This is a genomic window from Phenylobacterium sp., assembly GCF_028290885.1.
Taxonomy (GTDB): domain Bacteria; phylum Pseudomonadota; class Alphaproteobacteria; order Caulobacterales; family Caulobacteraceae; genus Phenylobacterium.
In genome coordinates, this window is record NZ_JAQGIZ010000127.1 from 1 (window position 1) to 42,247 (window position 42,247).

At 69.7% G+C, this 42,247-nt stretch carries 43 protein-coding genes and 2 pseudogenes; 26 read left to right on the forward strand and 19 right to left on the reverse strand.

The genetic code is table 11. The features are described from left to right. Nucleotides 1-191 precede the first annotated feature (191 nt). The gene (locus JWP28_RS08510; protein ID WP_366143789.1) at nucleotides 192-353 is read left to right on the forward strand and encodes a JAB domain-containing protein; all 162 of its coding nucleotides are present in this window, start codon (nucleotides 192-194) and stop codon (nucleotides 351-353) included. Nucleotides 354-663: 310 nt separating this feature from the next. Here the strand turns inward: JWP28_RS08510 and JWP28_RS08515 are convergent, their stop codons facing one another. Next, complete coding sequence (locus tag JWP28_RS08515) at nucleotides 664-903, reverse strand: hypothetical protein (protein ID WP_299542029.1); 240 nt, start codon at nucleotides 901-903, stop codon at nucleotides 664-666. Nucleotides 904-1,034: 131 nt separating this feature from the next. Between JWP28_RS08515 and JWP28_RS08520 the strand changes: the two genes are divergently transcribed. From JWP28_RS08520 to JWP28_RS08530, 3 genes are all read left to right on the forward strand, one after another. Then, a complete protein-coding gene (locus tag JWP28_RS08520; protein ID WP_299542031.1) occupies nucleotides 1,035-1,559 on the forward strand; it encodes a hypothetical protein in 525 nt (174 codons plus the stop codon). A 103-nt stretch (nucleotides 1,560-1,662) separates the two neighbouring features. Continuing rightward, nucleotides 1,663-3,546, forward strand: a complete 1,884-nt coding sequence (locus JWP28_RS08525; protein ID WP_299542033.1) for a DUF885 family protein — start codon at nucleotides 1,663-1,665, stop codon at nucleotides 3,544-3,546. Nucleotide 3,547: 1 nt separating this feature from the next. Then, the gene (locus JWP28_RS08530; protein ID WP_299542035.1) at nucleotides 3,548-4,009 is read left to right on the forward strand and encodes a GNAT family N-acetyltransferase; all 462 of its coding nucleotides are present in this window, start codon (nucleotides 3,548-3,550) and stop codon (nucleotides 4,007-4,009) included. 57 nt (nucleotides 4,010-4,066) lie between these two features. Here the strand turns inward: JWP28_RS08530 and JWP28_RS08535 are convergent, their stop codons facing one another. Continuing rightward, nucleotides 4,067-4,978 (reverse strand): sugar kinase, encoded by a 912-nt coding sequence (locus JWP28_RS08535; protein ID WP_299542037.1) that lies wholly within the window; start codon nucleotides 4,976-4,978, stop codon nucleotides 4,067-4,069. Nucleotides 4,979-5,249: 271 nt separating this feature from the next. Between JWP28_RS08535 and JWP28_RS08540 the strand changes: the two genes are divergently transcribed. The 10 genes from JWP28_RS08540 to JWP28_RS08585 all read left to right on the forward strand — a co-directional run bounded on the left by JWP28_RS08540 (nucleotide 5,250) and on the right by JWP28_RS08585 (nucleotide 14,922). Next, nucleotides 5,250-5,894 (forward strand): DUF47 domain-containing protein, encoded by a 645-nt coding sequence (locus JWP28_RS08540; RefSeq protein WP_299542039.1) that lies wholly within the window; start codon nucleotides 5,250-5,252, stop codon nucleotides 5,892-5,894. Between the two features lie 11 nt (nucleotides 5,895-5,905). Next, nucleotides 5,906-6,922 (forward strand): inorganic phosphate transporter, encoded by a 1,017-nt coding sequence (locus JWP28_RS08545; protein ID WP_299542040.1) that lies wholly within the window; start codon nucleotides 5,906-5,908, stop codon nucleotides 6,920-6,922. Between the two features lie 2 nt (nucleotides 6,923-6,924). Beyond that, on the forward strand, nucleotides 6,925-7,380 hold the full coding sequence (locus JWP28_RS08550) for an NUDIX hydrolase (protein WP_299542042.1): 456 nt from the start codon (nucleotides 6,925-6,927) through the stop codon (nucleotides 7,378-7,380). Continuing rightward, the gene (locus JWP28_RS08555) at nucleotides 7,377-8,444 is read left to right on the forward strand and encodes a beta-N-acetylglucosaminidase domain-containing protein (protein ID WP_299542044.1); all 1,068 of its coding nucleotides are present in this window, start codon (nucleotides 7,377-7,379) and stop codon (nucleotides 8,442-8,444) included. The genes JWP28_RS08550 and JWP28_RS08555 overlap by 4 nt, the downstream gene beginning before the upstream one ends. A 91-nt stretch (nucleotides 8,445-8,535) precedes the next feature. Next, nucleotides 8,536-8,976, forward strand: a complete 441-nt coding sequence (locus JWP28_RS08560) for a response regulator (protein WP_299542046.1) — start codon at nucleotides 8,536-8,538, stop codon at nucleotides 8,974-8,976. 74 nt (nucleotides 8,977-9,050) lie between these two features. Continuing rightward, nucleotides 9,051-9,821 (forward strand): alpha/beta fold hydrolase, encoded by a 771-nt coding sequence (locus JWP28_RS08565; RefSeq protein WP_299542048.1) that lies wholly within the window; start codon nucleotides 9,051-9,053, stop codon nucleotides 9,819-9,821. Nucleotides 9,822-9,895: 74 nt separating this feature from the next. Further along, nucleotides 9,896-10,420: a sigma-70 family RNA polymerase sigma factor gene (locus JWP28_RS08570; protein WP_299542049.1), complete on the forward strand. Its 525-nt coding sequence runs from the start codon at nucleotides 9,896-9,898 to the stop codon at nucleotides 10,418-10,420. Nucleotides 10,421-10,526: 106 nt separating this feature from the next. Then, nucleotides 10,527-11,528, forward strand: a complete 1,002-nt coding sequence (locus JWP28_RS08575; RefSeq protein ID WP_299542051.1) for a FecR domain-containing protein — start codon at nucleotides 10,527-10,529, stop codon at nucleotides 11,526-11,528. A gap of 57 nt (nucleotides 11,529-11,585) precedes the next feature. Further along, on the forward strand, nucleotides 11,586-13,961 hold the full coding sequence (locus tag JWP28_RS08580; protein WP_299542053.1) for a TonB-dependent receptor: 2,376 nt from the start codon (nucleotides 11,586-11,588) through the stop codon (nucleotides 13,959-13,961). Between the two features lie 142 nt (nucleotides 13,962-14,103). Beyond that, on the forward strand, nucleotides 14,104-14,922 hold the full coding sequence (locus tag JWP28_RS08585) for a glycosyltransferase family 2 protein (RefSeq protein ID WP_299542055.1): 819 nt from the start codon (nucleotides 14,104-14,106) through the stop codon (nucleotides 14,920-14,922). 33 nt (nucleotides 14,923-14,955) lie between these two features. Here the strand turns inward: JWP28_RS08585 and JWP28_RS08590 are convergent, their stop codons facing one another. From JWP28_RS08590 to JWP28_RS08615, 7 genes and pseudogenes are all read right to left on the reverse strand, one after another. Further along, nucleotides 14,956-15,846, reverse strand: coding sequence for an ATP-binding protein (locus JWP28_RS08590; RefSeq protein WP_366143790.1), 891 nt, complete (start codon nucleotides 15,844-15,846; stop codon nucleotides 14,956-14,958). Between the two features lie 66 nt (nucleotides 15,847-15,912). Further along, nucleotides 15,913-16,740: pseudogene (locus JWP28_RS08595) on the reverse strand (PAS domain S-box protein); the annotation flags it as partial. Between the two features lie 184 nt (nucleotides 16,741-16,924). Then, a pseudogene (locus JWP28_RS20630) lies at nucleotides 16,925-17,350 on the reverse strand (PAS domain-containing protein); the annotation flags it as partial. A 277-nt stretch (nucleotides 17,351-17,627) separates the two neighbouring features. Beyond that, nucleotides 17,628-19,379, reverse strand: a complete 1,752-nt coding sequence (locus tag JWP28_RS08600; protein WP_299542057.1) for a response regulator — start codon at nucleotides 19,377-19,379, stop codon at nucleotides 17,628-17,630. Further along, on the reverse strand, nucleotides 19,376-19,939 hold the full coding sequence (locus JWP28_RS08605) for a YfiR family protein (RefSeq protein ID WP_299542059.1): 564 nt from the start codon (nucleotides 19,937-19,939) through the stop codon (nucleotides 19,376-19,378). The genes JWP28_RS08600 and JWP28_RS08605 overlap by 4 nt, the downstream gene beginning before the upstream one ends. Before the next feature lie 91 nt (nucleotides 19,940-20,030). Further along, the gene (locus JWP28_RS08610; RefSeq protein ID WP_299542061.1) at nucleotides 20,031-21,665 is read right to left on the reverse strand and encodes a GMC family oxidoreductase; all 1,635 of its coding nucleotides are present in this window, start codon (nucleotides 21,663-21,665) and stop codon (nucleotides 20,031-20,033) included. Nucleotides 21,666-21,667: 2 nt separating this feature from the next. Beyond that, nucleotides 21,668-22,483: an SDR family NAD(P)-dependent oxidoreductase gene (locus JWP28_RS08615; RefSeq protein WP_299542063.1), complete on the reverse strand. Its 816-nt coding sequence runs from the start codon at nucleotides 22,481-22,483 to the stop codon at nucleotides 21,668-21,670. Between the two features lie 106 nt (nucleotides 22,484-22,589). On the opposite strand from JWP28_RS08615, the gene JWP28_RS08620 reads away from it, so the two are divergent. Together JWP28_RS08620 and JWP28_RS08625 are read left to right on the forward strand one after the other, a co-directional pair. Further along, complete coding sequence (locus JWP28_RS08620) at nucleotides 22,590-23,480, forward strand: helix-turn-helix transcriptional regulator (RefSeq protein WP_299542065.1); 891 nt, start codon at nucleotides 22,590-22,592, stop codon at nucleotides 23,478-23,480. 134 nt (nucleotides 23,481-23,614) lie between these two features. Then, nucleotides 23,615-23,944 (forward strand): helix-turn-helix transcriptional regulator, encoded by a 330-nt coding sequence (locus tag JWP28_RS08625; protein WP_299542067.1) that lies wholly within the window; start codon nucleotides 23,615-23,617, stop codon nucleotides 23,942-23,944. A 131-nt stretch (nucleotides 23,945-24,075) separates the two neighbouring features. Here JWP28_RS08625 and JWP28_RS08630 read toward each other — a convergent pair whose 3' ends face one another. Beyond that, nucleotides 24,076-25,062: an HWE histidine kinase domain-containing protein gene (locus JWP28_RS08630; RefSeq protein ID WP_299542069.1), complete on the reverse strand. Its 987-nt coding sequence runs from the start codon at nucleotides 25,060-25,062 to the stop codon at nucleotides 24,076-24,078. A gap of 79 nt (nucleotides 25,063-25,141) precedes the next feature. Beyond that, nucleotides 25,142-25,531 carry a hypothetical protein gene (locus JWP28_RS08635; protein WP_299542071.1) on the reverse strand — a complete coding sequence of 130 codons (390 nt, stop codon included), beginning with the start codon at nucleotides 25,529-25,531 and terminating at the stop codon, nucleotides 25,142-25,144. Nucleotides 25,532-25,639: 108 nt separating this feature from the next. Between JWP28_RS08635 and JWP28_RS08640 the strand changes: the two genes are divergently transcribed. Further along, nucleotides 25,640-25,954: a hypothetical protein gene (locus JWP28_RS08640; RefSeq protein WP_299542073.1), complete on the forward strand. Its 315-nt coding sequence runs from the start codon at nucleotides 25,640-25,642 to the stop codon at nucleotides 25,952-25,954. A 45-nt stretch (nucleotides 25,955-25,999) separates the two neighbouring features. On the opposite strand, the gene JWP28_RS08645 is transcribed toward JWP28_RS08640, so the two are convergent. Continuing rightward, on the reverse strand, nucleotides 26,000-26,230 hold the full coding sequence (locus JWP28_RS08645; protein WP_299542075.1) for a helix-turn-helix transcriptional regulator: 231 nt from the start codon (nucleotides 26,228-26,230) through the stop codon (nucleotides 26,000-26,002). Nucleotides 26,231-26,492: 262 nt separating this feature from the next. Here JWP28_RS08645 and JWP28_RS08650 point away from each other — a divergent pair, with 262 nt between their 5' ends. The 4 genes from JWP28_RS08650 to JWP28_RS08665 all read left to right on the forward strand — a co-directional run bounded on the left by JWP28_RS08650 (nucleotide 26,493) and on the right by JWP28_RS08665 (nucleotide 29,391). Further along, a complete protein-coding gene (locus tag JWP28_RS08650) occupies nucleotides 26,493-27,161 on the forward strand; it encodes a PEPxxWA-CTERM sorting domain-containing protein (RefSeq protein ID WP_299542077.1) in 669 nt (222 codons plus the stop codon). Nucleotides 27,162-27,235: 74 nt separating this feature from the next. Next, the gene (locus JWP28_RS08655) at nucleotides 27,236-27,916 is read left to right on the forward strand and encodes a sugar transferase (RefSeq protein WP_299542079.1); all 681 of its coding nucleotides are present in this window, start codon (nucleotides 27,236-27,238) and stop codon (nucleotides 27,914-27,916) included. Between the two features lie 18 nt (nucleotides 27,917-27,934). Then, nucleotides 27,935-28,117, forward strand: a complete 183-nt coding sequence (locus tag JWP28_RS08660; RefSeq protein ID WP_299542081.1) for a hypothetical protein — start codon at nucleotides 27,935-27,937, stop codon at nucleotides 28,115-28,117. A 296-nt stretch (nucleotides 28,118-28,413) separates the two neighbouring features. Beyond that, nucleotides 28,414-29,391 carry a S1C family serine protease gene (locus tag JWP28_RS08665; RefSeq protein WP_299542083.1) on the forward strand — a complete coding sequence of 326 codons (978 nt, stop codon included), beginning with the start codon at nucleotides 28,414-28,416 and terminating at the stop codon, nucleotides 29,389-29,391. Between the two features lie 34 nt (nucleotides 29,392-29,425). On the opposite strand, the gene minE is transcribed toward JWP28_RS08665, so the two are convergent. From minE to minC, 3 genes are read right to left on the reverse strand one after another with little or no spacing between them, the layout of a single operon-like run. Continuing rightward, nucleotides 29,426-29,689: a cell division topological specificity factor MinE gene (gene minE, locus JWP28_RS08670; RefSeq protein WP_299542086.1), complete on the reverse strand. Its 264-nt coding sequence runs from the start codon at nucleotides 29,687-29,689 to the stop codon at nucleotides 29,426-29,428. Next, the gene (gene minD, locus JWP28_RS08675) at nucleotides 29,686-30,504 is read right to left on the reverse strand and encodes a septum site-determining protein MinD (RefSeq protein WP_366143791.1); all 819 of its coding nucleotides are present in this window, start codon (nucleotides 30,502-30,504) and stop codon (nucleotides 29,686-29,688) included. Before minD ends, minE begins: the two co-directional genes overlap by 4 nt. Before the next feature lie 42 nt (nucleotides 30,505-30,546). After that, the gene (gene minC, locus JWP28_RS08680) at nucleotides 30,547-31,293 is read right to left on the reverse strand and encodes a septum site-determining protein MinC (protein ID WP_299542090.1); all 747 of its coding nucleotides are present in this window, start codon (nucleotides 31,291-31,293) and stop codon (nucleotides 30,547-30,549) included. A gap of 441 nt (nucleotides 31,294-31,734) precedes the next feature. On the opposite strand from minC, the gene JWP28_RS08685 reads away from it, so the two are divergent. Then, nucleotides 31,735-33,504, forward strand: a complete 1,770-nt coding sequence (locus tag JWP28_RS08685) for a TIR domain-containing protein (protein ID WP_299542109.1) — start codon at nucleotides 31,735-31,737, stop codon at nucleotides 33,502-33,504. Here JWP28_RS08685 and JWP28_RS08690 read toward each other — a convergent pair whose 3' ends face one another. Next, on the reverse strand, nucleotides 33,505-34,062 hold the full coding sequence (locus JWP28_RS08690; RefSeq protein WP_299542092.1) for a hypothetical protein: 558 nt from the start codon (nucleotides 34,060-34,062) through the stop codon (nucleotides 33,505-33,507). It lies immediately after the preceding gene. 110 nt (nucleotides 34,063-34,172) lie between these two features. Between JWP28_RS08690 and JWP28_RS08695 the strand changes: the two genes are divergently transcribed. Continuing rightward, a complete protein-coding gene (locus tag JWP28_RS08695) occupies nucleotides 34,173-34,295 on the forward strand; it encodes a hypothetical protein (protein WP_299542094.1) in 123 nt (40 codons plus the stop codon). Between the two features lie 379 nt (nucleotides 34,296-34,674). Here the strand turns inward: JWP28_RS08695 and JWP28_RS08700 are convergent, their stop codons facing one another. From JWP28_RS08700 to JWP28_RS08710, 3 genes are read right to left on the reverse strand one after another with little or no spacing between them, the layout of a single operon-like run. Beyond that, entirely contained in the window at nucleotides 34,675-35,073 is a 399-nt protein-coding gene (locus JWP28_RS08700) for a TadE/TadG family type IV pilus assembly protein (protein ID WP_299542095.1), read from the reverse strand. Further along, nucleotides 35,063-35,485, reverse strand: coding sequence for a hypothetical protein (locus tag JWP28_RS08705; RefSeq protein ID WP_299542097.1), 423 nt, complete (start codon nucleotides 35,483-35,485; stop codon nucleotides 35,063-35,065). The genes JWP28_RS08700 and JWP28_RS08705 overlap by 11 nt, the downstream gene beginning before the upstream one ends. Continuing rightward, complete coding sequence (locus JWP28_RS08710; RefSeq protein WP_299542099.1) at nucleotides 35,482-36,744, reverse strand: pilus assembly protein TadG-related protein; 1,263 nt, start codon at nucleotides 36,742-36,744, stop codon at nucleotides 35,482-35,484. The genes JWP28_RS08705 and JWP28_RS08710 overlap by 4 nt, the downstream gene beginning before the upstream one ends. A 196-nt stretch (nucleotides 36,745-36,940) precedes the next feature. Here JWP28_RS08710 and ggt point away from each other — a divergent pair, with 196 nt between their 5' ends. The 3 genes from ggt to JWP28_RS08725 form a co-directional block, all read left to right on the forward strand. Next, the gene (gene ggt / locus JWP28_RS08715; RefSeq protein ID WP_299542101.1) at nucleotides 36,941-38,626 is read left to right on the forward strand and encodes a gamma-glutamyltransferase; all 1,686 of its coding nucleotides are present in this window, start codon (nucleotides 36,941-36,943) and stop codon (nucleotides 38,624-38,626) included. Nucleotides 38,627-38,895: 269 nt separating this feature from the next. After that, nucleotides 38,896-41,430: a TonB-dependent receptor gene (locus tag JWP28_RS08720; protein WP_299542103.1), complete on the forward strand. Its 2,535-nt coding sequence runs from the start codon at nucleotides 38,896-38,898 to the stop codon at nucleotides 41,428-41,430. 81 nt (nucleotides 41,431-41,511) lie between these two features. Further along, a partial coding sequence (locus JWP28_RS08725; protein ID WP_299542105.1) for a tetratricopeptide repeat protein occupies nucleotides 41,512-42,247 on the forward strand: 736 nt, incomplete at its 3' end.

Here is a 42,247-nt window from a genome sequence, read left to right on the forward strand (position 1 = left end):
GAACTTGAGGCCTGGGATCGGCGAAACGTCATTCAGTGCCGTGCTTCCCGGTGATCGATCAGGACCGAATCACTGGGGACGGTATCGTGGCGAATTTGAAGGGCTAACCGTCCCCAATCCCCGTCCCCACCGGTAGCGTAGACGGTCGATTTTCCCTTTTGCTTCAAGGTATTATCAGAGCGCCTGGGGTCTTGCATAACCACCCTTCCGGCGACCCCACGCCCTCGTCCGCAGACATCGACATGACCCGCCAGGTCGTCGACGCCGGCCGCTCCCTGCGCATCGCCGTCCACGACCACCTCATCGTCGGCCGCGACGGGGTGGCGAGCCTCAAGGCGCTCGGGCTGTTCTGATGCGAGACTCGAGACGCAGTTCCAGTTCCTCTTCCGCAACGCGGGGGAGGTGGCTTGGCGCGCCAGCGCCAAGACGGAGGGCGCGCGCGGGCGAGTGAGAGCGCTGAGCAAGATCCATCGCCGGGCCAAGGCGATGCTAGCCGTCTCTCGCTTCCCGAAGGCCTTCTCTGGATGCGCCTCCTATACCTCAGGCGACGGGACGGCCAGCGGTCGCAATGTGGCTGATGGATGAAGCCCGCGCGCCACCTCAGTCATCGGACCTGACGGTCCGCTGACAGCTCCCCCGTTTTACGGGGGAGCAACTGCTGCTTCAGATCACCCGGTCCACATGATGGCCCGGCTTCGGCGGCTCGGGGGCCGGGGGCGCGCGGCGTTCCGGCGGCTTGGCGAGCGAGCCGCCCAGCACCACCGCCGGCCCATAGCTCGACTGGGCCGCGCTCTGCGGCCTGGGCTCGGTTGCCGTCTTCGGCGGCCTGGCGCGGTCAGGCGCGGGCGCCGCATAGCTGGCCGGCGGCGTCGGCGGAACGGCGGGCACGTTGAAATAGGACATCGACCCGGGCCTTCCCCATCGCCCGGGCGGTCGATACCCGCACTACGCTTAAGCCCGCGTGCAGCAACGTGATGAAGCCGCGTTGACCCTGCGCCCTTCGCGCCGACGCCGCTCCCGGTTAGGCTCACCCGATGTTCGAGGGCTGGGACAGCTTCTACCTGTTGATCGGCGGGGCCGCCGGCGCCCTGATCGGGCTGTTGTTCATCGTCGTCACCCTGATGCGCGGCGGCGATGCGGCCACTCAGCTTCGCGCCGCCAGCGTCTTCATGACGCCCACCGTCGCCCATTTGGCCATGGTGTTGCTGCTGAGCGCGCTCGCCACGGCGCCCGGCGTCTCGGCCGCCGCGACAGGAATGATCTTCGAGGCCTTCGCCCTCGTTTGCCTGGCGTTCGCGGCCCGCGCCGTCGTCATGCTGGGCTCCAAGGCGATCAAGGCGAGCCACTGGTCGGACATCTGGACCTATGGCGCTGCGCCGTTCGCCGCCTGTCTCGCCCTGGCGCTTTCCGCCGCCGCCGTCTGGCTCTCGCCGGTCTGGGCCGCCCGCGGGATCGCCGCCAGCCTGATGGGCCTGCTGCTGATCGCCATCCGCAACGCCTGGGACCTGGTGACCTGGATCAGCGCCAAGGGCGACCAGCTCGACAAGGACCCGGGCTGACGCCGCCCGCGGCCAACCTGAACTATTGTTAATCCCGCGCGCCTTGCCCGGCGGCGGGCGCACACCCTAGGGTCGCGCCTCATTTTCCCCCGAGGCTCCCTGAATGACCGTCGACCGCCGCCATCTGCTGATCACCGCCGCCGCCGCCGGCCTCACCGCCGCGGCGCCCAAGCCGAAGGGCGCGGCGCACAAGGCGCCCGGCCTCAAGGCGGCGGCGCCCCCCGGCGACGCGGCGATCAACCGCTACTTCGACGGCCTCTCCGAGCACATCCTGGCCACTGGACCGGAGCAGGCCACCAGCCTCGGCCTCGACACAGGCGCCCGCGCCGCGCTCAAGTCACGGCTCAGCGACACCTCGATGACCCACATCGCCGAGGACCGCGCCTGGTGCCGGGCGGGCCTCGCCAAGCTGGAGACCTTCCCCGAGGCCGGCCTCTCGCCGGCCGCCCGCCTCAACAAGGCGGTGGTCAAGTACGCCCTCGAGCTCGGCCGTGACGCCGCGCCCTTCGACTACGGCGAGAACACCCTGGGCTCGGCCATGAGCGAGAGCGCCACCCCCTACGTGGTCAGCCAGCAGGGCGGCGCCTATTCCGCCGTGCCGGAATTCCTCGACAGCCAGCACAAGGTCGCCACCAAGGCCGACGCGGAGGCCTACCTCGCCCGTGTCCACGCCATGGCCCGTGTGCTCACACAGGAAACCGAACGGGTCCGCAAGGACGCCGGGCTCGGCGTGATCGCCCCGGACTTCATCCTCGCCAACGCCATCGGCCAGCAGGAGGGCCTGCTCGCCGTCCCCGCCGCCCGGGCCCGGCTCGCCACCGCGCTCGGCCGCAAGGTCAGGGAGGCCGGCCTTTCCGGCGACTACCAGGCCCGCGCCGCGGCCATCGTCGAGAAGGAGGTCTACCCGGCGCTCGCCGCCCAGCTCGCCACGCTGAAGGGCCTGCAGGGCAAGGCCGGCCACGACGCCGGGGTCTGGCGCCTGCCGGACGGGGAGGCCTACTACCGCTGGCTGCTGCGCGAGGGCACCTCCACCTCGCTTTCGCCGGACGAGGTCCACAACATGGGCCTGGAGCAGAACCAGGCCATCGAGGCCCGCATGGACGGCCTCTTGAAGGCGCAGGGGCTCACTCAGGGCTCGGTCACCGAGCGGATGACGGCGCTGGGCAAGGACCCGAAGTACCTGTTCCCCGACACCGACGCCGGCCGCGAGCAGCTGATCGCTTACCTGAACGGCCTGATCGCCGCGGTGCGCCCGCGCCTGCCCCGCGCCTTCAACCTGAAACTCAAGGCGCCGGTGATCGTCAAGCGGGTGCCGGTCGACATCCAGGACGGCGCCGGCCTGGGCTATATGAACACCGGCTCGCTCGACGGCTCGCGGCCCTCGACCTACTACATCAACCTGAAGTCGACCGAGAACTGGCCGAAGTTCAGCCTGCCGACGCTGACCTACCACGAGACCATCCCCGGCCACGCCTGGCAGGGCGCCTACCTCACCGAGACCGGCAAGCTGCCGCTGATCCGCATCCTGATCTCCGGCTTCAACGCCTATGTGGAAGGCTACGCCCTCTACGCCGAGCAACTGGGCGATGAGATCGGCATGTACGACGACGACTGGGCCGGACGCCTCGGCTACCTGCAGGCGCAGAAGTTCCGCGCCGTGCGCCTGGTGGTGGACACCGGCCTGCACGCCAAGCGCTGGAGCCGCGAGCAGGCGGTGCAGTGGGCCATCGACAACACCGGCCGCACCCGCCAGGGCATGACCAGCGAGATCGACCGTTATTGCGGCACGCCCGGACAGGCCTGCGGCTACAAGGTCGGCCACAGCGAGATCAACCGCCTGCGCGACAGGGCCAGGGCGGGCCTCGGCGCAAGGTACGACCTGCGCACCTTCGACGACCTCCTGGTCAAGACCGGCGCCGTGCCGCTCCCGGTGCTCGGCGACGTCGTCGACAGCTACGTCAGGTCCGGCGGCGTGGTGAACCTCTAGCGTGGGCGGCGAACTCGCCATCCGCCCGATCGAGAGGGGTGACTTCGAGGCGTGGGCGCCGCTGTGGGAGGGCTACAACGCCTTCTACGGCCGCTCGGGCCCGACCACCCTGCCCGACGAGATCACCCGCACGACCTGGGCCCGGTTCTTCGACGACGCCGAGCCGGTCCACGCCCTGGTGGCCGAGCGTGACGGCCGCCTCGTGGGCCTGGTCCACTACCTCTTCCACCGCTCGACCACGGCCGTCGGCCTGACCTGCTACCTGCAGGACCTGTTCACCAGCGCCGAGTTCCGCGGCGGCGGCGTCGGCCGCGCCCTCATCGAAGCAGTCTACGATCAGGCCCGCGCCGCCGGCTCCCCCCGCGTCTACTGGCAGACCCACGAGACCAACGCGACCGCCATGCGCCTCTACGACCAGGTCGCCGAGAAGTCCGGGTTCCTGGTCTACCGCAAGGAGATTTGAGCTCCAGTTCCTCCACCGTCGCGTCCTTGCCTTCCCGCTTCGCGGGGGAGGCAAGCCCTAGGCCAAATCCGGCATCGCTGCGCGCGGGATGATCGCACCCGGGTGCTGCACCACGACTGCAGCCAGGCGGCGCCCCGCGGCCACCGCCTCGCGGACAGGCCGCCCCTCCAGCCGCGCCGCCAGGTAGCCCGCGTTGAACGCGTCGCCGGCGCCGGTCGTATCCACCACCGGGACCGGCGGCTCCGGTGCGAAGCGCTCCACGTCCGCCCCGCTCAGCACCTCGATCCGCCGGTCGCCGTGGCGCAGCACCACCTCGGCGCCCTTCGTCGCCCAGGCCCGCGCAAAAGCTTCCGGATCGCCGCCGCCGAACGCCGCCACGTCGGCCGTGCTCACTGAAAGATAGCGGCTGGTGGCGATCACGGCCTCGATCGCCGCGCGCGCGACCTCGGCGCTGGGCCAGAGCCGCGCCCGGTAGTTGGTGTCGAAGGCCACCTCGACGCCCGCGCCCGCCGCCGCCCGCAGGAGCGGCATCAGCACGCCCCACCCGGCCTCGCCGACGATCGCCAGGCTGATCGCCGAGACGTATATCAGCCGCGCGCCCAGCATGGTGGCCTTGAGCAGGGCCAGGTCCACAAGCTGGAAATAGTCCCGCGCCGGCGCCTCGCCCCGCCAGTAGTAGAAGCCGCCCTCGCCATTTGCGTCCCGCTCGATGGCGTAGAGCCCGGGCAGCCGTCCCTCGGCCTCCACCACCAGCTCGCGCGACAGCCCTTCCTCGGCCATCCGCGCCAGGATCGCGCGGCTGAACGGGTCGCCGGCTCCCAGCGCCGTCCCATAGGCCGTCGGCCGCCCAAGCCGCTGCAGGTAGACGGCGGTGTTGAAGGTGTCGCCCGCATAGCCCACCTGCGCCGCGCCCGGCCCGGCCAGACTCAACTCCACCATGCACTCGCCTACGGCGACGACGCCGGCCATGCGGTTCCTTATCTCCTAAAGCGGGGGCGACATTGCGCAGAGCCGCGGCCGCAGACAACGGCGGCGAAGCTTCATTCTGCGTATTCTTGCAATGCTCCGAATGCGGATCACTCTAGGCTAGCCGTTCGGCACTGAGTCCGCCCGTGGAGTCGTTGCGCCCTCTCGTCCGACCTCATCATGGAGCATGCTGGCGACCTGGCGGACCGCGATCCGCGCACTGTCGCCGGACGTTCATGAGCCATTTCCCCGAAAGCCCCCGTTAGAGGCCCCCATGTTGAACTGGTTCCAGGCGCTTCTGCCGAAGGAGGGCAAATTCTTCGATCTCTTCGAGGCGCACGCGGTCACGCTGTGCGCGGGCGCGGGCGCGCTGCGCCAGGTGCTCGACGGCGGCGAGGCCGTTCCCGGCCACTGCGCTGACCTGGCCCGGCACGAGAACGACGCCGACCTGATCACCCGCGACGTGCTCCTGGCCGTGCGGCGGACCTTCATCACTCCCTTCGATCGTAGCGACATCCGCGACCTGATCACCTCGATGGATGACGCCATCGACCAGATGCACAAGACCGCCAAGGCGATCATGCTGTTCGAACAGCGCAGCTTCCAGCCCGACATGGTCAGGCTGGGCGACGTCATCGTGACGACCGCGAACCTCACCGCCGAAGCCGTGCCGCTGCTTCGCTCGCTGCGCGAGCACGCTCCGCGCCTGAATAGCCTCACCGAAGAGGTCACCCGCCTCGAGGACCAGTCCGACACCCTCTACGATGCCGGCATCTCGGCCCTCTACCGAGGCCCCGCGCGATCCGATCCCATGGCCTACATCGTCGGCGCCGAGATTTACGACCACCTGGAAAAGGTCGTCGACCGGTTCGAGGACGTGGCCAACCAGATCAGCAGCGTGCTGATCGAGCACCTCTAGGCCACCGAAGCATGGACCTTGCCGCCCCGGGCCTGCTGCTGATCGTGCTGATCGCCGTCGCGCTGGCGTTCGATTTCCTGAACGGCCTGCACGACGCGGCCAACTCCATCGCCACCATCGTCTCGACCCGCGTGTTGCCCGCCCGCTACGCCGTCTTCTGGGCGGCGTTCTTCAACTTCATCGCCTTCGCGATCTTCGGCCAGCATGTTGCTCAGACGATCGGCAAGGGGATCATCCAGCCCGGGATCGTCTCCGATGCGGTGATCTTCGGTGCGCTGGGGGGCGCAATCACCTGGAACATCGTGACCTGGCTTTTCGGCATCCCGTCGTCATCATCGCATGCCCTGATCGGCGGCCTGATCGGCGCCGGGGTCGCAAAAGCGGGCCTAAGCCCCGTGGTCTGGGCGGGCGTCTGGAAGACGGTCGGCGGCATCGTCGTCTCGCCGGCTCTGGGTCTGGCGCTTGCCCTCCTCCTGGTCCTGATCGTCTCCTGGACCTTCGTGAAGGCCACCCCCGCCTTCGCTGATGGCGTCTTCCGGAAGCTGCAGTTCGTCTCCGCGGCCGCCTTCTCCCTGGGTCATGGCGGCAACGACGCCCAGAAGACCATGGGGATCGTCACGGCTCTGCTCTATGCCCACGGCAAGCTCACCGGCGCCTTTCACGTGCCTTTCTGGGTGGTGCTTTCCTGCCAGGCGGCCATGGCGCTCGGCACCCTGACGGGCGGCTGGCGGATTGTGCACACTATGGGCTCCAAGATCACCCGCCTGACGCCACAGCAGGGCTTCTGCGCCGAGACCGCCGGCGCGCTGACCCTGTTCTTCGCGACCAACATCGGCGTTCCGGTCTCCACCACCCACACCATCACCGGCGCCATCGTGGGCGTCGGCGCCGCGCGGCGCGTCTCCGCGGTCCGCTGGAACGTCGCCAGCGGCATCGTCTGGGCCTGGGTGATCACCATGCCGGTAGCAGGGCTGTTGGGCGCGGGGTTCTACTGGCTGGCCCGCCTTGCTGACCAGACGTGGGGCTGAGCATGGCCAAGCGTCCGCCAGATCCCCCGTCAAACCGTGAACCCGACCGGGAACCGCGCGCCCAGTTCGCTGCACTTCCCTGGCGTCGCAACGCGCAGGGGGAAGTCGAAGTGCTGCTGATCACTTCGCGCGAAACCCGCCGCTGGGTGATCCCAAAGGGCTGGCCAATCAAGGGCATGAAGTCGGCCAAGTCCGCCGCCCAGGAGGCTTTCGAGGAAGCCGGCGTGCGGGGCAAGGTCTCCAAGCGCCCGGTCGGTTCCTACGCCTACGACAAGCGGCTGAAGAACGGACGCCTGCAGCACGTGCGCGTCGCCGTCTTCGGCCTGCAGGTCGAGGGCGAGGCCGACGTCTACCCCGAGGTCGGCCAGCGCGAAAAGCTCTGGCTCGCCATCACGGAGGCCGCCCGCCTGGTCGACGAGCCCGAGCTGATGGTCCTCTTGGCGACGTTCAGGCCATGACCCCGCCGCTCGGAACCGTCGAAGGCTTCTTCGGCCGGCCCTACAGCTGGGCCGAGCGCACCGCGCTGATGCAGTTCCTCGCGCCGCACGGCTACGGCTTCTACCTCTACGCCCCCAAGGCCGACGCCTACCTGCGCCGCCGCTGGCGCGAGCCGCATCCGGCCGAGGAGATGGCGGCGCTGAGCGCTTTCGCCGCGGACTGCCGCGCGGCCGGCGTGGCCTTAGGCGTCGGCCTTTCGCCCTTCGAGCTGCACTTCGACTTCACCGCCGAGGCCAGGGCCGCGCTCGCCGACAAGCTCGCCGCGCTGGACGCCGCCGGCAGCCGGTGGCTGGCGATCCTGTTCGACGACATGAAGGGCGACCTGGCCGACCTCGCACGTCGCCAGGCCGAGATCGTGGCCTTCGCCGCCGAGCGCACCAAGGCCGAGCGCCTGATCGTGGCGCCCGGCTACTACACCGACGATCCGGTGCTCGACCGCGTGTTCGGCCAGCGCCCGCCAGGCTACCTGAAGGACCTCGGCGCTGCCCTCGACCCCGCCATCGACCTGATGTGGACCGGCGAGGAAGTCTGCGCGCTGGAATTCTCCCCCGGCCACCTGGCTCGCGTCGCCGACGAGATGGGCCGCAAGCCGTTCCTCTGGGACAACTACCCGGTCAACGACGGCCCGCGGATGAGCCGCCATCTGCACCTGCGCGCTTTCACCGGCCGCCCCGCCGCCATCGGACCGCACATCGCCGGCCACGCGGTGAACCCCGCCTCGCAGGCGACCTTGAGCGCCATCCCGATGCTGACGCTGGCAGCCGGCTACGCCCAGGGCGAAGACTATGCCTACGGCCAGGCCTTCCGCGAGGCGGCGCTCGCCGTCTGCGGCCCGGACCTCGCCGCCCAGCTGCTGGCCGACGTCGGCGCCCTGCAGGACGCTGGACTCGGCGAGCTCTCCGAGGCGCGCCGGGAGAAGCTCCGCGCCCGCTACGCCGCATTCGACCATCCCGCCGCCCGCGAGCTCGTGGGCTGGATCGACGGCGCCTACGCCATCACCGGCGAAGAACTGCAGACCCAATAAGCTTCACAATTAACCGGCATTAACCGCAAACGTCAGCGTAACCTTAGCGTTCTGGCCCCATGATTTACGCTGAATCTGGAGCCCGGCAGCGGTGTCGCAGCGCTTTCCAACGGTCGGTCGGTCGCTCGTCATCCTGCACGTGGATGACGACCCGATGAACCTGCGCGTCGTGGAAGAAATCCTCACCGCCTTCCACCATCGCACCGTCAAGGTCGGGTCCGGCGCCGAGGCCCTGGAACGCCTTGCCGAGCAGTCCTTCGATGTGGTGCTGATGGACATCCACATGCCCCGCATGAGCGGCATCCAGGCGGTCGAGCGCCTACGCGCCTTCCCGGGCCCGGCCCGCCACACCCCGGTGATCGCGCTGACCGCCGACGTCAGCCGCCACCCGGATGAATACCTCGACCTGGGCTTCGACGGCTACGTGTCCAAGCCGATCCTGGTCTCCCGCCTGCTCGAGGCCATCAAGGCCGCCGCCGAGCCCAAGCAGGCGCCCGCGGCCTCCCCCTACAGGATTAACCGGGCCGTCTGAGCCTCGCCGTCCGCCGCGGCGCGGGCTAACCTTACCCGTCGGCCGCCAAAAGAGCCGAGGGACGGGAGGCCGCCATGCCCAAGCTCGATCGTGACGGGGTGAAGCTCTACTATGAAGTCCACGGCGAGGGGCCGGCGCTGATCCTCACCCACGGCTATTCGGCCACCTCGGCGATGTGGGAAGGCCAGGTCGCCCCGCTCTCCGAGCATTTCAAACTGATTACCTGGGACATGCGCGGTCACGGCCAGTCGGACTATCCGGAAGACCAGGCCGCCTATTCGGAAGCGGCCACCGTCGCCGACATGGCCGCCCTGCTCGACGCCGCGGGGGCCAGGGACGCGATCGTCGGCGGGCTCTCGCTCGGCGGCTATATGAGCCTCGCCTTCCATCGCGCCCACCCGGACCGTACGCGGGCGCTGCTGATCATCGACACCGGTCCCGGCTACAAGAACGACCAGGCCCGCGACGGCTGGAACGCCAATGCGATCGCCAGGGCCGAACGCTTCGAGGCCGAGGGCTTCGGCGACCTCAGCAGGGCCAGCGCCGAGGTGCGGCTCGCCCGCCACCGCGACGCCTCGGGCCTGGCGCGGGCCGCCCGCGGCATGCTCACCCAGCGCGACGCCCGGGTGATCGAGAGCCTGCCCGCGATCCAGGTCCCCGCGGTGGTCATCGTCGGCGCCGACGACACGCCCTTCCTCGCCGCCTCCGACTACATGGCCGCCAAGATCCCCGGCGCGAAGAAGGTGGTCATCCCCGGCGCCGGCCACAGCGCCAACCTCGACCAGCCGCAGGCGTTCAACGCCGCGCTGTTGGGGTTCCTGAAGGATGCGGGCTTGACGCGTTAGGTTCCTCCCCCGCCGTCTTCGCGACCGGGGGGAGCTTGGCCGACTTTCCGAAATGCGGCACACCGGCGTCGCCGATGACGAACGCCTCCGACGATCCCGTGCTGGCCGTCTACCTGGAGCGCCGGGCGAACCTCGTGCGCTTCCTGGCCGCCCGCGCCGGTTCGCTGGCCGCTGCGGAGGACCTCGCCCAGGAGCTCTACCTCAAGCTCGCCGGCCGCGACCGCTCGGCCGAGGTCGGCAATCCCGCAGCCATGCTTTACCGCATGGCGCTCAACCTGATGCTCGACCGCGCCCGCGGCGAGGCCCGCGCCGCGGCCCGCGACACCGCCTGGCGCCAGGTCGTCCGCTCCGAGGTCGGCGGCGTCGACATCGCCGACGAGCCGCCCGCCGACGAGGCGGCCGCCTCCGCCCAGCGCCTGCGCCAGCTGGTCGCCGCGGTCGAGGAGCTGCCGCCGCAGGCCGGCCGCGCCTTCCGCCTGCACAAGCTGATGGGCCTCAGCCACGCCGAGACCGCGCGGACCATGGGGCTTTCGGTCAAGGCGGTGGAGAAACACGTCAGCGCCGCGCTCAAGGCGCTCACGGCGAAACTCGCCCGATGATCAACCCTAAATTGCGCCAAGCTGACGACCATGACCGGGGGGTAGCGGCGCCCGGCGACGTCAATGTCCATGTCGGGCGCTCGTTTGCGCCGGCTTGGGTGAGTTGATGACTGGGGCCTGGAACACGGCTGAAGACGCCAGGCGCGCTGCGGCCGCCGACTGGCTCGTGCGCCTGCAGGCGCCGGATCTCGACGCGGGCGAGGCCCTGGCGTTCGACGCCTGGCTGGCCGAACACCCCGCCAATCCGGCCGCCTACGACGCCGTCCTCGCGGTCACGCTGGAAGTCGACGCCGCCTCCGAGCGGATCGCCCGCGCCATCGACGCGGCCCCCGCGCGCCGCCTCGGACGGGGGCGCTCGCCGGCCTTCCGCCGCGGCTGGCTGGTCGCCGGAGGCCTTGCGGCCGCCGCGACGATCGCGCTTGCCGTCATGCCCTTCAGCGCCTTCGAGGCCGGGACCCAGACCTTCGCCACCGCCAAGGGCGAGCACCGCACCGTCAAGCTCGCCGACGGCTCGACCGTCGACCTCAACGCGGGCTCGCAGCTCAGCGTCACCCTGGCGCGCAACGAGCGCCGCGTGGTCCTGCCCGAGGGCGAGGCGGTGTTTGACGTGGCGGCCGACAACGCCCGGCCCTTCCTGATCGCCGCCGGCGACCGCACGGTGCGCGTGGTCGGCACCCGCTTCGACGTCCGCCGGCGCTCCGGCCTGCTGTCGGTCACCGTCGAGCGCGGCGTGGTCGAGGTGCGGCCCAGCGCCGAGGCCGCCGGCGCCGCCTACCGTCTGCATCCCGGCCAGCGCCTCGACCACGTCGAGGGGGCGCCCGGCGTGCAGGTGAGCGCCGTCGACCCCGCGCAGGTGTTCAGCTGGAAGAGCGGCCGGCTGATCTACCGCGACCAGCCGCTGGGCGAGGTGGTCGCCGACCTGAACCAGCAGTTCCCGCGCCCGATCCTGCTCGAAGATCCGGCGCTGGCCCAGATCCGGGTCTCCGGCGTCCTGGTGCTCGACAGCCAGGACGCGGTTATTCGCCGCCTCGCCTTGCTCGCGCCGATCAGAGCGTTACCTTCGGCGCAAGGCATCGTGCTTCGCAGCGATCCGGCGGCGAAGCCATGAGGGGGACAAGGGGCCATATCCAGGCCGGCGGCCTTTCTGCGCGCGTCCCTCGCGGGATTGTGCCTCCTCGCGCCCGCCGGCCGAGCTGAGGCCGCTGAAGCGCGCCGCCGCTTCGAGATCGCTCCGAAACCCTATGCCGAGGCGCTGATCGACCTGGCCGTGCAGGCCAATGTCTCCCTGCTCGGCGCGTCGGCCTGCGGCGCCGGCGGCGGGGCCGGCCTCTCCGGCGACTACAGCCTGGCCGAGGCGCTGACCCGCGTGCTGGCGGGCGCGCCCTGCAGCTGGCGAATCGTCGACGCCCAGACCGTCCGCATCGTCGCCGCAGCGCCGGTCGAGCACGCCGCCCCGCCGCCGGTCACCCTGGTCACCGAGGTCCTGGTCACCGCCCGCCGGCGTTCCGAACGCCTCGACACCCTGCCGGCCGGCGTCAGCGTCATCTCCGGCGAGCAGCTCTTCGCCACCGGCGCGGTCGATGTGCGCGACACCGCGGGCCAATTGGTCGGTGTGCTGATGACCAATCTCGGCCCCGGCCGCGACAAGCTGCTGATGCGCGGCCTTTCCGACGGGGCCTTCACCGGCCGCGCCCGTTCGACGGTCTCGACCTACCTCGACGACGCCCCGATCAACTACAACGCCCCCGACCCCGACCTGCGGCTCACCGACGTGGAGCGGGTGGAGACCGTGCGCGGGCCGCAAGGCGCGCTCTACGGCTCCGGCGCCCTGGCCGGAGTCTACCGGATCGTCACCAACAAGCCCGACCCAGAGCGCCTGTCCGGTGGTCTCCAGGTCGTCGCGGCCAACACCCAGGGCGGTTCGCCGAGCTACGAGACCGAGGGCTACCTGAACCTGCCGCTCGTGCAGGACCGCGCCGCCCTCCGCCTGGTGGCCTACTACGACGATCAGGGCGGCTACCTGGACGACGTCTCCCTGCGCCTCTCCAACGTCGACTCGACGTCGCGCGCCGGCGGGCGCCTGGCCCTGCGGGTTGCGCTCGGCGACCGCTGGACCCTCGACATCGCCGGCGCGGGCCAGCGCCTGGAGTCGCGCGACACCCAGTACACCACCCTTCAGAACGCCCCCGGCCGGCGCGCCAACCAGGTCCGCGAAGCCTCGAACAACAACTTCGCACAAGGCGCCGTCAGCCTGCGCGGCGAGCTCGGCTGGGCGGACCTCACCGCCTCGACCTCCTATGTGCAGCACGACTACGCCAGCCTCTACGACGCCAGCGCCTCGAGCTTCAGCAGCGAGATCGGCGCCGACCTCGGGGTCTATTCCGAGGCCGCGCGCATCCGGCGCGTGGTGCAGGACGTGGTGCTCACCTCGACCGGAGCGGGCACGCTCGACTGGCTGGCCGGGATCTATGGCTCGCTGTCGCAGGAGCGGACGCCCTCGTCGCTCGACGTCTCCGCCACCTCGGCGATCACCCCGAGCGCCGCCGCGGTGAAGACCCCGGCCAAGCTCGTCCGGGTCTACAACGAGGAGCGCCGCGACCACCTGCACGAGCTCGCGGTCTACGGCGAGGGGACCTGGCGCTTCGCGCCCGGCTGGAGCGCCTCGGCCGGCGCGCGCGTCTTTGACAGCGAACTGAAGGTGCGCTCCGTCATCGTCGGGACTCCGCCCACTCAGCCGCGCGACGTGGACGAGAACCGCAGCTTCAGCGGCCTCTCCTCGAAGCTCTCGGTGCAGTACGAGTTCGCCGACGGGCCGCTGGTCTACGGCCTGTTCTCGGAGGGCTTCCGTCCTGGCGGCGTGAATTCGACCAACTTCCTGACGGTCCACTCGCAACGCACCACCTTCGAGCCCGACAAGCTGGAGAACTTCGAGATCGGCGCCAAGGGCCGGTTCCTGGACCGCCGCCTGGTCGTGCGCGTGGCGACCTTCTTCGACCTGTGGTCCAACATCCAGTCGGACCAGTACCGGGCCTCGGGCCTCGCCTACACCGCCAACGTCGGCGACGCCGAAGTCCGGGGCCTGGAAGCCGAGGCGGCCTACGAGTGGCCCTTCGGCCTCTCGGTGCAGGCCAATGCGCTCTTCACGACCCCCCGGTTCACCCGCACCAACCCGGACTTCGCTAGCCGGCTGGGCTCGGGCCTCCCCGGCGCGCCGCGGGCGTCCGGCGGCCTCCTGGCGCGCTACGACCGGCCGCTGCCCGCCGACCTGACGCTCCGACTGGTCGGCCAGGCCAGCGTCGTCGGTCCCGCCCGCCTGACCTTCGACCCGACGCTTTCGGCGCGCACCGATACGGTGATCGACGCCGAGCTCCTGGCCGAGGTCGTCGCCCGCCGCTGGAGCGCCAGCCTCTTCGTCACCAACCCGGCCGATTCCTCCAGCAACACCTTCGCCTACGGCAACCCCTTCACCTTCGGCCAGGTCCGCCAGGTCACCCCCCAGCGCCCCCGCACCGTAGGCGTACGGCTGGCGGCGGCGTTTTAGGGTTCAGCCGCCTGCGGCCCCGCGGCCCCGAGTCGAAAATCAGCAGGTTCCCGATTGTGGCGGCAGGGGGGCGAAGCTCGGCCGCGGCGTCATTACCTTGACGGCGGGTTAACGCCGCGGGGTGGCTGGACGGGGGTCGCTGGTGAAGCTTTCGGCTCTGGTGTGCGCGCAGAACGATGAAGCGCGACTGGCGGATTGCCTGCGCGGCCTGGAGTTCTGCGACGAGATCGTGGTGGTGGCGGACCGCTGTACGGATCGCACGCAGGAGATCGCGCGCCACTTCGGCGCGCGGGTGATCGACGGGATCTTCCCGCTGGAGAGCCAGCGCAAGGCCGCGGGGGTGGCGGCCTGCCTGGGGGAGTGGATCCTGGAGATCGAGACGGACGAGCATGTGGACGCCGCGCTGGCCTATGAGGTCCGCGCGGCGATCCACGGCCGGCCCGCCGGCGACTGGTTCGACGTTCCGCTGCACAACTACGTCGGCGAAACCCTGGTGCGCCGCGGCTGGGGCGCCGGCCTAGGCGAGGTGCTGGCTCCGCGACTCTACCGCCGGCGCGTCAAGCGCTGGACGGCCCGCCGCATCGCCCCGGGCGTAGTGCTCGAGGGCCGCCACGCAGGCGCGCTCGAGACGCCGTTGAAGCGTCGCGCCGATCCTGACCTCGGCCACATGATCGCCCGCCTGAACCGCCAGACCTCGCTTCGCGCCCAGGACCTCGCCGACGCCGGCGACGTCCGCAGCCTCGTCGGCGATATGGGGTTGGGCTTCGCACGGTTCTGGACCTCCTACGTCTGGCGCCAGGGCCTTCGGGAGGGCGAGCTCGGCTTCCTGATCGCGCTGATGGCCGGCCTCGACGCCGTGCTGTCGGGCGTCCGCGCCCGCCACCTGCTCAAGCTGCGCGCCGACGCCGCCGCCCAGCCCGCGGCGCAGCTCGCCCAGGTCGGCTTCGCCGGCCGCCGCTAGCCCGGCGATTCGTCACCAGGTAGCGCCGCAGGCTCAAACCGCGGCGGCGAGCGCCTCGTCCTGCGACGAGGCGCGACCGTCGTTCACCGCCGTGTGCAGTACGCTCAGGAGGTGCGAGGGCGACAGCGGCTTGCAGACCCAACCGGCGAAGGGCGAGGCCCCGTCGGTTTGCGACGCACCGGAGTCGGCGTCGGCGGAAAAGGCCAGGATCGGAACGCGCCGGTTGGGTCCGTCGCCGCCGCGGATCAGAGCCGCCGCGGCCCGGCCGTCCAATCCGGGCATCCGGATGTCCATCAGGATCACGTCGAACGGCAGGCGGGCCGCCATCGCAACGGCGACTTGCCCGTCCTCAGCCTCGCTGACCTCGATCCCGGCGCCTTCGAGCACCGCACGCGCCAGTTCCCGGTTCGAGGCGTGGTCGTCGACGACCAGCACGCGCACGCCCTGGAGATCCTCGACGATCGCGGCCGGCGCCTCGGCGGGCTGCGCCGCGGCGGCCGGCGGCGCGGGCAGGCTGACGCTGAAGGTCGTGCCGCGCCCGAGGCGGCTTCTCACCGAGACCGCGCCGCCCATGGCCTGCGCCAGGCCGTGGCAGATGGCCAGCCCCAGCCCGGTTCCGCCCTTGCCGCGGGCGGAAGAGCCGTCGACCTGCGAGAAGCGTCGAAACAGCTTCTGGCGGGCTTCGGCGGCGATGCCCGGCCCGGTGTCGACCACCTCGATGACGAGCCGCTCTGCGCGACGGTCGTATCCGACGCGCACGCGGACCGATCCGCGATCCGTGAACTTCATGGCGTTGCCGATCAGGTTGACCAGGATCTGACGCAGCCGGTCCGGATCGAGTGACACGGCCTCAGGGATGTCGGCCGCGGCCTCAAAGCGGAGTTCGACCGCCTTGGATTCGGCTTGGAAGCCGAACATCTCCATCACTTCGCGGCACAGCGCCGCCGGAGCCGTCGGCTGCAGCGTGATCGTCACAAGACCCGCCTCGAGCTTCGAGAAGTCCAGCACGTCGTTGACGATCGCCAGCAGCGAGCGCCCGGCGCCGGCGATCCGCTCGACGTAGCCCTGCGCAAGCGGGTCGAGGTTGGGGCGCTCGGCGAGCAGGTCCGTGAAGCCGAGCACGGCGGTGAGCGGCGTGCGGATCTCGTGGCTCATATTGGCCAGGAAGTTCGACTTCACGGCGGTCAGCCTCTCCGCCTCCGCAAGCGCCTCGTTCAATCTCGCCTTCAGCGCCTCCTGCTCGGTCACATTCCGCGCCACGTCGATGATCTCGTCCGGCTCCCCCTCCACCGATGCGCGGACCAGCCAGGGATTGCTCTCCAGCCATAACCACGACCCATCCTTGTGGCGGACGCGGTAGCGAAACGTCTGCCCGCCTTCAGCCCGGCCGCTGATCAGGTCGCCGTACGCGGTCAGGAAGCCCCCAAGGTCCTCGGGGTGAACGAATTCACGCATCTGGCGGGGGAGCAGTTCGGAAATCCTGTACCCCGTTATCCGCGTCGCGGACGGCGAGAGGTAGATCATGCGGCCGTCGCTGGTCGCCCGCGAGATCATGTCGGACGCATGGTCGGTCAGCAGCCGGCAGCGCCGCTCGCTGTCCTCGAGCGCACGTCGCGCGACGACCTCCTCCGTCACATCCAATATTGTCCCGAAGATAAAGGCGACGCGCCCATCTGCGCCTTTTTCGCAGACCCCGCGGCCGCTCAGATGACGGATCTCGCCGTCGGGCCGAATGATGCGGATGGGCGTGTTGCACCAGCCTTCGCCCGAACGCAGGGCGGCGGCCACGCGGGCCTTGGACGCCGCTGCGTCGGCGGGATGGACCTTGGTCTTCGCGCCTTCCCAAGCCCGGCCGCCCGCCCGGCTCCAGGCCGAACATCCTGAATACCTGCTCCGACCAGGTGACCTGCGCGGTCGCGGCGTCCAGCCGCCAGTAGCCGACGCCTGCGATGTCCTCGGCCATCGACGCGCGCCGCATCTGCTCCGACAAGGCGTCGCGGATGGCCCGCTTCTCCGTCACGTCACGGAATACGTTGAGCAGCCCGATAGGCCTCCCGTCGGCTCCGGGGATCAGGCTCGGGTTGCCCTCCAGCCAGCGCCAGGAGCCATCCTTAAGTCGAAACCGATGCTCGCGGTCGGCGTCGCGGCTGACGGGATCGCCGCTGAACAGCGCCGCCGTGTTCGCCTGGAAATGAGCCAGATCGTCGGGGTGGACGAAGTCATCGCCCGTCCGCCCGATCAGTTCATGCGGCTCATAGCCCAGGATGCGGGATGCGGGCGAAGCGTAGGAAATCCTGCCGCTGGCGTCGACCACGACGACCAGGTCGTTGATCTTCTCCGACAGCAGGTCCCAGCCGACTTCGACCGCCCCGAGGCCAAGGCGCACGGCCCCTGGCGGCCCTGCTGTGCGATACGCGGCGTCGGGCATATGGGGACCATAATTTTCTTATCTGTTTCAGATGCTTGCGCCTCGCCCCTTGAGCTACGGTTAACCTCGCCTGCGACCGAGCGCCGCGGCGGCCTGAACCGACCGGCCGGTGGTCTTGGGTCAAGCTGCCTCACAGTATTCTTCCTAGGGTGCGCAGGACGGGGTTTTGGACAAATCTGCCCGTGGGGAACGTAGCCGTCCTGCCCTGAACGGCGCCTGATCTCTCCCATGGGCGGTGAAGCTGCGAGGCTTCGCCGCCCTCCGGGGCCCCCTCGCTTCACCCCTCGGCCAGACCCCGTCCCTCCAACAGGCCCGCGATGGTCTCGGCGAGGGTCTCCACGCTGAAGGGCTTGCGCAGGATTCTCGCCTGGCCGCCGAGCGCCGCCTCGACCGCCGCGGTGTCGGCATGCCCGCTGGCGAACACGATCGGCGCGTCCGGCCAGCGCGTCCGGACGATTCCGGCCAGCTCCGCTCCGTTCATCCCCGGCATGGCGTAGTCGAACAGCATCAGGTCCGGCCGCTCGCGCTCCAGGATGGCCAGCGCGGCGGCTCCGCTGTCGGCTGTCAGCGCCCGGTAGCCCAGCAACTCCAGCGTCTCGCCGGCGAGCGCCCGCACCGATGCCTCGTCGTCGACCACCAGCACGCTGCGCCCGGCCGGCGGCGCCGGGATCGGCTGGCGCTCGGTCCACGCGGTCGCGGGCTCAGCGGCCGCCGTCGAACGGCGCAGCATCAACCGCACCACAGCGCCGCGGCCCGGGCTGCTCTCGATCTCCGCCGTACCGCCCGCCTGCCGGGCCACGCCATACACCTGACTGAGGCCCAGGCCCGTGCCCTTGCCGACGCCCTTGGTGGTGAAGAATGGATCGAACGCCCGCTCGATCAGCTCGCGCGACATGCCCTCGCCGGTGTCGGCGACGCTGAGTTCGACATAGTCGCCCGGCTCAAGCACCGCATCGCCGGCCGGGATGCCGCGGACCTTGGTGGCGATGGTCAGCCGTCCGCCGTTCGGCATGGCGTCGCGCGCGTTGATCGCCAGGTTCAGCACCGCCAGTTCCAGCTGGGTGCGGTCGCTCATCACCGAGGCGCGGGTTTCGTCCAGATCGAGGGTGAGCGCGATGTCGGGGCCGAGCGTCCGGACCAGCAGTTCGCGCATCTCGCTGATCAGATCGGCCACCACGAAGGGCTGCAGCTCCAGCTTCTGGCTGCGCGAGAAGGCAAGCAACTGGCGGGTCAGGCGCGCCCCGCGCTCCGCCGCCGCGATCCCGTTCTCCGCCCAGGCCGCGACCTTGTCGGGGTCGCCGGACTTCCGGCGGATCAGCTCGAAGGCGCCGTGAACAACCTGCAGCAGATTATTGAAATCATGTGCAATTCCTCCGGTGAGCTGGCCCAGCGCCTCCATCTTCTGGCTCTGCCGCAGCGCGTCTTCCACCTTGCCGCGCGCGGCCATCTCCTCGCGCAGCCGTGCGTTGGCCTCGGCCAGCAGGCGCGCGCGGGCCTCCAGCTGCGATGCCGCCGCTGTCACCACGCCCAGCATCAGGAACGCCAGCACCGACAGCACCGCCATGCCCGAGTGCCGGCCGAACATCGCCATCCAGGGCTCCGGCAGGGTCTCCAGGTAGACCGCCCCCAGGCGCTCGCCCTTTTCGAGCACCGGCCGGGTCACCGTCACGTGCCCGCCGGCGAAGTGCGAGCCGAGGCCGCCGATCCGGGCGGGCGGCCGGCCTGCGCCGCTGCGGTTGAACGTCGCCACCGCCTGGCCCGAGGCGTCGTAGATCCCCGCCGCCGCCACCGCGCGGTTCACCCGCAGCACGCCGACGTATTCACGCATGGCGGCGGGGTCCTCGAAGGCCAGCGCGGCGCCGGCGCTGACGGCCAGGATGTCGGCCTGCACCTCCGCCTGGCGTTGCGCCTGGCGGCGGTAGTCGAGCTCGGCGCGCGCCCCCAGCAACGCCGCGATGGCCAGCAGCGCCACGACGCTTGACCAGGCGATGTTGACCAGCCGCCGGTCCGGGGGAGGCTGCGGGCTCATCGCTTCACCGCCACGGCCAGCTTCAGCAGCTTGGAGCTGATCGCCACGCCGTTCTCCTCGGCCTGACTTGCGTCGATGCTGAAACGCACCCGGCCGGCCACCCGCTGCAGGTGGACGATCCCCCGGGCGAGCGCGCCCCGCGCCTCGTCGGTCACCGTCAGCACTGGCTGGCCTTCCACGGCCTGCAGCGCCTGGGCCGACGACTGGGCGGGGCCACCGGCCAGGTAGGCGACCTGGCAGCCGGAGCCGGCTTCGAGCTTGGCGAGCCTGCGCACCACCACCGGATGGGTCCCGACCGTCCGGCCACTGATCGCGAGGTCGAGCACTGGCCCGAACGGGTCCAGGCCCTGCACGCAGATCGTCAGCGCCGCGGTCGGCCCGCCATAGACGCCCGCGGGCCAGTCGACGAACCGCGCGAGCTTGTAGAGGTAGGTCGCCTTGACCGCCATCTCCGGGCCGCCGGTCCAGCCGGCCCGCGCGGGCGCGGCCGCGCCAAGGGCGCATGCAAGCGCGGCAGCCACGGTCGCGATGCGGGCTGGAAGCGCCCGCCGGGTCTCCATCCGAATTCCCACCTCAGGCCAAGGCAGGCGGTGCGCGCAATCCGCCGGACCGGTCAGTCCCCCGGTTGTTGTACTCCAGGCCGTGCGCCGCTCAAGCGAGCCCTTCGCCCGCCTTGTGCGACCGCGGCCACGCGACGCTTCGCGCCTTCGCCGGGGGCGTCCCATGACCGAGCCGCTCGAGCAGGTGGTCGCCGACGCGCAAGGCGTTGGCCACCGTGGTCAGAGTCGGGTTCACGGCCGCGATCGAGGGGAAGAAGCTGGTGTCGGTCACATAGAGGTTGTCGAGCTCGTGGGCCTTGCACCAAGGATCCAGCACCGAGCTCGCAGGGTCCGCCCCGAACCGCACCGTGCCCGCCTGGTGCGCCGTGCCGTAGAGCGGCAAGAGGCTGCCGAACTCGAAATGGTGCTGCGAGATCGGGTGGGCATGGTCCACGAAGCCGTCCAGCGAGCCGTGCAGCTTCTTCACCAGCCGCTCGTGGCCCTCCAGGTTGTTGTAGGTGTAGTCGAGGTTGATCCGTCCGTCGGGCGTCACCCGCACCCGGTTCTCCGGCAGCGGCAGGTCCTCGGAGATCACCAGCATCGACAGCATCCGCTCGGCGATCCCCTCGGAGATCTCGTCGGGCACCAGGCCTGGCGGCAGCCAGTCGGAGACTTGGCCCTCCAGCGTCTGGCCGGACATGTATTCCAGGAGCTGGATGTGTCCCATGGGCTTGTCGTAGGAGCCGTCCGGGTCGCCCCAGTAGAAGTCGTTGCAGGCCAGCGTCTTGGGGAAGGTCACGTCCACGTGGGCGCAGGTCAGCGAGACCATCGCGGTCAGGGTATGGAACATGTAGTTCCGCCCCACCTGGTCCGAGCCGTTGGCCAGGCCGTTCGGATGGGCCGCATTGGCCGAGGTCAGCAGCACAGCGGCGGTGTTCGCCGCGCCCGCCGCCAGCACCACGATGTCGCCGGTCCAGCGCTCCTCCCCCTGCTCGGTCTGGCAGACCACCTCGGTCACCGTCCGGCCGCCGGGATCGGTCTCCAGCCGCGTCACCTTGCGGCCGGTCAGCAGGGTGACGTTGGGCAGGCCCATCAGCGGCTCGATGGCGATGGTCCGCGCATCCGACTTGGCCTTCAGCAGGCACGGATAGCCGCCGCAGGTCTTGCACTTGATGCAGGCCGAAGTGACCGGATGCGCCTGGTCGAGGTTGATCCCCAGCGGCAGGGAGAACGGCTTCCACCCCTGCTCCTGCCAGTGGGTTCTAAGCTGGGCGATGCCCGGATCGTCGTGCACGGCGGCGTAGGCGTAGGGGCCCTCGTTCCCCTCCTCGGTCGGGTCGTCGCCGCGCGACCCGTGCACCCGCCACAGCGTCTCGGCCTCGGCGTAGTAGGGCGCCATATCGGTCAGGCTGACCGGCCAGGCGGGCGACACCCCGCCGGCGTGCTGCACCTCCTCGAAGTCCCGCCCGCGCAGCCGCATCAGCGCCGCGCCGTAGAAGCTGGTGTTGCCGCCCACCCAATAGTGGGTGTTGGGCGTGAACGGCTTGCCCTGCTTGTCGTACCACTTCTCCTGAGTGCGGTAGCGGTGCTGGACGAACACCGCCCGCGAGCTCCAGTTCTCCGCCTCGCGCGGCAGTTGCTCGCCGCGCTCCAGGATCAGGATGGTCTTGCCGGAGGCCGCCAGCCGCTGCGCCAGGGTGCCGCCGCCCGCCCCGCTGCCGATGATCACCACGTCGAAACGCGCCAAGCTCAATCCTCCAGATGATACTTCGCCGAGGCCCGCGTCAGGATCGCGATCACCAGCTGCTCGGGAAGGTAGCGCAGCAGTGTTGCAGCCATTTTGTTGTGCAGTCCCGGCACGATGACCACTTGGCCCCGGTCGCTGGCCGCTAAGGTCTCCGCGACCACCTGCTCGGCCGTCTGGAAGAACCGCCGGGGCGCCTCGTCCATCACCGCCTTGGTGCCGTTGGCCTCGGCGAACTCCGTCAGGGTGAAGCCCGGGCAGGTCACGGTCACCCGCACGCCGGTTCCTTTCAGCTCCGCCGCCAGCGCCTGGCTCCACTTCACGGTCAGGCTCTTGGCCCCCGGATAGAGGCTGTGCCCCGCCACCCCCGGCGCGAAGGCCGCCAGCGAGCCCACGTTGACGATCGCGCCTCGCCCCTGCGCGACCATGCCCGGGATCACCCCGTAGGCAAGGCCGCAGGCGTTCACCACCAGGGTCATCAGGAATGCCCGCTGACGCTCCCACGGGACGCCTGTGAAGCTCTGCGCGATCGAGAACCCGGCGTTGTTCACCAGCACGTCAACCGTGCGGCCGCGCGCCGCCACCGCCGCCAGCACCGCGGCGTGGGCCTCGAACTCCGCCAGGTCGGCCGGAACCGCGAACGCCTCGATCCCGTGCGCCGCCGCAAGCTCCGCCGCCAGCGCCTCTAGCCGGTCCGCGCGCCGCGCCACCAGCGCCAGGTCGTGCCCTCTCGCCGCATAGGCCCTGGCGAATGCGGCGCCGATCCCGGCGGAGGCGCCGGTGATCAGGGCGAGCGGGCGGGGGCTGGCGGCGACGCTCATCGCCGCCAGTTGCGACGCTTGCCGGCCTTGCGTCAAACGCCACATCCGCCGAACATGTTCGTCGGCGTCAATGGTGGCTTGTCCCAAGCGGCGGAGAGAAGGCGGGATGAGCGTATCGTTCGCCAGGAAGCTCGAACTCGTGCTCAAGGTGCTGTCGATGAGCCGCGCGCGGCTGGCGGCGGACCTGGGCGTCGACAAGTCGGTGGCCGGTCGCTGGGTGACCGGCGCCGTCCAGCCTTCGGCGCACAACCTCTCCCGCCTGAGCGCCCTGATCGCCGAGCGGATCGCGGGCTTCACAGCCCTCGACTGGGACCGCAGCCTGCCGGCCTTCGCCGAGTTGGTCGGCGCCGATCTCGACGGCATGTCGCTGGACGGCGCCGGCCCCGCGCTGCAGGGCCTGCCGCTCGCGCAGATGGACCAGTTCCTGTCAGCGACCGCCCTGCGCGGCGAGGCCTACGAGGGCTTCTTCCGCTCCACGCGGCCCTATGTGCTGGCCCCCGGCCGGTTCGTCCACGACCACGGCATGATCCGGCGCGACGCCTGCGGCCTCCTGCGGCTCAGGATCGGCACCGGCGGGACGGTGGTCGACGGCTGGCTGCTGCCGTTCGGCAACCAGCTCGCCGCCGTCTGCATCGACGTCACCAGCGGCGCCGTCCTGTTCGGCCTGTTCAACGGCGTGGGCACCGCGCGCGCCGAGGTGGTCGACGGCCTGGTGCTGGCCCCGGCCCTCGATGCGGGCCGCACGCCGACCGCGCACGGCATGATCTTCGAGCGCGTCGGCGACCTCACCGGCGACCCCGAGGCCGACGACCGCCGCTTCGCCGAGCTGGCCGCGCTCGATCCGGTGGCGCCGGACGCCTCGATCTCGGACGCCTTGCGCAAGCACCTGACCGGCGACTTCGGGCCCGCCCAGGCTGCGCTCGGGGGAGACCTCCTGCTTCGCCTGCCGCTGTCGCGGTCCGTGGCCCGCGGCCCGCCCTATCGCGAGCGCTCCTGAAGCCCCGCCGAGGTCAGGCGTCACGGTAAGGCGCACCCGCGTGCATCATCCTGCCGCTTGCTGCACCTTCCCGCAGTGCAGCATTGAGCCAGACTGCTCCAGCAGATCGCATGCCAGTACCCGGAGCTCTCTCGATGGACCTGAACGGAAGCCCTTCCAGCCAAGTCTGGAATGCCGGCGCCTCCGCCCTCGCGCTGCCCGGCCCATCGTCGCCTCCGGCCCGCCAGGTCCCCGCCTGGCGGATCCAGCAGAGCATCGGCTTCGCCATTCGCCACCGCCGCCGGCTGATCGACATGACCTTGCGCGAGCTGGCCGACGCCTGCGGAGTCAGCTTCCAGCAAATCCACAAGTACGAGGCCGGCCTCTGCAGCGTCTCCGCCGTCCAGCTCTGGAGGATCGGCAGCGCGCTCGGCGTGCCGGTCACCTACTTCTTCGAACGCCTGAAGGCGATGGACCCCGGCTAGACGCTGATCGATTCAGATCGACACGATCTGAATCGTGAATCAGGGTCTACACTTTTGAATTTAGAGCACGATTCAGCGGTTAGGCGATTCCGCCTGTCCCCATCGTGCTCTAGGCGCCTGGACAGACAGCCCTACCCCTCGCTCACGCCCTCGCCGAGCGCCGCCGCCAGGGTAAGCACCACGCCGGTCGGCTCATAGTCGAGCCGCACCTCGGCCTTCAGCGCCGCGGCCAGACCGCGCTGGATCAGCCGGCTGCCGAACCCCGGCCGTTTCGGCGGCTCGACCGCAGGTCCGCCGCTCTCGCGCCAGGTCAGGCGCAATCGCCGCGCATCCCCGTTGCCTTCCACCGTCCAGGTCAGCGACACCCGCCCCTCCGGCGTCGAAAGCGCGCCGTACTTCGCGGCGTTGGTGGCCAGCTCGTGCAGGCCGAGCGCCATGGCCACCGCGGCCTGCGGCGACAGGTGCGCCTCCGGGCCTTCGATGGTGAACCGCTCGTCGTCGCCGTGCGGATTGGCCATCTCGGCGGCCACCGTCGCCAGGCTCGCGCCCGCCCAGGTTTCGGCCACCAGCACGTCGTTGGCCCGCGCCAGCGCCATCAGCCGGGCCATGAACCGCTCGCGGGCCGCCGGCGAGACCTCGGCGCCGCGCAGACTCTGGGCGGCGATCGCCTGCACGGTGGCGAGGCTGTTCTTCACCCGGTGGTTGAGCTCGTTCACCAGCAGGCGCTGGCGCGCGTCGGCGGTCTTGCGCTCGGTGATGTCGGTGAGCGTAATCGCCACCCCGCCCCCGCGCATCGGCACGATCCTCAGCTCCACCACCCGGTCGGGCCGCATCCGCGACGGCGTCTCGAAGCTCGTCGAAGCCCCCTGGTCCATGGCCGCGCGGCAATGGGCCTCGAACGGCGTGCCCAACCCCTGCGGGAACATCTCCCAGATGTTCCGCCCCAGCAGCCGCTTGCGAGAGACCCCGAAGTACTCCTCCGCCGCCCGGTTGAAGACGACGTAGCGCCACTCGGTGTCCAGCGCATAGAAGGCGTCGCTGACGCTCTCCAGCACCGCCTCCAGGCGCGCCTCATGGCTGGGACCTGAGCTCGGATCTGGCGGCGACGGTTCGGTCATTCGGACTCGTAGGCGGGGGACCTGCCACAACCCTAACAGGCATGGACCCGGGAGGAAGCCCGCACGGCCGCTCGGCGGATCAGCTGCGGCGGCGCGCCCCACCCCGGCGCCGGGCGACCGCCACCGCCGCCAGGCCGGCGAGGCCGGTGGCGATCAGCAGGATCGCGGCCTTGCGCTTGGGGGTGGTGTGCACCGTGAACCGGTGGAACCATTCCCCCTCGACAGCCCACCAGGACCCCGAGCGCCGGTGGAAGCCGTGGCGCGGGAAGGCGCCGGCGACGTCGCGGGCGAAGTCCGCGGCCTCGGAGGCGGTCTTGCCCGTGGTCAGCGGCTCCCTCGCCGGCCGGACCTTTGCGGGATCGTCGCTCAGCCGCCACGTCTGGCGCGTGACGTTGAACACGCGGCCGAGCGCGGCGGTCCGCGGAATATCGTCTTTACGGCCGATGAAGCGTTCCAGCAGGCGCGGCATGCGACATGGGGTCTCCAAACAGGGATTTGATCGATAACGCGCGGCGACAGGGCTCGACCCCGGGCGATTGGCGGCCTAGCCAACAAGCTCGCCATGTTGGAGGCCGAAATGAAAGACTTCATCGACCTGGAAGGCGCCTCCGGGGCCCAGTATCGCTTCCGCCTCTGGCGAGAGGGGACGCCGCACCTGCCGATCGCCGGCAACTATGTGTTCGTGCGGCCGGAAGGCGACGGTGTGAAGGTGCTGGCGGTCGGCGAATGCAACGACCTGTCCCTGGTCCTGTCACGATGGTCGAAGGCGACCCGCCGCGGCGCGACCCACGCCTTCACCCGCCTGAACGTGTCGCGCGGCGTGCGCACGGCGGAGTTCGAGGACCTGGCCGCCAACCACAAGGCCGCCCGGCTCAGCGAAAACGCCGGCTGACGGCGAATGCCCCCGCGCGCGCGCGGGCCGGGGCCGGGGCCGGCGTCATTCGGCCGCCTCGATCCCCTCGAAGAAATAGCGGACGTCGACGTCCAGGCACCGCGACAGCTGCCAGAGCATCGGGGCGGAGATCGAATTCGCGCCGAGCTCGTAGCGGTGGATCTGCTGCAGCGTCACGCCGCAGCGCGAAGCCACGTCCGCCAGCGAGAGCTGAAGGCTCGCGCGCCGCGCGCCCAGTCGCCTGGCGATATGCTCGCCGACCTCTTCTAGCGTCACTGAAGCCCTCATAATCCCAATACGGCGCAAAGCGCCCTGGCGCGTGCAAGCGCCGCGCCAGGAAAGCAGCGAGGCCCGCTACCCTGAACCTCCGAAAATGACCACCGACTGAACAGCGCGAGCGCTGGCGGGCGCTTTCCGCCCTCCGCCCGTCCTGAATTTCACGCCCTGAGTGAAATGTCCGGCCGCGACGGAACATGGTTTCCGCTGACCGGTTCTGCGCTTCGTCGGCCATGGGGCCACAGGTGCTGGGAGTTCGGGAATGAAAGCCGTAATCGTCACGACGTTGGCCGCGCTTGCCTGCTCGGCGGCCCTGCCGGCCAACGCGCTGATCATCATCGGAACCGGAGCCGGCACGCTCCAGCCGCCTGAGAACGTGCTGTTCACCAACAACCCCGCGAACGGCCTGACCGTCGCCGGCGTCACCAATCAGACCGCCACCAGCGTCTCGATCACCGGCGGCGAGACCCTGGCCGCCAGCGGCGGGCAGGCGAGCGTCACAGGCGCCGACGGGCTCATCAACACGGCCTTCACCTTCAACGGCACGGCCAACCAGAGCCTCGGGTTCGACCTCACCAACCCCGCCCTGGCCTTCACTTCTACCGAATTCCGCATCTTCGTGGGCAAGGGCACCGCCACCGAGGCGACCCTGACCTTCGTCGATACCGCCGGTCAGCAGTTCCAGAGCACCTTCGCCATCCCGTCGAACGGCTTCTTCAACGCCCAGGCGACCAATGGCGAACAGATCAACTTCTTCAGTGTCGGGACCAACGGCTCGTTCGAGGACGCCCGCCAGATCCGCCTGGGCGGCGTGGGCGGGATCAGCGCGCTGCTTCCCGAGCCGGCCAGCTGGGCCCTGATGATCATGGGCGTCGGCGGGATCGGGGCGAGCCTTCGCCGGCGCAGGTCCCGGGAACCCATGCTCGCCTAGGCCGGGCCGGACGCGCCCCGGCCTCCCCGCCGCGGCCGCCTGGCTTCCCGCAGCTCAGTCGTTGGGGTCGTCGATTGTTTGTAGATTTTCACTCCCTGGCGCCCGCCCTGGAATGTGTCGTCGAGCGCGCGCCTGCCCTGCAGCCGGCGGCGCCCAGCACGGCCGTCGCCAGTCGCCGCAAGCGGACGCTGGACCTGGCGATCGCCGGTTTGGCGCTGATCCTGTTCCTGCCGCTCCTGCTCCTGGTCGCCGCGGCGATCCGGGCCGAGGGGTCGGGGCCGGTGCTCTTCCGCCAGCAGCGCACCGGGCTTCACGGAAAGCCCTTCTGGATCTTCAAATTCCGCACCATGCGGCCTGAGCCGGAGACGCCCGAGCTTCGGCAGGCCTCCCGCCACGACGCCCGCGTGACCCGTGTCGGCAGAGTGCTGCGCAAGCTCAGCCTCGATGAGCTGCCGCAGCTCCTGAACGTACTGAGGGGCGAGATGTCCCTCGTCGGGCCCCGGCCGCATGCGCTCCGCCACGACGACCAGTGGGGGCCCCTCGTGCCCGGCTACGCCGACCGCTTCCGCGTCCGCCCGGGCCTCACCGGCCTGGCGCAGGTCCGCGGCTGGCGCGGCGAGGTGCATGACGACGACGCCCTTCTGCGGCGCATCGCCTCCGACAACGAATACGTCGAGGCCTGGACCTTCTGGGGCGACGTCACGCTTCTCGTCCGCACCGTCCCCCTCGTGCTCAGCGACCCGCGGGCCTACTGAACGGAGTGGCCGATTTCAATGGTGGAAGAGTTTCGGCGCAGGGCGGAGGAGACGGAGGCGTTCGCTCACAGCCTCGGCCCCTTGGATCGCGGACGCTATCTCGACTATGCGACGGCCTGGCGCGCCTTGGCTGACGAGCTGGAAGCGCGGGACCAGCCGGCCCTTGACCATGACCTGGTCCTGGTCAGGCTTGCGCGCTGACGCCCCGGAAAACCCCTCCAGGTTGAAACGACTCATGTCAAGGAACGCTGTTCGCTCGACCGTGTTGTAAGCTCGTGGAGCCGTTGGAAGTCCTCTCTCCGATGCCTGAAGCGCTCCGCCTGTGACACACGAGCCCAAGCCCTCGGCCCGCCCCCCGGACCGAGGGCTTTTTGGTGGATCGCCCGGCGCGATCTGGCGGCCGCCGCCGATCCATCACGAACTGGCCTCCGTTCGCTCCGCCTCTTGCGCCTGCGTTTGCGTCCCCCAGATTCGAGCCTCCGCTCCAGGAGATTGGCGTGGCGTCACCGTTTGATGGCTTTGAGGTCGAAGCTGGCATGCGCCCTTCGCCGCGCGGCTATGCGTTCGACCTGGATCACACGCTCTCGGCGGTTGTTGCGCTCGAGGCGCGGGCGCCCGACGACGCGTTCACCGCGGCGACGCTCGGCACGGACCGGGTCGGCAATGGCGCCGTGATCGGCACCGACGGCCTCGTGCTCACCATGGGCTATCTGATCATGGAGGCCGAGGAGGTCGCGCTCACCCTGGGCGGCGGCGAGCGCGTGTCCGCTCACGTCCTCGGGTCCGACCCGGTGACGGGCTTTGGCCTCGTGCAGGCGCTTGAGCCGCTTGGCCTGCCTTCGCTGCCCCTGGGGGACTCGCGCGGTCTGAAGGCGGGGAGCCCGGTGATCATCGCCGGCGCGGGCGGGCGGTCGCACGCGGCGGCCGGGCGCGTACTCACCCGGATGCGCTTCGCCGGCTATTGGGAATATCTGCTCGACAACGCGATCATCACCGAACCGGCTCACCCGCATTGGAGCGGCGCGGCCTTGATCGGCGCCTCGGGCGAGCTGGTCGGAGTCGGGTCGTTGAGCCTGCAGAGGCAATCGCGCAGCGGCGCGGCGAAACCCATCAACCTGTTTGTCCCCTCGGAGCTGCTCCCGCCGATCATCGACGACCTGGCCCGCGGAAGACCGGCGCACGCGGCGCGGCCATGGCTAGGCGTGATTGCTCAGGATCTGGGTCCCCACGTGGTGGTCGTCGGGTTGAACCCGCGCGGCCCTGCGGCGCGAGCCGAGCTTCGCCCGGGCGACATTATCCTTGCGGTCGCCGGCGTCGCCGTCGCCGATCTCGCCGACTTCTACACGCACCTGTGGGCGCAGGGCCCCGCGGGCTCCGTCATCGCGCTGCGCATCCAGCGCGACGATGACGTATTCGACGTCGAGATCCGTTCGCTGGATCGCGCGGCGATGATGCGCAAGCCGAAGTTCAACTGAAGCGGGCCTTCTCCTGACCCGCCTTCGGATCCGATCAATTCCTCGCCAGCGCCGCCTCCGGCATCTCGATATCGATCTCAAGGGTGGAGATCTGGTCGCCTCGGTCGAGCTTGACGACCACCCGGTCGCGATCAATCGGAATGTACTTGGCGATCACCGCCAGGATCTCCTGCTGCAGGATCGCGGCCAGATCGGCGCCGCCGTTCAGCGCCCGCTCGTGCGCGAGCAGGACCTGCAGCCGGTCGCGGGCGACCGGCGCCGAGCGGCGGCCTCGGAAAAAGAGCTTCAGAAAGCTCATGCGGCCGCCTTTCTTCCGAACAGGCGGCTCATGAAACCCCGGCGCTCGCGCGGGGCGCTGAACGCGATGGTCTCGCCGAGCAGCCGCCGGGCCGCGTCACTATAGGCGCGCCCCGCCGCAGAGCCCGGACTGTGCAGGGTGACCGGACAGCCCACGTTCGACGCGGTCAGCACGTCGGGGCTCTCGGGGACGATCCCGAGCAGGGGGATCGCCAGGATCTCCAGCACGTCGTCGACCGTCATCATCTCGCCGCGGGCGGCCCGCGCCGCGTCGAAGCGGGTGAGCAGCAACTGCTTCTCGAGCCTCTCGCCGTTCTCGGCGCGCCGCGTCTTGGAATCCAGCATCCCGATAATCCGGTCGGAATCGCGCACCGAGGAGACCTCGGGATTGGTGACCACCACCGCGAGGTCGGCGAAGCGCATCGCCAGCATGGCGCCCTTCTCGATGCCGGCCGGGCTGTCGCAGACGATCCAGTCGAAGCTCTCCCGCAGTTCGTCGATCACGCGGCCGACGCCCTCCTCCGTCAGCGCATCCTTGTCGCGGGTCTGCGATGCGGGCAGCAGCGAGAGCGAGTCGATCCGCTTGTCCCGGATGAGCGCCTGCGGAAGCTTGGCATCGCCCTGGACGACATTGACGAGATCGAAGACGACCCGTCGCTCCGCCCCCATGACCAGATCGAGGTTGCGCAAGCCCACGTCGAAATCGACCACGACGACCTTGTTCCCCGCCTGTGCGAGCGCGGCGCCGAGCGATGCGGAGGACGTGGTCTTCCCCACGCCCCCCTTGCCCGATGTGACGACGACGACCTTGGACATGCCACTAACCATTCCTTCCCTTCGCCTGGCGGCGAGATCCATTCAGACGAGAGCCGAGAGCCGGAGCGCGCCACGGTCGCAGCGGACCTGCACGGCGCGGCCATGCAGATCGGCGCCCCAGTGCTCGGCCGTCCGGTAGAGCCGGTCGACGCCCACCAGTTCGGCCTCCAGCTTGCGACAGAAGATGCGCGCGCCTTGCCGGGACTTGAGCCCGGCGATCGCGCGACCGCGCAGGGCGCCGTAGACGTGGATCGAACCCCCGGCGATGACCTCGGCGCCCGAGGCCACGGCCCCCACGATGGTGATGTCGCCCTCCTCGAAGATGACCGACTGCCCGGACCGCACTGGCCGATCGATCAGCAAGGACGGCGCACTGGGTGTCGCAGCACTGGGTGTCGCGGCACTGGGCGGCGCGGCACTGGGCGGCGCGGCACTGGGCGGCGCAGCACTGGGCGCCGCCTCGGACGGTTCGGCCGCTGCGGCCGGCGCGAGATCGACACCCAGCTCCCGCGCAACATCGCGTCCATGCAGGTTGGTCGGCAGCCGCCCCCACCGCGTGCCGGCCAGCAGCGTCGGGCGAACGCCCTCGACGCCAATCACCTTGAGGCCGCGAGCTTCCAGCCCGTCCAGCGCAACCAGCACGGCCTCCTGCCCGACATCCTCAAGTACTGCGGCCAGATCCGCGACGACCGGCCGGTCAGAGAAGAAGCCGGCGGAGCCGCGCATCTGCTGATCGAGCGCGGCAAACCATTCGCCGAACGGAGCCTCAGGGGCGATGACCAGCGCCATGAAGCTACGGCCGCGGACCCGGATCTTCGGGAGCAAAAGCGTCTCGGCGCCCACGTCGAAAGCCTAGCGCCGCAATGCGGGTTGGCCGGACGGGAAATGAAGATGGGCGACCATGACGCCTCCGTCCGAATCTATGGGGACAGGGGCCCGCTCCCGGCGCCCCCTGCCCCTTGAGTCATTGATTCGTGAGGCATTCTTGCGGCGGAACGACCGCATTCCGCCGCAAAAACGGCGCCATGAAGTGAAGCTTCGGAGCCCGCTGACGATCCTCCCCAGCCGCTTCAGGAGGTCAGGCCTGGCATCTCTCGCCGCGCCGCCGGGACCGCGTATCGAAGAGGTCGGGGGCTGGGCCGTCGCCCCCATTCGCCTCGACCGCGCCGGGCGCTCGCGATACCGTGTTAGACGAGCCGATCTGGAGGCAGGGGCATCTCGGACATCTTCATCTCCTACAGCCGGGAGGACCAGGCCGTCGCCCACCGCTATGCAGAGGCGTTCGAAGCCCAGGGCTTCAGCGTCTGGTGGGACGCGGCCCTCCGCTCGGGCGAGGCCTTCGACGAGGCGATCGAGGCCGCCTTGCGGGCGGCCAAGGCCGTGGTCGTGCTGTGGTCGCCCCGCTCGGTCGCCTCGCGCTGGGTGCGGGCGGAGGCGACCTTGGCCGACCGCAACAAGACGCTCGCGCCCGTGATCATTGAGGCCTGCGAACGGCCGATCATGTTCGAGCTGACCCAGACCGCGGACCTCAGCCATTGGCTGGGCGAGCCCGGCGATCCCGCCTGGCTGTCCCTGGTGGCCGAGGTGCGCCGCTTCGTGGGCGTGCGCGATACGCCGCTGCCCGCCGCCACCCCCGCCGCCAAATCCCTGGGGACGGCGGACGGGCGGCCGTCGATCCTGGTGCTGCCCTTGATCAACATGAGCGGCGATCCCGAGCAGGAGTATTTCAGCGACGGGGTCAGCGAGGACATCATCACCGACCTGGGGCGCGTCTCGGCCCTGTCGGTGGTCTCACGCAACACCGCCTTCTCCTACAAGGGCAAGACCGTCGCTCCGGGCCAGTTGGCGGCCGCCCTGGGGATCACCCACATCCTGGAGGGCAGCGTCCGCAAGTCCGGCCCGCGGGTGCGCATCACCGCCCAATTGCTGGACGCGGCGCGCGACACCCAGGTCTGGGCCGAGCGCTTCGACCGCACCCTGGACGACATCTTCGCCATCCAGGACGAGATCTCCCAGGCCATCGTCGGGGCGCTGAAGGTCAAGCTGGCGCCGGCCGAGAAGCAGGCCCTGGAGCAGCGCCATACGGCCAGCGCCGAGGCCTACGAGCTCTATCTGATGGCCCGCCAGTTCAGCCGCACCGGCAGCGAGCGCCTGAAGCCGCTGATCGTGCGCATCTGCGAGCGGGCGGTGACGCTCGACCCGAACTTCGGCCACGCCTGGGCGCAGATCGCCATCGCCGAGGCCGAAGCCTATCAAAGGGTCGTCGAAGGCATGACCTACGAGCACGCCCTCCATGCCGCCGAGCGCGCCGTGGCCGTCTCGCCAGACCTGGCCGAAGCGCACGCGGCGATGGCCGAGGTGCTGATGCGCGGTCCGTCCATGGACCTCGTGACCGGCCAGCCCTTTGTCGAGACCGCCCTGCGCCTCGATCCGGACTGCTACGACGCCCATCTGTGCGCCGGATATCAGAAGCTGGCTCAGCATCGCTGGGATGACTCAGTGCGCCACTTCGAGGCCGCCATCGCGCTCGATCCCGTCGCCTATCGGCCGGCGGGCATGGTCATCCAGGTCTACAAGGCCCTGGGCGACGAGGAGAACGTCCTGGCGGCGGCGCGCCGATGCCTGGCGCGCTGCGAGCGGCTCCTGGCCATCGAGCCCGATCACGGCGGGGCCCTGGGCTTCCTGGTGACCGCCCTGGCCGACCTCGGAGACGTGGATCGAGCCCAGGACTGGGCGCGGCGGGCCGTGTTGTTCGACCCCGACAACATGCGGCTGCACTACAACCTGGCCTGCGGCCTGGCCGAGCTTGGCGACGCCGACGGGGCCTGCGACCTCCTGGAAGGCATCATCGACAAGGTGTCCGCAAGCTGGCTGCTGTGGATCGAGGCCGACAACAGCCTCGACCGCATCCGCAACCATCCGCGCTTCGTCGCCCTCATCGCCCGCGGCGCGGCCCGATTCGCGGCCGGGGCGGATGAGGAGCAGTTGGCGTGTGCGTAGCTAGAAAACGTCCCACTGGCTGATGTCCGCCAGCGTCTTGCCGACCAGCACCACGGCGGCGTCCAGATGGTTGTGCAGCGAGGTGTCGGCGAACACGATCACATCGGATCCGACCTGCACCGCCACCACGTCGGCGGCGCCGGAGGTGATCTGTTGCGCGGCCGCCGCCACGGCGTCGCCGTAGGTCGCCGCCGAGCCGGACCAGAAGCTGTGGCCGGCCAGGCTGGTCTGGCCGCCGAACCCGAGGCGATCCTCGCCGTGGGTGAAGTCGCTGATGCGGTCGAGCCCGTCTTGCGTGTCGGTGACGCGCCCCTGGATCAGGAAGGTGTCGCTGCCCGAGCCGCCGGTCAGCAGGTCGGCGCCGCGTCCGCCCGAGAGGGTGTCGTTGCCGGCGCCGCCGTCCAGGGTGTCGGCGCCGCCGCGGGCGCTCAGCATGTCGGCGCCGTCGCCGCCGGACAGCGAGTCGCAGCCGGAAGTGCCCGTCAGGTCATCGTCGGCCGTGGTTCCGGTCAGGATCAGGCCGGAAGGTCCGCTCTGCTTCAGATCGTTAGCTGGCATGGTAAGCTCCATCAGCGAGATTGCGCAGGAGATTGCATTTGATCTGGACTCAAATAATGTTTGTTGAAGATTACAGGTTAAGAGAAATTTACCAATGACGACTGCTTATCATGTCGGTTTCTATCCGTGATCTGATTGAATACTGCATTCATGCGCTGCGCGAAGAAGGCGTCGTCCGCCATCGGAGCGCCGCGCGCGGTTTCGCGGCGGCGGCCTGGTTGCGGCGGACGTGAACGGAGGGGCCACGCGCCCCGCTCGCCGGCGCTGGCGGAGGTCGCGGGACTAGGCTGAATCGACATTCATTCGCTGCTGGCGGGGGGCCTTGTGCGTCCCTTCTCCCCTTGTGGGAGAAGGTGGCCTGCGCAGCAGGTCGGATGTGGGGTCTCTCAGAACCCTCGGCTTGACGCGATAGGCTGTCGCGCACGGATGGCGGAGCGAAACCCCACATCCGTCAGCCGGAGCCTGTCCTCGGGTCGGCCTTCGGCCGAGCCCGGGGGGCTGCCACCTTCTCCCACAAGGGGAGAAGGACCCTCGAAACGGCCTTCGCTGTCGCCGATCTGAATGTCGATCCGCCCTAGGAATCGGTTCCGGCCTTGGGCTGGCCGGGCGCCGCTACGGCGTGGGAACGACCGTCGAGGCCTTCAGGTCGAGGTTCCAATGGCCGACCAGCGGGATCGACACGGTCGGACGGTAGTCGCTTGAGGCGCGAAGCACCGGCGCGCCGGCCGTCGTCGTATCGGTCACCAGGGTGACCACCACGTCGTTCGTATTGACCAGGCCCGCGAGCTTCGCCGACACCAGCGTCCGCAGCTGGTCCTGGGTGGTCGCCGGATTGAGCAGCAGGGTCCGCGCGCTGGTTTCCAGGCTCCAGCGGACCGTCGCTGCGGCGTGCATCACCCAGGAGACCTGGAAGGCGCCGATCAGCAGCGCGATGAACACCGGCACGACGAGCGCGAACTCTAGCGCCGTCGCCCCGCTGTCGTCAGCCCAATGTCGCGCCCTAGCGGACACGGATGACATCGCTCTGCGAGAGCGCGTGCGAGTGCATGAGGCCGCTGTAGGTCCCGCTCGCGGTCAGGGTGAGGAACACCGACGGCGGATTGCTGCCGGCGCATACCGTGGCGCAGCTCACCGCCGACGACCCGCAGGTGCAGCTTCGCACCACGTTCAGGGCGCCGTTCGCCGGCATGCCGCTCCAGGCCGCGGCCGAAACCGCCTGGGCGGTCGGATCGTCGGACCCGCCGGTTTGATAGTAGCGGACGCCCGTATGGGTGGCGGTCCGCATTTGCGACATGTGGGTTTCGCGCAGCCAGCCGTCCACGCCCACCACCAGCATGACCGCGACGATCGGGGCGATGAAGGCGAACTCCATCGCCGCCAGGCCCCGGCGGTCGGACGCGAAGGCGCGAAGGAAACGCATCATTCCACCACCTTGATGGCCTGGCGCGCCGCGATTTCGCCCATCCCCTGCGCCTTGCAGTTCACGCTGACGGTGGCGCTGCCGGTCCACGTCACGGTGTCGGCGATGACCTGGGTGCAGCCGTTGATGCCCGAAAAGTTGCCCTGGTAGGTCACCGACTGGGTGGGGAAATAGAGATCCCCCGTCAGGCTCGAGCTGGAGTCGCCGGTGAAGACGTTTGCGGCGCTGCTGACCCCCGCCCGGTCGCCGAAGAACAGGATGCCGGAATAGGTCCCCGACGTCGGCGCCGCGAGGCTGACGTGCGAATTGCCCTGCATTGACACCTGCGACCCCGCGGCCAGGTAGATGGTGACGTCGGAGCCCATCACACTGGCGTTGGCGCCTATGTCGAAATTTCCACCGGAGACATAGTAGACGCCGGGGGCCAGCGTCACGGTTCCCCTCAGGGCCATCCCGCCGGAATAGTACCCCGGTTGAAGCGTCACGGTGTTGTTGTTACCCACGCCGGCAAGCGAGCGGCTGACGCCGGTGGGTGGCGTCGCCAGGCCTGAGAACGGGTCGCGGGCGCGCGGCGCCTGGGTGACGACGCTGGGGCAGGTAGGGCCGGTGAGCGTCAGCCCGCCGTGGTTGGCGTATCCGCCGGCCGACACCACGCACTCGGTGGACACCGTCGCCGAACCCCAGATGTTCACCGCGTCGCTGGCGATCGAGTTCGACATGATATCGCAACCGACCAGGGTGACGGTGGTGTTGCCCTGGATCTGCACCGCCTGGCTGGCCGACTTGCTCAGCGCCAGGATGCAGGCGTCGGCCGCAGTGGCGTAGATCGCCACCGCGCGGGCGTGGACCACCATCGGGCCGTTGTTGAAATAGGCCGTGAAGAACCGCGGGACGTTCTGGCTCAGCACCACTTCCGTGGCGGTCGGCACCTGGTTGGGGCCCGAGGTCGGCGGCGTGTTCACCACGATAGTGCCGGTCGTCGACGACCAGCCGTTCGAGGTCGCGATCGCGGACGCGTCGGCGCTCATGACGCTCGAACTCGCGCTCGCCCGGTTGTCGAGCGCGCCCACATAGGCCGCGGCGTCCGCGGCGACCTGCAAGTGGGTCTGCTGGATGTATTGGAAGTTGGTTTCCACGCCCAGCGCGCCCGCGCCCACGACGAGCGGCATAGCAAGCGCGAACATGATAGCGACGTTGCCGGTCTCCGAGGAGACACGGCGACGTATAGCGCGCAGCACATCTCTGGATCGGTGCAAATTCATACGATCAGAGTGCCACTGTCCTGTTTAATCCGTTGTCAATGGACGCAGTTAATTCCTGCGTAACCTTTGGAAGGCGGGCGCCGCGGAGGTGATATCTGCATGCTCGGAGACCGTCGCCGGAAGCTACACGGTGGCGGTTGCGCGGCGCGGGCGCTAGCGTCACCGCTCCCCCTGAGTCCCGGCCACGGAGCACCCCTTGCGGACAGTCGCCAAGATCTTCGCCGCCCTGCTGGCTGTGTTCATCGCCTCGGCCCCGTGGGCCGGGGCCGCTGCGCGCCCTCAGTCCCTCACCGCGGGGGCCGTCGCCTCGCCCGATCGCTATGGGGCCCTGGCTGCGCAGGAGATGCTGAAGGCCGGCGGCAATGCGGTCGACGCCGCGGTCGCGACCGCCTTCGCCCTGGCCGTGAGCTACCCGGAGGCCGGGAACCTCGGCGGCGGCGGCTTCATGACCCTGTACGTCGACGGCAAGCCCTACTTCCTCGACTACCGGGAGACGGCGCCCTCCAAGGCGAGCGCCGGAATGTACCTGAACGCATCCGGCCAGCCGGTCGCCGCCCTTAGCCTGGTGGGCCCGCTGTCCAGCGGCGTGCCCGGCACCGTGCGCGGCATGGCCGAGGCCCATCGGCGCTTTGGGAAGCTGTCCTGGTCGCAGGACCTCGCGCCCGCGATCCGGCTGGCGCGCGATGGGTTCATCGTCGCGCCGCAGTTGATCCGTGAGCGTGAGAGCAGCCGCCGCGCGTTCGCCGGGATCACCAACTTCGACCGCTATTTCTCGTCGATGGCCGCGGGCCGCCGGTTCCAGCAGCCCGAGCTCGCCGCCACCCTGGCGCGGATCGCCAAGGGCGGGGATCGGGAATTCTATGAGGGCCGCACCGCCGACCTGCTGGTCCAGCAGATGGGCCGCGGGCCGACGAAGGGACTGATAAGCAAGGCGGACCTTGCGGGGTACAAGGTGGCGTGGCGCGAGCCCTTGCAGGGCGACTGGCGCGGCTATCGGGTGATCACCGCCCCGCCGCCGAGCTCCGGCGGCATCGCACTGCTGCAGATGCTGACGATGAAGTCGGACGCCGCCGGACTGTTCAAAGGCGTGGGTCTCAACACACCGCAGTATCTCCACCTGGTGTCGGAGATCGAGAAGCGGGTCTTCGCGGACCGGGCCGAGTACCTTGGCGATCCGGACTTCGTGAAGGTTCCCGTGGCAGCGCTCACCAACGCGGCCTATCTCGCCCACCGCGCCGCCGAGATCGATCCCAAGGCCCCTTCCCCCTTGAAGGCGGTAAGGCCAGGTCTGGAAAAGCCCCAGACCACGCACTTCTCCATCGTCGACCGCTGGGGCAACGCGGTCTCCAACACCTATACGCTGAACGGATCCTTCGGCGCGGGCGTGATGGTCGAGGGGGCCGGCTTCCTGCTCAACGACGAGATGGACGACTTCTCCGCCAAGCCGGGGGCGCCCAACCTGTACGGCGTCGTCGGCGGCGAGGCCAACGCCATCGCGCCGTTCAAGCGGCCGCTGTCCTCCATGACGCCGACGATCCTGCTGCGCGATGGCCGCGTGGCCATGGTGCTGGGCACCCCGGGCGGCTCGCGCATCTTCACCTCGCTGTTCCAGGTGCTGGTGGACGTCTACGACTTCGGCCGCCCGCTGACGTCCGCGCTTTCCGCCCTGCGGTTCCACCACCAGCTGCTCCCGGAGAACACCATCTATTCGGAGCCCTACGCCCCCTTCCCGCCGGCGCTGAAGGCGGCGATGCAGGCGCGCGGCTACCGAATCGAGGCGCAGGACTTCAACGGCGACGTCGAGGCGATCCAGGTCATTGGCGGCATGCCGCACGCGGCGGCGGACCCCCGTGGCCGCGGGGTGGCCCTGACGGTGCGGTAGGGCGTCTCCGGCTCCGGACCGCTCTTCGCCCCTCTCCGACTCCGATTGGACCCCATCGGCCGGGCGGATTGCGCGGAATCTGACACGCGAGCTGTGGCTTCCATACAAGGCTGCAACAAATTGAGGTTCGCCGAGTAACGGTTGGTTTGACATTCCCAGCGACGCAGCATCGCATCCAGGGAGATAGACACCGGCTTCCTTGCCGCGCGCTGGCGGAATAACCGCTGGCCTGGCTCGTCCGGTCAGGTGTCCGCTCGGGGGGTTACACCATGAAAAACCTGTACATGGGCGCAAGCCTTGTCGTGCTTTCCTCGCTCCTGTCGTCCGCCGCGGCCGCGCAGCAGGCCGCCGCAGGCCCAGCAAATGTCTCGGAAGTCATCGTCACCGGCACCCGGGTCACCGGCGTCAGGGCGGCGGACAGCGCCGCCCCGGTCGAGGTGGTGGGCTCGGGCGCGCTGAAGCGCGTCGGCCAGCCGGACCTGATCCAGGCGCTGACGCAGAACCTGCCTTCGTTCAATTCCGAGGCCTTCGGCACCGACACCGGACAGCTGACGCTATCGGCGCAGTTGCGCGGCCTCAATCCCAACAACACCCTGGTGCTGATTGACGGCAAGCGCCGCCATTCGACGGGCAACCTGCACGTCGCCCCGGGCGTCTTCCAGGGGGCCGCGACCCCCGACCTGGGCCTGATCCCGGTCGCCGCCATCGACCACGTCGAGGTGCTGCAGGATGGCGCGGCGGCCCAGTACGGCTCCGACGCCATCGCCGGGGTGGTGAACATCATCCTGAAGACCGCCAACCACGGCGGAACCATCAGCGGGACCGGCGGCTCCTACTATTCGAACGGCGGGGCCACCGGCGCCTTTTCGGCGAACATCGGCCTGCCGATCGGCGACAAGGGCTTCATCAACCTGACCGCCGAGACGCGCTACCACGACTTCAGCCACCAGGGCGGCGCGGACCGGCGCCTGTTCAACCTCGACGGCACGGTGAAGGCGGGCATCGACCCGGTCGATGCGGCGGGCGTGCGGGGCGCGCTCGACTTCCCGAGGGTCAATCACATCTACGGCGACGCCTCCTCCAACCTCTACAACGGCTTCTACAACTCCGGCTACGACTTGGGCGAAGGCCTCGAGCTCTACAGCTTCGGCAGCTACAGCCACCGCAAGGCGTCGGCCTTCGAGAACTACCGGCTTCCGACCAAGGTGATCGCCTCGCCGGTGCTCGGCGTAGGCGGCAGCACCAGCACGCCTGGCGAACTGATTCCGTTCCCCAACGGCTTCAACCCGCGGGAAGCCCTGAGGGAGGATGACTATGCTGTCACCGCGGGCATAAAAGGCGTTCTCGCGGAATGGAACTGGGATCTCTCCACGACCTACGGCCGGGACAAGAACGAGATCTCGACGCTCAACTCGGCCAACGCCTCGCTGTTCATCGACACCCATACGACACCGCGGAACTTCTTCGACGGCGCGTTCGTGAGTTCCGAATGGACGGGTAACCTGGATATCACCCGGCCGTTCGAGGTGGGGCTCGCCTCCCCCCTCAACGTCGCCTTCGGCGCGGAGGGCCGCCAGGAGAAATATACGATCAGCACCGGCGACCCGGCCTCCATCTACAAGGAAGGCGGTCAGTCCTATCCCGGCTTCCAGCCCAGCGACGCGGGAACCCACAGCCGCACCAACTACGCCGGCTACATCGACCTTGCGGTCGATCCGATCGCCGGCCTCAAGGTCGACCTCGCCGGCCGCTATGAGCACTACAGCGACTTCGGCAGCACGACGGTGGGCAAGCTGACCAGCCGCTATGACTTCAATCCCCAGATCGCCATCCGCGGCACCATCAGCACCGGCTTCCGCGCGCCGACCCTGGCCGAGGAATTCTATTCCGCCACCCAGGTCGCGCCGACCTTCGCGGTGGTGAATCTGCCGCCGAACTCGCCCGCCGCGCACCTGGTCGGGTTCCAGAACCTGAAGCCCGAGAAATCCACCAACTATAGCCTCGGCTTCGTCGCCCATCCGATCGAGCGGCTGCAGATCACCGCCGACGCCTACCAGATCGAAATCCGCGATCGGATCGTCAACACCGGAACGCTGCTGGCCCTGACCGGCACGACGGTGGTTTCCCAAGGGGCGCTCAACGCCATCGCCGCGCACGGCAACGTCCTCGACCCCAGCGTCACCTACGTCGGCATCTCAGTGTTCACCAACGGGGTCAACACCCGCACCCGCGGCGTCGAACTGACCGCCAACTACGCCTCTGACTTCGACGAGTACGGTCACGTCGATTGGTCGTTGGCCTTCAACTACAACGAGACCACGATCACTAAACTACAGCCGCTGCCCGCCTCGGTGGCCAATGCAGCGTTCAGCCAGACCAGCATCATAAGCCCCACCTCCCGGAGCATCCTGACCTCGTCGGTGCCCAAGGAAAAGGCGGTCCTTGGCGCCTACTGGACCAAGAGCCGATGGAGCGTGAACCTGCGAGAGATCGTCTACGGCTCGTCGAGCTCGATCCTCGACTTCAGCGGCGCGGGCACAGGCCCTGAGGCGCGGAAATTCACCGTCCCCGCCACGGGGATCACCGACCTCGACGTCGGCTACAACCTCACCGACAGCTTGAAAATCGACGTCGGCGCCAGCAACCTGTTCGACCAACGTCCGCCGGGGGTGCCCAACGTACCCGACGGCAGTGGCGGGGTCCGGCCTCTCAGCGGCAACAACGTCTACGGCGAACCGGCGCAGTTCTCGCCCTACGGGATCAACGGCGGCTACTACTACGGCCGGATCACCTTCACCTTCTGACCGGCCGTCTGATGCGCCGCGGGGGCCGGCTTTGCCGGCCGGTTCCCCGCCGCTCTCTGTGCTCATGCTATAGGGGCGACGATGCCCTCAGCGCCCCCAGGCTCCCTCGCCGCGGCCATAGAGCTTGCCTCGGCTTTGCTCGCCACCGATCCCGCCCAGGCCGGGCGACGGGCGCGGGACATCCTGCAGGCCGCCGCCGACGATCCGCGCGGACGGCTGATCCTCGGCTCGGCTCTGCGGCGCCAGGGCGACTTCGCGGCCGCGCGCGCCGTGCTCGAGCCGCTGGCGCGCGCCTATCCGAACGCGGCGCTGACGCAGTATGAACTGGGCCTCGCCTTCTCGGGCCTCGGCGACGCGCCGGCCGGAATCGACGCGCTGCGGCGTGCCGTCGGGCTGAAACCGGACCTCGCAGAGGCGTGGAAGGCGCTGGGCGATGAGCTGTTCCGGGCGGGCGACGTCGCCGGCGCGGAGGCGGCCTTCAAGGCGCACGTCCGGGCCGCCGTGCGCGATCCGCACCTGATGGGCGCGGCGGACGCGCTGTTCGCCGACGACGCCGTCCTGGCGGAGCGGCTGCTCCGCGCGCATCTGGGCGACCGGCCCGACGACACCGCGGCCCGGCAGATGCTTGCGCAGGCCTGCGTACAGCTGGGGCGGCGAGACGAGGCGCAGGGCCTGCTGGCGGCCTGCCTCCAGGCCGACCCCCGCCGCGACGGCGCGCGCTTCCAGCTCGCCGAGCTGCTGTTCCATCAGCAGAAGGCCGCCGAGGCCCTCCCCCACATCAGGGCGCTGCTGGCGCGCGAGCCCGACGACCCGGCCT

What these genes read in the sequence shown, in the direction of transcription:
- JWP28_RS08515 (WP_299542029.1), bottom strand. Translation starts at nt 903, where the DNA reads ATGTCCTATTTCAACGTGCCCGCCGTTCCGCCGACGCCGCCGGCCAGC.
- JWP28_RS08520 (WP_299542031.1), top strand. Translation starts at nt 1,035, where the DNA reads ATGTTCGAGGGCTGGGACAGCTTCTACCTGTTGATCGGCGGGGCCGCC.
- JWP28_RS08525 (WP_299542033.1), top strand. Translation starts at nt 1,663, where the DNA reads ATGACCGTCGACCGCCGCCATCTGCTGATCACCGCCGCCGCCGCCGGC.
- JWP28_RS08535 (WP_299542037.1), bottom strand. Translation starts at nt 4,978, where the DNA reads ATGGCCGGCGTCGTCGCCGTAGGCGAGTGCATGGTGGAGTTGAGTCTG.
- JWP28_RS08540 (WP_299542039.1), top strand. Translation starts at nt 5,250, where the DNA reads ATGTTGAACTGGTTCCAGGCGCTTCTGCCGAAGGAGGGCAAATTCTTC.
- JWP28_RS08545 (WP_299542040.1), top strand. Translation starts at nt 5,906, where the DNA reads ATGGACCTTGCCGCCCCGGGCCTGCTGCTGATCGTGCTGATCGCCGTC.
- JWP28_RS08550 (WP_299542042.1), top strand. Translation starts at nt 6,925, where the DNA reads ATGGCCAAGCGTCCGCCAGATCCCCCGTCAAACCGTGAACCCGACCGG.
- JWP28_RS08555 (WP_299542044.1), top strand. Translation starts at nt 7,377, where the DNA reads ATGACCCCGCCGCTCGGAACCGTCGAAGGCTTCTTCGGCCGGCCCTAC.
- JWP28_RS08565 (WP_299542048.1), top strand. Translation starts at nt 9,051, where the DNA reads ATGCCCAAGCTCGATCGTGACGGGGTGAAGCTCTACTATGAAGTCCAC.
- JWP28_RS08570 (WP_299542049.1), top strand. Translation starts at nt 9,896, where the DNA reads ATGACGAACGCCTCCGACGATCCCGTGCTGGCCGTCTACCTGGAGCGC.
- JWP28_RS08575 (WP_299542051.1), top strand. Translation starts at nt 10,527, where the DNA reads ATGACTGGGGCCTGGAACACGGCTGAAGACGCCAGGCGCGCTGCGGCC.
- JWP28_RS08590 (WP_366143790.1), bottom strand. Translation starts at nt 15,846, where the DNA reads ATGGAGATGTTCGGCTTCCAAGCCGAATCCAAGGCGGTCGAACTCCGC.
- JWP28_RS08600 (WP_299542057.1), bottom strand. Translation starts at nt 19,379, where the DNA reads ATGAGCCCGCAGCCTCCCCCGGACCGGCGGCTGGTCAACATCGCCTGG.
- JWP28_RS08605 (WP_299542059.1), bottom strand. Translation starts at nt 19,939, where the DNA reads ATGGAGACCCGGCGGGCGCTTCCAGCCCGCATCGCGACCGTGGCTGCC.
- JWP28_RS08615 (WP_299542063.1), bottom strand. Translation starts at nt 22,483, where the DNA reads ATGAGCGTCGCCGCCAGCCCCCGCCCGCTCGCCCTGATCACCGGCGCC.
- JWP28_RS08620 (WP_299542065.1), top strand. Translation starts at nt 22,590, where the DNA reads ATGAGCGTATCGTTCGCCAGGAAGCTCGAACTCGTGCTCAAGGTGCTG.
- JWP28_RS08625 (WP_299542067.1), top strand. Translation starts at nt 23,615, where the DNA reads ATGGACCTGAACGGAAGCCCTTCCAGCCAAGTCTGGAATGCCGGCGCC.
- JWP28_RS08630 (WP_299542069.1), bottom strand. Translation starts at nt 25,062, where the DNA reads ATGACCGAACCGTCGCCGCCAGATCCGAGCTCAGGTCCCAGCCATGAG.
- JWP28_RS08635 (WP_299542071.1), bottom strand. Translation starts at nt 25,531, where the DNA reads ATGCCGCGCCTGCTGGAACGCTTCATCGGCCGTAAAGACGATATTCCG.
- JWP28_RS08640 (WP_299542073.1), top strand. Translation starts at nt 25,640, where the DNA reads ATGAAAGACTTCATCGACCTGGAAGGCGCCTCCGGGGCCCAGTATCGC.
- JWP28_RS08650 (WP_299542077.1), top strand. Translation starts at nt 26,493, where the DNA reads ATGAAAGCCGTAATCGTCACGACGTTGGCCGCGCTTGCCTGCTCGGCG.
- JWP28_RS08660 (WP_299542081.1), top strand. Translation starts at nt 27,935, where the DNA reads ATGGTGGAAGAGTTTCGGCGCAGGGCGGAGGAGACGGAGGCGTTCGCT.
- minE (WP_299542086.1), bottom strand. Translation starts at nt 29,689, where the DNA reads ATGAGCTTTCTGAAGCTCTTTTTCCGAGGCCGCCGCTCGGCGCCGGTC.
- minD (WP_366143791.1), bottom strand. Translation starts at nt 30,504, where the DNA reads ATGTCCAAGGTCGTCGTCGTCACATCGGGCAAGGGGGGCGTGGGGAAG.
- minC (WP_299542090.1), bottom strand. Translation starts at nt 31,293, where the DNA reads ATGGCGCTGGTCATCGCCCCTGAGGCTCCGTTCGGCGAATGGTTTGCC.
- JWP28_RS08690 (WP_299542092.1), bottom strand. Translation starts at nt 34,062, where the DNA reads ATGCCAGCTAACGATCTGAAGCAGAGCGGACCTTCCGGCCTGATCCTG.
- JWP28_RS08695 (WP_299542094.1), top strand. Translation starts at nt 34,173, where the DNA reads ATGTCGGTTTCTATCCGTGATCTGATTGAATACTGCATTCATGCGCTG.
- JWP28_RS08705 (WP_299542097.1), bottom strand. Translation starts at nt 35,485, where the DNA reads ATGATGCGTTTCCTTCGCGCCTTCGCGTCCGACCGCCGGGGCCTGGCG.
- JWP28_RS08710 (WP_299542099.1), bottom strand. Translation starts at nt 36,744, where the DNA reads ATGAATTTGCACCGATCCAGAGATGTGCTGCGCGCTATACGTCGCCGT.
- JWP28_RS08720 (WP_299542103.1), top strand. Translation starts at nt 38,896, where the DNA reads ATGAAAAACCTGTACATGGGCGCAAGCCTTGTCGTGCTTTCCTCGCTC.